We start from the raw sequence: 55,882 nt of genomic DNA, 5'->3' as shown, positions 1-55,882 counted from the left end.
AACCCCGGCATCGCTCCAGACTTGGCCGAAGACACCCTGACTCTGGTGCAGCACCCGAGCCCCGAGGCGCCCAACGATTACCAGTGGGCGCTGTTCAACGGTAGCCTGGGCGCGCAGGAATGGAGCGACTTCGCCCCGCTCAAGCGCGCGCGCGAATTGATCGAACTGCTCGCCTGGTGCCATCGCAATGGGGTGATCGACAGCAGCACACGCCTGTCGCTGCATCCGGGCAGCAGCGATCTCACCGATTTCGAACTGTCGAACCTGATCGGCAGCCTGCAGCAAAGCTTCCCCTTGCCACAACCCAGTGTCGAAGAAGCCGCCTTGCTGCGCGCCAGCGTCCCCAGCCAGGTGCTGTTACTGGTCAATGTCGGGGTCGACCCGCTCAAGCAGCACAGCCAGATGAACGTGCACATGACCACCGGACGCACCGATGCCTTAGGGTATTCCGGCGTACGTGAAAACCTGGTGCTGACCCTCGATCAGGTCGTGCTCAACAGCTGGAACGAACTGCAGGTCAGCCGTTATGACGGCCAGGACGCACTGCTCGATTGCCTGAGCGATCTGCTCAACAGCCTGCCGGTCGGTGGCCCGCAGCCCAAGGTGCAGGTGCGCTGCTTCTGCCGTAACCGGGCACAACCGATTGCCGAGCGCGTCGACGAGCTGCTGCGCGACCTGTTCACTACCTACGCCGAAGGGCGCCAGTCACGCTATCTGGTACAGGTGCGCCAGCATTACCACGTGCTGCAGCTGACACCTGGCCAGGTCAGCCACGCGGCGCTGGGTGACCTGCCGGCGCTGCTGGAGCACCTTGGCGCCGAGCAGGCGCTCTACAGCCCGCTGCATCTGGATCGTCACGCTCTCGATGGCGACGACCTGGCACTGATCCTGCCCATGGGCCGGCCGCAATGCATCCAGCTGTTCTACCGTCTGCACGAAGCCAGTGGCGAAGCGGAACTGACCCTGCTCGATGAACGCAATGCGCTCTGGCGCCGACGCCTGCCGTTTCGCGACGAACAGAGCCTGCTCACACCGATCCAGCGCTTCCTGCAGTCGTTGCTGTATCGGCGTAACGCCATGCTGCCGCTCGACGGCGCGGATAACGAGCCAGCACTGGAAATTCTCTACTACCAGTTGCTACCAGATGCACCACTGCGCGCCCAACGCCTCGAACGACGACTGGCGCCCGAGGCGCAGATCAGCCACCCGTTCTACGACGTGCAAGCCATCGTCGAGCCGGGCGACGGCCGTCAGCGCCACGTCACACTGTACTGTAACCACCGCGAATTCTCTGAATTGGAGTACGGCCGCGAACTGTATCGCGCCGTGGCTCAGCACATCCTCGCCCAGCGCGCCGGCGGTGAACGCTACCCCTGCTACATCACCGACCTCGACCTGTCCGCCGTGCTGGCCGGTCAACAGGCGCAGACCGCGCATTACCTGCGCTACAAAAGCGAGCTGGAAGATGCCTTGAACACGGCCTTGCAGCAGGTCTAGCGCGAATGACCGGTCTGGCAACCCAGCAATCGCCGATGAAGGGTTGCAGCCGCCCGACCAGCGAGCTGACCTAGCACTTCATCGGCGCATCCGGATTGTTCAACGCATAGAGGTAGCAGTCGCCCATGCTGTGGTTGGCGGCGACACCTCCGTAGCTGGCGGTGAAGGTCACCGGCAAGCCCAGGTGCTGATAGAACCAGCGATCACTGTCCGCCGGCGGCACCTCGGGCACCAGATCGCTGTCGTTGACCAACCGGTAAGTCGGCACGGCCAGCCCGTTGTAGTAACTGGCGAACGTCGGAGAAGCCAGACGCGGGCTGGCAAAGTTGTAATGTTGTAGCAGCAATGCAGGCCAGCGTTGCAGCATATCCGGCACCGCCAGTGTGCTCAGGGTGCTGCCCAGGCTATGACCACAGGCCCAGAGCCGCGCCTGCGGCTGCAAGCCGTCCAGTGCCAGCAGGGCCTGGTCACGCAACGAGGTGTAGAGTTTCAGAAAGCCGTCATGCACCAGGCCGGCCGCGCTCTGCCAGGGGTAGCCGCGCTGATCCAGATCGAGGTCATCGAGCCAGTCCTGCACCGACTCGGTGCCGCGAAAAACCAGGTAGCAATCGCCCTGCGGATCACGAGCGGCGAAACCGAAGGGCTCGGACTCATTGAACACATGCCACTCGCTGAGCACGCTCCAGATCGGCGCGGACAGCTGCCAGCCCTCCAACTCAGGCTGTTTCCACTGGAACTGTTCGGGCTTACGTGGGCGCTGCTGCGCCAGCCATTGCTCGTACTGGTCGTACGCGGCCATCAGCAGTTCGGCACAAAGCAAGGCGCGCGACAGCTGGTAAGACGGTGGGAAATACAGCGGCAGACTGGACATGGCGAGGCCTCCTTGCCATTGGCGGAAACCTCACTCTAGCCCAGCCTGGGAAAAGGCATCAGCGGTCGTATTCGCCCGCGGCTTCCGGCTGATACTCGACAGCCAGCAGGGTCAGCTTGAGCTGCTTGCCACCCGGCGCCGGCCAATCGATGTGCTGACCGACGGACAGGCCGAGCAATGCGCTGCCGACTGGCGCAAGGATGCTGACCTTGCCTTCACCACCCGCGTCCTGCGGGTAGACCAGGGTCAGGTGATAGTCCTTGCCGCTGCTCTCTTCACGGCAGTGCACGCGCGAATTCATGGTCACCACCCCTGCCGGCACCTCGTCGTGCCCCACCACGTCGGCACGATCCAGCTCGGCCTGCAGCGCCTCGGCGCCAGGGCCGAACTCGTCCAGGCTGTCGAGCAGGCGCTCCAGACGCTGCAGATCGAGGCGAGTAATGGTGATGGTAGGTGTGTTGTTCATGATGCCGGGCGGACTCCTTGCGTAAACCATAAAAAAGCAAAACCCCGCCCGAAGGCGGGGTTCAGCTGAATGTCACATCGACCCTAACACAGCCTGACAAATAAACAAGACTGCCTGGTCAGCGCCCCCGCTTGCGTTCGCGCAAACGTTGCTCGGCGGCCAGGCAGATCAAGCGGCGCCGCGCATTATCGGCCGCACCCCAGTCGAGGATCTCCTGCAAGGTGCGGCCGCAACCGAGGCATTGCTCATGCTCGTCGAGGCAGCATTGACGCCGACACGGCGATTCCAGCGGCTTGGGCGCGGGATCAGAGCTCATCGAACTCCAGCTCAGTGCCCGACTGCTCGAGGGTGATGCGCACCAGCATCTCGCCCAGCTGTTCGTCGCTGGTGTCGCAGATCCAGCGGCCATCGGCCTCGTCGTAGTCGAAATGGAAGCCACCGGAGCGTGCTGCCAGCCACAGCTGACGAATCGGCTCCTGGCGGCTGAAGATCAGCTGGCTGCCATTGTCGAAACGCACCGTCAGCACACCGGCGCTGTTTTCCAGATCGACGTCCAGACCGCTGTCGTCGAAGATGTCCTCCACCGCCTGCTGGGTGGCATCGACCAGGTCGTGGAAGCGGGCTTCGCTCAGGCTCATCGGGGGTATCCTCACTAGATGCAGCGACTGCAGAAAAATTAGGCGAAAACGCCCGACCAGGGTAGCCGGCCTAGGCGCAAAGGTGGCGACGGTACTCGCCCGGGCTCGTTCCCGTCCAGCGACGAAATGCGCGCGCCAGTGAGCCCGACTCGCTGAAACCGACCAGAAAGGCGATTTCAGCCAGCTCCAGCGCCGGGTCGCGCAGGTAATGCAACACCAGTTGCTGGCGCGTCTCGTCGACCAGTTGACTGAACGACAGCCCACCCTCACGCAAGCGCCGCTGCAAGGTCCTTGGGCTCAGCGCCAGCGCGGCAGCGATGGCCTCCAGGTCCGGCCCCTGCTCTGGTAACTGCCGCGCCAGCTCCAGCCGCGCGCGATCGAGCACGCTGTTGCCCTGGTTGAGTTCGGCTAGCAGGCGATCGGCATACGCATCGAGCATGCCTCGCACCTGCGCATCGGCCTGTCCGAGTGGCACCGCGAGCAGGCGTTTGGGAAAGATCAGGGCATTGTCGGGCTGATCGAACAGCACCGGGCAGCGAAAGATGCGTGCATGCTCGGAGGTGTCGGCCGGCGCCGGATGCTGGAAGCGCACCTCGGTCGGCGCGATGTCCAGGCCGCTGATCCAACGCCCGAAGCTGACCCAGCCGGCCAGGGTTTCCTCACTCAGTTGCCGCTGCTGCTGTGCCAGCAACGGCTGCCAGCTGTGGGCGACCAGTGCTTCGCTGTCAGGCCTGGCGGGCTCATCATCGAGCACGACCAGCCCCAGATTGCCGACCAGCGAGGCATAGCGTGCCTGGCGGTGCAGCGCATCGGCCAGGGTCGCGCAGCTCATGATCAGGTAACCGAGCACGCCGTAGTAACCCGGCCGCACCGACTCCCCCAGATGCAGCCCCAGGCACTGATCGCCGGTCAGGCGTACACCTTCGCCCAGCAGCGTCAGGTAGGCACTCGCCGCGATGCGCTGATCGCGCTGGTTCAGGGCTTCAGAGCTGAGCTGGGCATGGCCGAGCAACGCCTCGGGGGCGATCCCCTGGCGCTGCAGGTGTTCGATCAAGCCTTGCAGGTAGGCCACAGAGACCGAGCCGGCCAGAATCGCGGGATTGTCCATCGGGGCTCCTCGTTACTCGCCGCATGCTAACCCAAGCCAGCACGAATGCCTCCAGCGTGCGCACGCCAATCGAGCCAGCGCCCCGCCAGGCGGGCGCCTGGCGCATAGGCAAGGTGGCAGGGGGTCGGTATACTCCGGCGCAATTCACGCTTATTTTCAAGGACTGCCCCATGAAGCGACTGACCCTCGCGCTCCTCGCCGCCGTTTGCCTGCTGGCCGGCTGCGGTCAGAAAGGCCCGCTGTACCTGCCGGGCGACGACAACGCCGGCAACAGCCGAGACCGTTTCGAACTCTGACAGGAGCTGCACCATGGAAGCCTTCAACTACCGCGACGGTGAGCTGTTCGCGGAAGGCGTTGCCTTGTCCGCGCTGGCCCAGCGCTTCGGCACGCCTACCTACGTCTATTCGCGCGCCCACATCGAAGGGCAGTACCGCGCCTATGCCGATGCCCTGGCCGGCATGCCACACCTGGTCTGCTTCGCGGTCAAGGCCAACTCCAATATCGGCGTGCTGAATGTGCTGGCGCGCCTCGGCGCCGGCTTCGACATCGTCTCCAGCGGTGAACTGGAGCGCGTGCTGGCCGCCGGTGGCGAGCCGAGCCGTATCGTCTTCTCTGGCGTCGGCAAAAGCCGCGACGACATGCGCCGTGCGCTGGAAGTCGGCGTGCACTGCTTCAACGTCGAGTCCAGCGTCGAGCTGGAGCGTCTGCAGAAGGTCGCCGCCGAACTGGGCGTCAAGGCACCGGTCTCGCTGCGGGTCAACCCGGACGTGGACGCCGGCACCCACCCGTACATTTCCACCGGGCTCAAGGAAAACAAGTTCGGCATCGACATCGAGCAGGCTGAGGCGGTCTACGCCCGCGCCGCCGAGCTGCCGAACCTGGACGTGATCGGCGTCGATTGCCATATCGGCTCGCAGCTGACCACCCTCGAACCCTTCCTCGATGCGCTGGATCGCCTGCTGCTGCTGGTCGACAAGCTGGCCGCGCGCGGCATCACCATCAAGCACCTGGATCTCGGTGGCGGCCTCGGCGTGCAATACCGTGACGAGCAGCCGCCGCTGGCCGGTGACTACATCGCCGCCGTGCGCAAACGCCTGGCGGGCCGCGACCTGTCGCTGGTGTTCGAGCCGGGCCGCTTTATCGTCGCCAACGCTGGCGTGCTGCTGACTCAGGTGGAATACCTCAAGCACACCGAGCACAGGGATTTCGCGATCGTCGATGCGGCGATGAACGACCTGATCCGCCCCGCCCTGTATCAGGCCTGGATGGACGTGTCGCCGGTGCAGCCGCGTGACGGCGAAGCGCGCAGCTACGACCTGGTCGGACCGATCTGCGAAACCGGCGACTTCCTGGCCAAGGACCGTGAGTTGGTGCTGGCCGAAGGCGATCTGCTGGCCGTGCGCTCGGCCGGTGCCTACGGCTTCGTGATGAGCTCCAACTACAACACCCGCGGCCGCGCCGCCGAGGTGCTGGTAGACGGCGAGCAGGCTTATGAAGTGCGTCGTCGCGAGACCGTCCAAGAGCTCTATGCCGGCGAAAGCCTGCTGCCGGCCTGAGGGCGACGTCATGCTATTGCGCTTTACCAAGATGCACGGCCTGGGTAATGACTTCATGGTCCTCGACCTGATCAGTCAGCACGCCCACGTGCAGCCCAAGCATGCCAAGCAATGGGGCGACCGCCACGTCGGTGTCGGCTTCGACCAGTTGCTGATCGTCGAGCCGCCGAGCCACCCGGACGTCGACTTCCGTTACCGCATCTTCAACTCCGACGGTTCGGAAGTGGAGCAATGCGGCAACGGCGCGCGCTGCTTCGCCCGCTTCGTGCTGGACAAGCGCCTGACCACCAAGAAGGTCATTCGCGTCGAGACCAAGAGCGGCATCATCGAGCTGCGCGTGCAGAACGACGGCCAGGTCTGCGTCAACATGGGCGCGCCGCGGCTGCAGCCGGAACAGGTGCCGTTCCAGGCCGAACAGGCCGCGCTGACTTATCGCGTCGACGTCGCCGACCAAAGCGTCGAATTGGCCGCACTGTCGATGGGTAACCCGCATGCGGTCCTGCGCGTCGACAATGTCGACAGCGCCCCGGTGCACGAACTGGGGCCGAAGCTGGAACATCACCCGCGCTTCCCACAACGGGTCAACGTCGGCTTCCTCCAGGTCCTCGACCGCAAGCATGCGCGCCTGCGCGTGTGGGAACGTGGCGCGGGCGAAACCCAGGCCTGCGGCACCGGCGCCTGCGCCGCAGCCGTGGCAGCGATTCGTCAGGGCTGGATGGATTCGCCCGTGCAACTGGAACTGCCAGGCGGCAAACTGTCCATCGAATGGGCAGGCGAAGGTCAGCCGGTTATGATGACCGGGCCCGCTGCCCGCGTATACGAAGGACAGGTTCGCCTATGACCGACCAGCAGGATTCGCCCAAACCGCTCGATTCGGAAACGGTCGCCGCCTATCTGCGCCTGCACCCGGAGTTCTTCATCGACCATGAAGAACTGATCCCCGAACTGCGCATTCCGCACCAGCCCGGCAACGCCGTGTCGCTGGTCGAACGCCAGGTCAAGCTGCTGCGTGAGCGCAACATCGAGATGCGTCACCGCCTCGGCCAGTTGATGGACGTGGCGCGCGACAACGACCGTCTGTTCGACAAGACCCGCCGGCTGGTACTCGACCTGCTCGATGCCGGCAGCCTGGAAGAAGTGGTCGGCGTGGTCGAAGACAGCCTGCGCCACGAGTTTCAGGTGCCCTTCGTTGGCCTAATCCTGTTCAGCGACAACAAGCTGCCGGTCGGCCGCTCGGTGAGCTCGGCCGAAGCGCATCAACAGGTCGGTGGCCTGCTCAGCGGCGGCAAGACCATCTGTGGCGTGCTGCGCCCACATGAGCTGGAATTCCTCTTCGGCAAGGAAGACGCGCCGCAAGTCGGTTCCGCCGCCGTGGTCAGCCTCACCTATCAAGGCCTGCATGGCGTACTGGCCATCGGCAGCGCCGACCCGCAGCACTACAAGAGCTCGCTGGGCACGCTGTTCCTCGGCTACATCGCAGAAGTCCTGGCGCGCGTAGTGCCCAGCTTCGCTACGCCGCTACGTTCGGTACGCTAGGTCGTGTAGGGTGGATGACGCACAGCTCATCCACCATTGGCCCGTTCGGAAGCCAGCACGTGACACTTGAAGTTCATCTTGATGCCTACCTCGAACACCTGCGCCGCGAACGCCAGGTGTCGGTGCATACCCTCGACGGCTATCGGCGCGACCTCGGCAAGGTGCAAGCATTCTGCGAGGCCGAAGGCCTGAGCGACTGGGCCGCACTGGACACACGCAACCTGCGCCGTCTGGTCGCCCGCCTGCACCAGCAGGGCCTGTCCAGTCGCAGTCTGGCGCGCCTGCTCTCGGCCACCCGCGGCCTCTATCAATATCTGGTGCGTGAAGGCCTGTGCCACCACGATCCGGCCACCGGCCTGAGCCCGCCAAAACGCGAGCGTCGCCTGCCCCGTACCCTGGACGCCGACCGCAGCGCACAACTGCTCGACGGCGCGGTGGAGGACGACTTCATCGCCCGCCGCGATCAGGCCATGCTCGAACTGTTCTATTCCTCCGGGTTGCGCCTGTCGGAACTGGTTGGCCTGGATCTCGACGGCCTGGACCTGCCGGCGGGCCTGGTGCGTGTGCGCGGCAAGGGCAACAAGGTGCGCGAGCTTCCGGTCGGACGCATGGCGCGGCAGGCGCTGGAACAGTGGCTGGCGCTGCGCAAGCTGGCCAACCCCGGCGATGGTGCGGTATTCATCAGCCAGCAGGGCCGCCGCCTGGGGCCACGCGCAGTGCAACTGCGGGTACGCCAGGCCGGCGTTCGCGAGCTTGGCCAGCACCTGCATCCACACATGCTGCGCCACAGTTTCGCCAGCCATATGCTGGAGTCTTCGCAGGACCTGCGCGCAGTGCAGGAGCTGCTCGGTCATGCCGATATCGCCACCACGCAGATCTACACCCATCTGGATTTCCAGCACCTGGCCAATGTCTACGACCAAGCCCATCCACGCGCCAAGCGCAAAGGCGGTTCCGAATGAGCATTGAACTGATCACCTTCGACCTCGACGACACCCTGTGGGACGTCACCCCGGTGATGCAGGACGCCGAGGCTGCCCTGCGCAACTGGCTGGCCCTGCATGCACCACGCCTGGGCGCGGTACCGGTCGAGCATCTGTGGGCCGTGCGCAGCCGGCTGCTGGAAGCCGAGCCGATGCTCAAGCATCGCCTCAGCGAGCTGCGCCGGCGTATTCTGTTTCACGCTCTGGAAGACGCTGGTTATCCGCTTAGCGAGGCGCAGACGCTGGCCGAAGCGGGATTCCAGGTATTTCTCAGCTCCCGCCATCAGGTCGAACTGTTCACCGAGGTGCACCCAACGCTGGAAGCATTGGCCGAGCGCTTCATGCTTGGCGTAATCACCAACGGCAATGCCGACGTGCGTCGCCTGGGCCTGTCGGATTACTTCCAGTTCGCCTTGTGCGCAGAAGAACTGGGCATCGGCAAACCCGACCCGAAGCCCTTCCGTGAAGCACTCAGCCGCGCCGGTGGCGTGGCGGCCGAGCGCGCCGTGCACATCGGCGATCACCCCAGTGACGACATCGCCGGCGCCCAGGCGGCCGGGATGCGCGCGATCTGGTTCAACCCGCAGGGGCGAACCTGGGACGGTCAGACAACGCCGGACGCGCAGATCGCCAGCCTGGCCGAGTTGCCAGCGCTACTTTCCAGCTGGACGCGCTAAACCCCGTAAGGTGCGCTGCGCGCACCGCCTGATACACGACAAGATCGGTGCGCACGGCGCACCCTACGCGACACCGCGCCACTGAGGGAGCCATTCCTGACGTCGCGCAGCGACGGCCCGAAGGCTGGCAACCCGGGATGGCAGGCACAAAAAACCCGCCACATGGGCGGGTTCCTTGCAGCGAGCCGTCCTCAGATGGGGCGGCTGCCGTATTTGCTGTCGGGCTTCTTGGGTGGGTCGGCGACCACGTTGGGCTCTACCTCCTGCACCTTTCCGCCCTGGGAGAGAAACTCTTCCATGGCCTTGGCCAGAGCATCCCGCTCCTTCTGCTTGGCTTCGATGCTGGGCAACTCATCGACTTCAACAGCTTTGGCCTTGCTCTTCTTGCCGCTGGCTACGACTTCGCCGTTGCCTTCGTCGTCGCCGCTGTCGCCGTCATCGGCAGCAGCCAGGCCCTCACCATCGTCCTCTTCAGCCCCTTCCAGATCGTCTTGTTCCAGGTCTTCGTCGCTCATGTTCAACCTCATGACTTGCGAAAAGCAGGTTAGTTATAGCCCAGTCGCGCGATGTGTACCGCTCGACCGGAAAAAATTCAAATAGCCTCGCCATGCAAGGTAGCCACTACTCGTCGAACACCGCCATGATCACGATGCTCACCGAGGTAGATCCCCTGCCAGGTCCCAAGTGCCAGCCGTCCCTGCTGTATCGGCAGCTGTAGCTGAAAGCCCAGCAAACTGCCCTTGAAGTGCGCCGGTAAATCATCCGGCCCTTCGTCATCGTGTTCGTAGTCCGCCTCACCCTGCGGCACCAGACGATTGAAGAAGCGCTCGAAATCGCGGCGTACCGCGGGGTCGGCGTTCTCATTGACCGTCAGCGATGCAGAGGTGTGCTGCAACCACAGATGCAACAGACCGACACGCATCTGCGCCAGTTCCGGCAACGCTGCCAGCACTTCCTCTGTCACCAGATGAAAACCTCGCTCGCGCGGGTGCAGGCTGATGATGCGTTGCTGCCACATACAGCTCTCACTCTCGATGGCTTCAGCGCGCGCATTCTAGCGTGCTGCCAGAAAAAACAAAGGGCGCCAAAAGGCGCCCTTGTCATTACCACCGACGCTTACTTCTTGCCGGTGAACTCCGGGTAGGCTTCCATGCCGCATTCGGCGATGTCCACACCCTCGTATTCCTCTTCTTCGGTGACGCGCAGACCGATCACAGCCTTGATGATGCTCCAGACGATCAGGCTGGCAATGAATACCCAGGCGAAGATGCTGCCGATACCCAGCAGTTGCGCACCCAGCGAAGCATCGCTGTTGGTCAGGCAGACAGCCAGCAGACCCCAGATACCGACCACGCCGTGCACGGAAATGGCACCGACCGGATCGTCGATCTTCAGCTTGTCCAGAGCGAGGATGGCGAACACCACCAGCGCACCACCGACACCACCGATCAGAGTGGCTTGCAGGGCGCTCGGGGTCAGCGGCTCAGCGGTGATAGCCACCAGGCCAGCCAGGGCACCGTTCAGGGCCATGGTCAGGTCAGCCTTGCCGAACAGGATGCGAGCGACGATCAGAGCAACGATCAGGCCACCGGCTGCTGCCATGTTGGTGTTGACGAACACCTGGGCGACGGCATTGGCGTCTTCGATGGTGCTCATTTTCAGCTGCGAGCCGCCGTTGAAGCCGAACCAGCCCATCCACAGGATGAAGGTACCGAGAGTGGCCATCGGCAGGTTGGCACCCGGAATGGCATTGACTTGGCCATTGGCGCCGTACTTGCCTTTACGTGCACCCAGCAGCAGTACACCAGCCAGAGCAGCGGAGGCACCGGCCATGTGAACCACGCCCGAACCCGCGAAGTCGAGGAAGCCTGCTTCGTTGAGGAAGCCCGAGCCCCATTTCCAGAAACCCTGAACCGGGTAGATGAAGCCGGTCATGACCACGGCGAAAGCCAGGAAAGCCCACAGCTTCATGCGCTCGGCAACGGCACCGGAAACGATCGACATACAGGTTGCAGCGAACACCACCTGGAAGAAGAAGTCCGAACGAGCCGAGTAGTAAGGCGCGTCGTCGCCACCGGCAAGTACGGAGTCGACGCTGTTTTCGTCACCGATCAGGAAACCCAGGCTCGGGAGAATGCCGCCTTCCGGGCTGGAGTACATGATGTGGTAACCAATCACCAGGTACATGACGCTGGCAACAGCGTAGAGCGCCACGTTCTTGGTCAGGATCTCGGTGGTGTTCTTGGCACGCACCAGGCCGGATTCGAGCATGGCGAAGCCAGCTGCCATCCACATCACCAGGGCACCACAGATCAGAAAGTAGAAGGTATCGAAGCCGTACTGCAATGCAGTCAATGCTGTGTTATCCATTTTTCACCTCTTGCCGGCGCTTTTGTTGTGCGCTGTTCGGTTGAAACGTCCAGGTTGGCGCCGGACGCGTTCCGCATGCTTTACAGGTCGTTGCCACGCTCGTTCTGGATCACCGGAACCCCTGCGCCGTGAGGCGACCAGGTATTCCCATCACTAGGCCAAGCGCGAGACCTTAAGAGGATCTGGCACAGCAGAGCGGCAAAGGCATCGCCAGCTCCGGCTTTGGTCCTCGAAAACAGCGCATGGCCAGAATTCGAGGACAAAAGGGCTCCTAGCCCTGCGAAAGTTCGCAGAGTCATGGGTTTACTCCTGGGGCGTGGGGTTCGGAGGCTTTTTAGATCGCGTCGGTATCGGTTTCGCCGGTACGGATACGAATCGCTTGTTCCAGGTTGACTACGAAAATTTTGCCGTCTCCGATCTTGCCGGTGTTGGCAGCCTTGGTGATGGCCTCGATCACACGATCAAGTTGATCGTCAGCGATGGCCACGTCGATCTTCACCTTGGGCAAGAAGTCGACCACGTACTCGGCACCGCGATACAGCTCGGTATGGCCTTTCTGGCGGCCGAAGCCCTTGACCTCGGTGACAGTAATGCCCTGCACGCCGATCTCCGACAGCGACTCGCGCACGTCGTCCAGCTTGAACGGCTTGATGATGGCAGTGACTAGCTTCATGAAACTTTCTCCCGTGTAAGGTGGACTTGCCCCAGGAATTGCGAACCCGGCTCAAGTCTAAGCGCAGTGTCTGGCTTTTGTAATGCACCGACCGCTCCAGCCTGGCGTGGCCGATACCCACCAACCGCTCCCGACGAAACACTCCCCCGCTTCGCCTGCCGCACCGAAACTGCATCGGTGCATGCGTCGCAGGGGTCTAAGCAGAAAGCTTGCCAGCTCAGGCAAAAGCGCCATCTATCAGGCTCTTACGAGCTTCCAGGCGTGGTAATCGATCATTCATGCCGAACCAGTCGCACAACATTGGTGCATCGATACGTTCTGAAATGCTCAAAAACCGTGCAGCCACCACTCAGCCGCCCTGCCGGCAGCTGCGTGCTACACTGCCGGCCGTCTGTTTACGGAACCTGATCATGCTGCCGCCCAAAGCCTTGCTCGACACTCTCAGTAGCCATGCCTCGCGTTTGTTTAGCGGCGACAGCCCGCTGCCGCGCGCCGAGCTGGAGGCGCAGTTCAAGGCCCTGCTACAGAGCGGTTTCAGCAAGCTCGACCTGGTCAGCCGTGAAGAATTCGACAGCCAGATGGTGGTGCTGGCCCGCACTCGCGCCCGCCTCGAGGCACTGGAAGCCAAGGTTGCCGAACTGGAAGCCAAGCTCACCGGCGCAGACTAAGGTTATGGTGTAGGAGCGGCTTTGGCCGCGAACAGGCTTCGCGGCCAAAGCCGCTCCTACAGGCACTGCCCCACTGATCAAGGAGTGATCATGTCCCTGGCCATCGTCCACAGCCGCGCCCAGGTCGGCGTCGAAGCACCGGCGGTTACCGTCGAAGCGCACCTGGCCAACGGCCTACCTTCCCTGACGCTAGTCGGACTGCCGGAAACAGCAGTCAAGGAGAGCAAGGATCGCGTGCGCAGCGCCATCCTCAACGCCGCCTTCGAGTTTCCCAGCAAACGCATCACCTTGAATCTGGCGCCGGCCGATCTCCCCAAGGATGGTGGCCGCTTCGATCTTGCTATCGCCCTCGGCATTCTCGCTGCCAGTGGTCAGGTGCCCGCCCCCGCTCTGGAGGAATACGAATGCCTCGGCGAGCTGGCGCTATCGGGCGCCGTTCGCCCAGTGCAAGGCGTGCTGCCGGCAGCTCTGGCCGCGCGGGAAGCCGGACGCACCTTGTTGGTGCCCCTCGCCAACGCCGAGGAAGCCAGCCTGGCTTCGGGATTGAAGGTGATTGCCGTCGAGCACCTGCTGCAGATTGCCGCGCACCTCAACGGCAGTGCCCCTCTGCAACCTTACGCGGCCCAGGGCCTGCTCCGGCAGAGCCTGCCCTATCCGGATCTGGCCGAAGTACAGGGCCAACTGGCCGCCAAGCGTGCGTTGCTGGTGGCCGCAGCTGGCTCGCACAACCTGCTCATGTTGTAAACGAATACACCCACATGGGTCATCAGATTGTATCGGGGACCCGATCCGCCATACTCTCGACGCGCACAAGCCAGTAAAAACAGACATTTCGCAAGGACTGCAAAGCTATGAGCCCTAACGACCACATTAGCAAATTCCTAATGGAATATTGCTTTCTAAAGACAGCCCCACAATACGCGGTTCTACTTAAAGGATCGTGGGGATCGGGTAAAACTTGGTTTATCCAGAAAACAATAAAGCAAATTCGAGAACGCGACGGCAAAGAACTATATGTAAGTCTATACGGGGTTAATAGCTTTTCAGCAATCGAAGAAGAATTTTACCGACAACTGCATCCAATTTTATCCTCAAAAGGAATGGCACTAACTGGCAAAATTATCACTGGCCTCGCGAAAGCAACTTTGAAAATTGACTTCAATCAAGACGGCAAAGATGATGGTTCACTAAACGTATCAGTACCCGATATTAAAATTCCAGACTACCTGACCAACACAGCTGGCCTCGTATTGATATTTGACGATCTGGAACGATGCTCAATACCAATAAATGAAGTACTGGGATACATTAATCATTTCGTCGAGCACCAAGACTACAAGGTCATACTAGTTGCAAATGAAACAGAAATCCTCTTAGAAGTAGATGGTAACCACGCCCGCGCTTCGTCATACAAAAGAATTAAAGAAAAACTGATTGGAAAAAGCTTTGAAATACAATCCGACGTTGACAGCGCAATACTCGGATTCGTTAACGAAATTGGTGCAAAGGCACAACCGTACCTACACCTAGAAACAATCAAAGAAACTTATACACAGTCCACATACAACAACCTCAGACATCTGAGGCAAGCACTATGGGATTTTTCCCGACTCCATGAACATCTAACACATGAAGCAGCTAAGTCAACCCCTCTGGTCACGCACTTACTAAAGTTCTTCCTAGCATTATCTTGCGAAATTCGGCAGGGACTTATGTCAGCCAAAGACATCACTTCCTTTCGAGCAGATTATATTACTTATCTCGTAAGGCTAAAAGCAAACAACATCGAAGAACCATTAGTAGTAAAGCTAAAACAGAAATATCCAAACATGGACGTGAACACACTGTTGCTAGAGCCCAAAACATGGGAAGACATTCTAGACAATAGCGTCATTAACCCCACTGACATTGCAGAACAACTTAATAACAGCCATTACTTGATATCGAAGAACACACCTGACTGGGTAAAGTTATGGCACTACAACAATCTACAAGACCAAGAATTCGAGCAGCTTTTAGAGCGCGTAAGGATTGAAGTATCACGCAGGTCAATAAGAGACGCAGACACACTCAAACACATATATGGGATATTCTTTAATCTTTCGGAAAAATCGATAATCACTGACAACCCAGCGCAATTACTGGAAGACGCAAAAAAGTATATCGACGAACTGAAACTATCCAATCAAATCGATGCAAACGAACGCCATAACACCTACTCTACAAGCGAATCATCTAGAGGACTTGGATATCAGGGCCGAGAAACACCTGAGTTTAAGGAACTATCAAATTATATTATTGATCGTGCGTCAGAAGTCTACATTGAAAGCCTACCGAATCAAGCCAAAGAACTTTTGGAAATCCTTAAATCTGACCCAGCAGAATTTAGTAAAAAGCTGTTCCACTCAAATACAGGTGACAGCAGATATTTTGAAATCCCTATTTTGGAATATATTGATCCGACTGAATTCGTAACAACATTGACCTCGATTGATAGAAGCGGCTTGTATCCCGCATGCTACTTCCTTAAAGAACGATACAGCATTCCGCAGTTCAACAAATCGCTAGCTAGCGAACTGGGCTGGCTCAAAGAAGTTCGGACGAAGCTAGATGCATTGCGAACCCAGAATATCGGGAAGCTCTCTCACCACATATATGGCTGGGTGATAGAAAACCACATCAACAACGGCATTACCCAACTTGAGAATAGCTTAGACCCCAATCAGAGCGTCTGAAACCTGACAGATTTAGATTCTATAAAATCACATTATAATTTAACGGCAACAAACCAATAATTTCACATGATACGGGGGTGGGGGGGGGGGAAGGACTAATGGGTCCCATCCCTCACCTTTAGCCCCCCAGAGTGTCTGACACCCTCCGCCCTTATTGCATCAAACTAAATTCATTCGTTCTGTTTAGATTTGCCCCTTCCATCTGATATGGTTCCCACAGAGTTAACAAACAGCCCTTGTTTTCTCGGCAGTCAAAACATGCCAACCCTCAGACTTCATGCGGACCGCAGAGAATTTTGCGGATGTATATTAGTATTATCTAGTACGAACAATGCTTGACCGTAAGTTTGGACACCTGCATCAGTAATTGAAAGCAGAAGGACACAATTGGGCCCAAGAAAAATCAAAGCCAATCAAATCACATTAATGATCAAAAATTGAACAACAAAATAACCTATAGCACCACCTACAAAGGTGTGTTGATAAACACTAGCCATCGCTACAAACTCGGGGCCTACACCGCGATCCTTGAATCGATTCACAGTCAAATGCATGCACTTCTCAGCCACCATTCTAGGATTTCAGTATTGGTTTTCGTTCTTCACACGCCCCATGGCAATTTTTCAGACCCACAAAGATGGAACCTAGTTGTTAGTGATTTTTTTAAATCAGTAAAACAACAGCTTGGTCAGAAAGACTGGCTGTGTAACAAAGACGTAATCTACTGTTGGGCACATGAACAAGGAGAATTGGATAAAGATCACTATCACTGCTACATCGGATTTAAACAGCTTTACAGGCGCATAGGCGGCATTACAAGCGAAGGCTATACCGGACTATGGGTCATGCTTCAAACGTGCTGGAAAACGCATTCTGGGGGCTATCTGAGGCCAACAAATGCGCACACTGTAAACAGGAATAAACAAGGGGAATTCAACAAGGCATTTTGGCACATTAGTTATATGGCCAAAGTACGCGATAAGACTTTCGGTACAGGTGAAAGCTATAAGCGTTTTTCGCCATCCAGACTCAAACCAGCAAAAACCGCACCTAACTCATGCCTTGAATTTACCGTATCTGACGATGTAAACAAAAAGCCCCGTATTAACGGGGCTTTCCTCACTGCATCAATGGCACGCCATGCTTCTGATTCTCCAATGACACAGCTTTGATAATATCGAAACCATTCTGCTGCAATGTAATCGGGGTGATGTAACCTCCGCGCCCCCCAACCACCACCCTAGCAACCACATATTTTGAGGCGGGATTGGCATCAGCTCTCTTGACCATCGCCGTTCTTACCCCAATTAGGTACGCGCTGGACGTTGGCACAACCCAGCAAGTTCCGCTCTTCTTATATGGGTTGAAAAAATCTGCGAAGAACTTCGATACATCCTGATCTAAAGCCGGGCGCTGCTCAAACATTTGGAACCAGACATCAGCGTCCGAGCACATCAAAGTTTCCTCGGTGATATCAGCGGCTGGGCCAATATCAAGGTCACCGGTTTTGTTGAATATTTCGGCTTGAGCCTGAGCACCAAGGGTAAGGCCGAGATACACAGCAGCAAGTTTTATCTTGACCAAGGTTACGCCCCCTCTTGTGGACTATGAACCTTAGATTCCCCACCACGAAGACCCGATACGAACACAAACACGGCAAGCAGCAGAGTCCCGCCAGCAACATAGGATGCCACTTCAAGACCGCTTGACAGCATCCGTGGCAGACCGCCAAGGCTATGCTGATACACCCAACGCCCGGCAAGAAACGCCATTGGCATGCTAGATACAGCAAGGAATATCCCGGTAAGCATTATCTTCATACACGCTCCATGATGTGTGGTTCACACCGGAACTATACGAGAAATGCATAGTTTTATCGACATCACTAGGCACTAAGCGACCTTCATGGACGCCAAGACAGATGCAAGCATCTGATTTTACTTGGGGTTCCCATGACTCAATCAGCCGTTAAGGCGTTAGGCCGCAGGATCAAAGCGCTTCGGCAAGCACATGGGATCACTCAATCCCAGCTAGCCGAAGCCTGTGGGTACGATCCGATTACGGTTAGCCGGTTTGAAAGGGGTGAGTACGCACCTGGGATCGAAGCCTTAGAAGCTATTGGTGCAAGACTCGGCGTGTCGCTTGATGCGTTCTTCCAAGTCACGCCTGATGAGCCGAGTCCAGCAGAGCTGCGGCACCAGATTTGTGATGCCATCTACGACATCCAGAGCCCGAAGACTCTTGACGCAATATTGAAATCAGTTCGAAAGCTGACCGCAAAGTAATCAGCATCCTCACGGAAACAGCCACCTACCAAACCACCCCCCTCTTTCTAGGGCAGGGTTCAGAGACTCACGTCAAAAATCTCTGTAAAACCTTGTTTACCACCCTAAATGGAGTATTCTTAGTATATCTAGACCCTAACTGGAATAATAATGACCACATACATCTACTCGCGAGTCTCTTCGGACGACCAAAATGTCCAGCAACAGTCAGACTTCCTTGCGGCGAAACACTCTTACGACTTCATTGTTTCTGAAAAATTTACCGGTACGACTCTTGATAGGCCGCAGTTTGATCAGCTCATCAAACGCCTGAAAATTGGTGACACATTGATTGTTCGCGAGGTCAGCCGGTTGGGTAGGAATGCGGCTGAAGTCCTCACACTCTGCGAAGACCTAAAAGCACGCGGTGTTAAGCTAATTATCGACAATTTGAGCATGGACGTTACTAGCCCATCGGGACAACTAGTGCTGACCCTAATGGTTGGCGTCGCTCAGATGGAAAGGGAAAGCATGCTTGAACGACAGCGCATCGGAATCAATCGAGCAAAAGCGGAGGGCAAGTACCAGGGCAGGAAAGCCCTAGACCCTGCAATCATCGAGGCAGCAAAGCAGATGCTAAGTGCTGGTGCATCAAAAGCGGCAACAGCACGACACTTTAAGATTGGACAGTCTACATTGTACAGTTACCTAAAAGACGAAGGGCTCTAATGCCCTTCATTCTTAATCAGGGTCAAGCCCGACCGATTTAAGAAGCTTATTTTTCAATACTTCGGCACCCGGAGACCATTCAAGTGCTGGTATAGAATCTAATGCAACCGTAATTTCCCCCCGGCCATTACCTTCGGTTTCATCAATAAGCTCTTGTAGATGCCTTGCCATAGGCACAACCATACGAGCATTTGGCAAATCACCTTGATTGATAACGTTCACCATCATTTCTTTTGATAGCGGCGTAATTTTTGGTATCAGGTCTTCACCCAACCAAATTGCAAAATTTGCCTTTGGCTTCTTTGGGTCAGTGATTGCAACAAAGAAATATTCATGACCATTAAATCCTGCTCTGACTTGAACATCAAGATTTCGCAAATATAGATTAGCAGATGAACGCCCTTCATAAGTTTTCAAATCAAGCTTTTCGAAGAAATCAGCTTTATTAAAGATTGCAGTTGTTTCCATTTCAGCGTTTTCAATCTGAAGCTCACGCTCACACAACATCAGTTCTTCTTCTTTTGCAGACGCCGCCTTCGACAAAGCAATAGAAGGGGCCTCCATCAACATTTCCTCGAACTGAACAAGCCGTAGCCTAAGGCTATCAATCCTTCCTTTTAGCTCAGCTATTCTACTTCTGGACTCCTTCTCACTTTTTTGAACAAGTGACATGGAGTTAAACATCACCAAAACTTCCTTAAAAGCAATATCAGCAACATTCAGCCGAATTAGCTTTGCCGTGCACTTTCCTTTTGCCGCCGTATAGCAGCGCAAATACTTGAATCCTTTTGGCGGTTGCCCCTTGTTAACTAAATGCATGGGCGACCTACATTTCGAGCAAACCAGCAACTTAGACCACACATTGAAATCTTTCGACTGTTTCGTATCCTTACTAACATGCCGCTGAGTACGAACATAGCTTGCCGTATAAAATATCTCGGGGGTTATAACTGGTGGGTAGTAACCTTCAATCACAGAACCGTTTTCTCTGCGGCGCTTCTGCTCATAAACCATTGGCTGGTATTCACCCAACACTGACCTATTGCAAAGTATCTTGGCAATTGAACTCGCCCCCCACAAACCAGACTTGTTTCTTTTTATGCTTCCAAATACTGGAACATTATTTTTATTCAAGTGTTTTACAATTGCTATCTGCCCATAACCGGCAATTGTCATCGAGAATATTTGCCGTACAATTTCAGCCTTATCCTCGTTTACAATGTATTCCCCGCCCTTAAAGTCCAACCAATACGGGCAAACACTACCTAGAGGGGTAAGATGCTCTCTAGCATAATCTTGCTTTTTCCTCCAAGCTTTACTGACACGCTCGCCCTTCAACTTAGACTCATGATGCGCACGCGCCATATGCACAATAGACATGATCAGCTGTGGAACATCCGCACCTTTTGTATAGATGAAATTATCCGCCAATGTTACAACGTTAATTCCTTCATTCAGTAGATCGATAAACCTAGGCAAAGCAATCAACACATCTTCCCGGCTGAGTCGATCTAAAGACTCCACCAACAGATATGACCCACTTTCAATCTTCCCACTTTTAACATATTCATAAAAACGCCGAAGTTTTCCCTCGTCGTTAACATTCTTACCTGTATACGCACTTATCCCTGCATCGAAGAACTGATAATCCTTATCCTGCACTAGGTCTAAATCATGCTCTTCTGCATATTTTGCAGCTGCTTCTCTTTGCCTTCGCTGACTATCGCCGCGACTTTGCTCTGGGCTAGAGAATCTGATGTAGCTGTAAGCCTTGGGTTTCATGCGAATCACATAATCACAATCATTGGGTGTAATATAACATAAGCTGCTACTCAGTGGCCCTCCTGGCACCGGCAAGACACTGCTGGCCAGCCGCCTGCCCGGCCTGTTGCCGCCGCTGGAGGAAGGCGAGGCGCTGCAGGTCGCGGCAATCCACTCGGTGGCCAGCCACACGCCGCTGCAGCACTGGCCACAGAGGCCCTTTCGCACGCCGCACCATAGCGCCTCCGGGCCGGCACTGGTCGGAGGTGGAAGTCGCCCGCAACCTGGCGAAATCACCCTGGCGCACATGGGAATCTTGTTCCTCGATGAGCTGCCGGAGTTCGACAGGAAAGTGCTGGAGGTGCTGCGCGAGCCACTGGAAAGCGGCCATATCGTCATCGCCCGGGCACGCGACAAGGTGCGTTTTCCCGCACGCTTTCAGCTCGTCGCCGCCATGAACCCCTGTCCGTGCGGTTATCTCGGCGACCCGAGCAACCGCTGTCGCTGCACGCCGGAACAGATCCAGCGTTACCGCGCCAAGCTGTCTGGCCCGCTGCTCGATCGTATCGACCTGCACCTGACGGTCGCCCGCGAAACCACAGCCCTGAATGCGCCGCCGCAGGATGGCGAGAGCACTGCGCAAGCGGCAGCCAAAGTGGCGCGAGCACGTGAGCGGCAATTGCAGCGCCAGGGCGTGGCCAACGCCTTTCTCGACTTACCCGGCTTGCGCCAGCACTGTGCGCTGAGCGATGCAGATCGCCAGTGGCTGGAAAGTGCTTGCGAACGCCTGGGCCTGTCCCTGCGCGCCGCCCATCGCGTGCTCAAGGTGGCGCGCACCCTGGCCGACCTGGCTGACGAGCAACAGATCAGCCGCGCCCACCTAGCTGAAGCGTTGCAGTATCGCCCGGCAGCGGGATGACTCAACGGAAGCGCTCGACCTCCTGACGCAGCTGCGCGGCCAGGCGATCCAGCTCGCGCGCGGTATCGGCCAGGTTGGCCACCACTTCACGCTGCTCGCCGTTGGCCTGGGCAATGCTCTGCAGGTTGGAGCTGAGCACGGTCGCGGTGCTGCTCTGCTCGCTGGTGGCGGTGGTGATGGCGGCGAACTGCTCGCCGGCTGCCTCGCTCTGCTCGCTGATCTGCGCCAGCGCTGACGCCACCTTGGCGTTGCGCTCGAGGCCGTCCTGCATCAGTTGCCGGCCCTGCTCCATGGTGGCGATGGCGCTGCTGGTCTCGCTCTGGATGCTGCCAATCATGGTGGAAATCTCGTTGGTCGCCTCGCGGGTGCGTCCGGCCAGGTTGCGCACCTCGTCGGCGACCACGGCAAAACCACGCCCTTGCTCGCCGGCCCGCGCAGCTTCAATGGCGGCGTTGAGCGCCAGCAGGTTGGTCTGATCGGCAATTGCCGTGATCACGCTGACGATGCCACCGATTTCCTGGGAGCGCAGGCCAAGACCGTTGATGGCCGTGGAGGTCTGCTCCAGCGCCTCGGCGATCTGCACCAGCGCTTCGGAGGCCTGATCCATCGAGGTGCGACCGATGCGGGTCTGCTGGGCGTTGGCGCTGGCCAGACGCTCGGTACTGCGCATGTTGTCAGCGATGTTCTGCGAGGTGGCGCTGAACTCCTCCACCGCACCGGCCATGCTGCTGATCTCACCCGACTGCTGATCGATACCCTGGTAGGCATCACGCGACAGCGAGGACATCGCCTGCGAACGCGCGCTGACATCCTGAGCCGCGCCACGGATACCCGCCACCATGTTCGCCAGGGCCTCGCCCATGCGGTTGAAGCTGCGCGCCAGCTCACCGATTTCATCATCGCTGGACTGCGCCATGCGTGCACCGAGGTCACCGGCACCGAGCGCCTGCGCCTGCTGTACCAGATCGCCCAACGGCCGCAGCTTGCGCCGCAGCAGCCAGACCACGGCGATCACCGCCAGCAGCAGGGTCAGCGCGCTGCCGATGGCCAGTTGGGTGCCGACACGCCAGGTGACGGCCTGGATCTCTTCGCGCGGCATGCTCGCCAGTACCGTCCACGGCCCACCGGCAAAGGGCATGGCGACGCTGTAGAACTCGTCACGACTGTCACTCCAGAAGCCGCCCTTGCCGGGGTTGGCAATCAGCTCGGCGAGCGACTCGGGCAGGCTGCTCATGGCGGCGGCCCCGGCCGGTGCCACCAGCCATTTGCCCTGCTCGTCGAGCAGCGCCAGCGAACCGGTGCTGCCGATGCGGAAATCGCTGAGGTTGCGCATCTGCAGGTTCTGCGCGTCGGTGTAGTCGAAGCCGACGAACAACACCGCGATCACCCGCCCGCCGGTATCGCGCACCGGGGTGTACTGGGTCATGTAGAAACGGTCGAACAGCAGCGCGCGGCCGACGTAACCCTGGCCCGCCAGGAGTTTCTGATAGGCCGGATGCTGATGATCGAGCACCGTGCCCAGGGCACGGGTACCGTCCTGCTTGGTCAGCGAGGTGGTGATGCGCACGAACTCCTCGCCATCGCGCACGAACACCGTGGCGACGCCCGCGGTCATGCGGGTGAAGTCATCGACTTCGCTGAAATCGTTGTTGAGGCGGGTCGCGCCCAGATAGAGCGCCGGCGTCTGCAGGCTGCCAACGGCAACACGCTCGTCATTGCGCACCTGCAGGCCGCCACTGAAACGCTGCTCGAACAACCCAGCCAGACGCTGCGTGCTGTCGCGCAGGCTGCCGTGGAAGGTTTCCAGCTGATCGGCCAGCAGGCGCGCCTCACTGCCCAGATGCTCGGCACGGGTCACCAGGTTGGCACCGTTCAGCGAGCGCAGCGCGAACAGGGTACTGATGCTGATCAGCAGCACCAGCATCAGTGCCAGAGCAACAGCGAGTTGCAGAGCAATACGGGAACGAGGAGGGGTCATTCAGGCCTCTCAAGGCCTGACTTACATAGCGGCAGGCCGAACGGAACAGGAGAATTGACTGGTTCGAGTCATCATACGACCTCGAGCCAAGGCGCGGCAGGATACCTGAGCAGTATGGTTGGTCAATCGGCGTTCTGCCGAATGGCCATCATTTGCTATCAAAAACCTGTATCGGCAGCTATAGCACTCTCTCCACTGAGGGAAGCTGCATGGCCGCCACCTCCGCCAACAGGTAGTCGCGCAAGCGCTGCAAACGCGCCTGGGCCCGATGCCCACGCTGCCACACCAGATAATAGCCGTCACCACTGAAGACTGCCGTGGACCAGGGCAATCCGAGGCGCCCGGTGCTGACGTCCTCCGCGACCATCAACAGATCGCCGATCGATACGCCATAGCCTCGCGCCGCCGCGACGATACCCAGCTCCAGCATGTCGAACAGCTGGCCAGTCTTCAAAGGCACCTGTTCACTCAGGCCGGTGGCCTGCAGCCAGCGCCGCCAGTCACGGCGATCCGGCGTCGGGTGCAGTTGCTCCGCCGCCTGCAGTTGCGACAGCGACCAGGGGCCGGCATCGGCCGCCGCGCATACCGGGATCAGCCATTCCTCGAACAGCAGCGCGCTTTCCCAGTCATCCGGGAACTGGCCGTCGGAGAGCAGCACCGCGCAGTCGAAGGGTTCGTGGCGAAAGTCGACCTTGTCCACATCCATCCAGGCGCTGGTCAGTTGCACCTCGCTGTCCGGGTTGGCCAGACGAAAGTGCGACAGGCGCGCCAGCAGCCAGCGCATGGTCAGGGTAGACGGCGCCTTGAGGCGCAGCACCTCATCGTCCGCGCGCAACGTGGCGCTGGCGCGCTCCAGCGCATCGAAGCCGTCGCTCAGCCCCGGCAACAGGGCGCGCGCAGGATCGGTCAGTTGCAGGCTGCGCCCACGGCGCTCGAACAGACGGCAGGCGAAGTAGTCCTCCAGCGTACGAATGTGCCGGCTCACCGCACTCTGGGTGATGGCCAGCTCTTCGGCGGCACGGGTGAACGAGGCATGCCGGGCTGCGGCCTCGAAGGCGCGCAGCGCATAGAGCGGCGGCAGACGCCGCGTCACCGCATTGAACCATGAGTTTTGATCATGCCTAGCATGGCTTTTTTCCTTTTGTGGATATCCGGCTAAGACCAGAGAATATCCGTCATTGCTCATCCTCCGACAGTCTGGGGATGCTTATCCTGCCGAAGTTTTACTCATCATGAAGAATTCCCTTGGTCACGAGCTGGGTGCGCTGCTGCGCCTGGCCGGCCCGCTGATCTCCGCCCAACTAGCCCACGCGCTGATGATTTTCACCGACACGCTGATGATGGCCATGCTCGGCCCGCAGCAACTGGCCGGTGGCGCGCTGGGCGCCACCTGCTATTTCATCTTCTCGATCTTCTGCACCGGGGTGATCGCCGCGGTGGGCAGCCTGGTTGCCATTCGCCACGGCGCAGGCGACCCCAATGGCGTCACCCGCCTGCTACAGAGCGGCCTGTGGCTGGCCCTGCTGCTGGGCATCGTCAGTGCGCTGTGCCTCAATGGCCTGGGCCCGCTGTTGCCGCATCTGGGCCAGGACCCTGGCGCAGCCAACCAGGCCATGGCCTTCCTGCGCCCGCTGTCACTGGCCCTGCCCGGCTACCTGTGCTTCATGGCCCTGCGCGGCTTCACCAGCGCCATTGGCCACCCCGGCCCGGTCATGGCCATCAGCATCCTCGGCACCGTGGCCAACTTCGTCATCAACTACGCGCTGATCAAGGGCTGGTTCGGCCTGCCCAGCCTGGGCCTCAGCGGCATCGGCATGACCACCGCCGTGGTCAGCAGCGCCATGGCCCTGGCATTGGCGCTGTATATCCTGATCTCGCCGACCTACCAGCGCTATCAGCTACGGCGCGGCATGGGCCGCCCGCAGCGGGCAGAGATGCGCGCCCTGCTGCGCCTGGGCCTACCCATCGGCGGTACCTACGCCGCCGAGCAGGGGCTGTTCACCTTCGCCACGCTGTGCATGGGCGCGCTGGGTAGCGTGCAACTGGCGGCGCATCAGATCGCCATGCAGACGGTGGCACTGGCATTCATCGTGCCGCAGGGGTTGTCCTATGCCGTGACCTTCCGCGTCGGTCTGCACTACGGCGCCGACCGTCTGCACCTGTCACGCCTGGCCGGGCACCTGGGCATGGCGCTGGGCGCCGCGCTGATGCTGCTGTTCGCCCTGCTGTTCTGGCTGCTGCCGGAGTGGATCATCGGCCTGTTCCTCGACCGGCATGACCCGGCCTTCGCCGATATCGTCACCCTGGCGGTGAGCCTGTTGGCGATCGCTGCCTGGTTCGAGCTGTTCGACGGCCTGCAGAGCATCGCCATGGGTGCGATTCGCGGGCTCAACGATGGGCGGACCACCCTGGTGATCGGCCTGACCGGCTACTGGTGCGTCGGCGCCCCGCTGGCCTGGCTGTTCGCCTTCCCGCTGGGCTGGGGCGCGCACGGTGTGTGGTGGGGCTTGGCCGCTGGCCTGGCGGTCACGGCCACCGGCCTGGTGCTGGGCTTCCAGTGGAAGACGGCGCGCCTGCAGCGACCGAGTGCACTGGCGAGCGGGGCCTGCCTGCCGTAGCCCGAGTGCAACCCATATGGAATACGCGACACACTCCCCGGATTGCAGCCGGGCTACGAGCCGCCGCCGAACAGTGGCTGGCGCATGCCGAACACCAGAAAGCGCGCCAGTTCGGCCAGCGGTACCGCCTTGCTGATCAGGTAGCCCTGCACCTGATCACAACCGAACTGGCGCAGCATGTCGAGTTGCTCGATGTTCTCCACCCCTTCGGCCACCACCTCGAGGTTGAGGTTGTGCGCCAGATTGATCATCGCCCGCACCAGCTGGCGATTCTCGGCGCGCTCGCCCATGCCGCCGACGAAGCTTCTGTCGATCTTGAGCAGGGTGATCGGCAGGCTGTTGAGGTGGACGAACGAGGAAAAACCAGTGCCGAAGTCGTCCAGCGAGAAGCGCACGCCGAGTCGACCCAGTGCCAGCATGGTCTGCTGCACCTGATCGCTGCGGCGCATCACCGCGGTTTCGGTGAGTTCGAACTCCAGCCACTGTGCGTCCACCCCACGCTCTTCGATCAGACGGCTGAGGGTCGGCAGCAACTGGCTGTCCTGGAACTGACGAAACGACAGGTTGACCGCCATGTGCAGCGCCGGCAGACCGCGCCCACGCAGCCACTGCATATCGCGCAGGGCACGGGAGATGACCCAGTAGCCGAGCGGCACGATCAACCCGGTTTCTTCGGCCAGGGGGACGAATTCGTTGGGCGAGAGCAACCCGCGCTCGCTGTGTTGCCAACGCACCAGCGCTTCCAGGCCGACGATGCGCCCACTCTTCAAACACAGGCGCGGCTGGTAATGCAGCTCCAGTTCGTCACGCCGCAGTGCCCGACGCAGCTCGCCTTCCAGGTCGGTCTGGCTGCGTGCGCTGCGGTTGAGGCGCTCGTCGTAGACATGAAACACGCAGCCCTGCTGACGCTTGGCCTGCTGCATGGCGATGTGCGCGTGCCACAGCAACGGGTCGGCGCCCTCGCCCGCGCGGGCATGCGCCAGGCCCAGGCTGCAGCCGATCAGCAGGCTCTCGCCGTCCACCCAGTAGGGCTCACCCAATACCGCAGTAACGCGCTCGGCCAGACGCTCGACGCGCTGTGGGTCGCGGCGTACATCCAGCAGCAGGGCAAATTCGTCGCTGCCCAGGCGGGCGATCTGGTCGCAGGGCAGCAGCAGGCTCTTGAGCCGCGCCACCACCTGCAGGATCAGGCGATCCCCGGCCTGATAGCCCAGCGCATCGTTGGCGTGACGGAAGTTGTCGAGGTCCAGATGCCCCAGCACCAGGCCTCGACCGTTGCATTCACCCAGGCGGGCAGCGAGCAAGGTCTGGAAGCCCTGGCGGTTGGCGATGTGGGTCAGCGGGTCCTGTTCGGCCAGGCGTTGCAGGGTGTGGCGGAGGTTGCCCTGCTCGCGCGCATAGCGCAGGCAGCGGCGCAGCACATCGAGGTTGAGACTGCTGCGCACCAGCCAGTCGCTGACCCCGGTCGGTTCTTCGGCGGGCTCATCCTCAAGCAGCAGCACCATCGGTAACGGGCATTGATTGCTTTGCGGAAGTCGATCCGGCGTGGCCAGCAGTAGACCGCTGGCGTGGTCGTCGAACAGACTGCTGGCCGCTTCCCAGGACGGTGCGGTAATCAGCGGGGAGGGGCTCCCGAGGGCGCCCAACTGCTCGCGCAACAATTCGGCCCAGCCTGACGAATCAGCCAGCAGGACCAACCGCATGGGTTCGACGAGCGTGGACAAGCAACCCCCCAATGACCACAAGAATGATGGCGAATCGCGTCGCCTGAACGCGCCGTAATCGGCGTCTAATCAATCACATCCGGGTGAAAAATGATGCACATCCTGAGGTATAGCCGCTAAACCGGCAAGTGGTACCAGAGTACTGCATCGCTCCCCGGAACCTAGCGCGCCAACATCCAATTCCGTGCGCTAGGCCACAGTTCCGGACGGTCGCGGCAGAAGTCGTCAGGCCTGTTAAAATGCGCGGCCCTTTTTCTGCGAACGATCCCATGTCCCGACTGAACCCCCGGCAACAAGAGGCCGTGAACTACGTCGGCGGCCCACTTCTGGTGCTCGCCGGTGCAGGTTCCGGCAAGACCAGCGTGATCACCCGCAAGATTGCCCACCTGGTGCAGAACTGCGGCATCCGCGCCCAGCATATCGTCGCCATGACCTTCACCAACAAGGCCGCGCGCGAGATGAAGGAGCGCGTCGGCACCCTGCTCAAGGGCGCCGAAGCCCGCGGCCTGACGGTGTCGACCTTCCACAACCTGGGCATGAACATCATCCGCAAGGAATACGCGCGCCTGGGCTACAAGCCCGGCTTCTCGATCTTCGATGACGGCGACATCAAGGCGCTGCTCAGCGACATCATGCAGAAGGAGTATTCCGGCGATGACGGCGCCGATGAGGTGAAGAACCTCATCGACAGCTGGAAAAACGACCTGATCCTGCCCGACGAAGCCCTGGCCAATGCGCGCAACCCCAAGGAACAGACCGCCGCCATCGTCTACCTGCATTACCAGCGCACGCTCAAGGCGTACAACGCGGTGGACTTCAACGACCTGATCCTGCTGCCGGTCAAGCTGTTCCAGGAGCACGCCGACATCCTCGAGAAGTGGCAGAACCGCATCCGCTACCTGCTGGTCGATGAATACCAGGACACCAACGCCAGCCAGTACTTGCTGGTGAAGATGCTGGTGGGCATGCGCAACCAGTTCACCGTGGTCGGCGACGACGACCAGTCGATCTACGCCTGGCGCGGCGCACGCCCGGAAAACCTGATGCTGCTCAAAGAGGACTATCCGTCGCTGAAAGTGGTGATGCTGGAGCAGAACTACCGCTCCACCAGCCGCATTCTGAAATGCGCCAACATCCTGATCGCCAACAACCCCCACGTGTTCGAGAAGCAGTTGTGGAGCGAGATGGGCATGGGCGACGAGATCCGCGTGATCCGTACCCGCAATGAGGACGCCGAGTGCGAACGGGTGGCGCTGGAGATCCTCACCGAACACCTGCGTACCCAGCGCCCGTACAGCGAGTTCGCCATCCTCTATCGCGGCAACTACCAGGCCAAGCTGATGGAGCTGAAGCTGCAGCACCACCAGATTCCCTATCGCCTGTCCGGCGGCACCAGCTTCTTCGCCCGCCAGGAGGTGAAGGACCTGATGAGTTACTTCCGCTTGCTGGTCAACCCGGACGACGACAACGCCTTCCTGCGGGTGATCAACGTGCCACGCCGCGAGATCGGCTCGACCACCCTGGAAAAGCTCGGCAACTACGCCAACGAGCGCAAGATCAGCATGTACGCGGCAGCCGGCGAGATCGGCCTCGGCGAACACCTCGACGCACGCTTCACCGAGCGCCTGCAGCGTTTCACCAAGTGGATGGATCGCGTGCGCCAGGAATGCGCACAGAACGATCCCATCGCCGCCATTCGCAGCATGGTCATGGACATCGACTACGAGAACTGGCTACGCCAGAACGCCTCCAGCGACAAGGTGGCCGACGCCCGCATGGGCAACGTCTGGTTCCTCGTCGACGCACTGAAAAGCACGCTGGAGCGCGACGAAGACGGCGACATGACCATCGAGGACGCCATCGGCAAGCTGGTGCTGCGCGACATGCTCGAACGCCAGCAAGAAGAGGAAGACGGTGCCGAGGGCGTGCAGATGATGACCATGCACGCCTCCAAGGGCCTGGAGTTTCCCTCGGTGTATATCATCGGTTTCGAGGAGGAAATTCTCCCGCACCGCTCCAGCATCGAGGCCGACACCATCGAGGAGGAGCGTCGCCTGGCCTACGTCGGTATCACCCGCGCCAAACGCAATCTGGCGCTGACCTTCGCTGCCAAGCGCAAGCAGTACGGTGAAGTGATCGATTGCTCGCCGAGTCGCTTCCTCGATGAGCTACCGCCGGAAGACCTGGTATGGGAAGGGCTGGAAGAGGCGCCCGTGGAGGTCAAGGCAGCACGCGGCAACGACGCCCTGGCCAATATGCGGGCGATGCTCAAGCGCTGAGGCCAGCGGTACTGCTGTCTGGTGGGCTGAAGCCCACCCTACCGCGCAGAGATCGTGGCTGACTGGTGTATGGTCGGGTTGTTCAATCCGCTGAAGCCCACCACTTCAATGCCACTGGCACCCTCGTCATATTTGCCAGTCAGAAGAACACACCGTTCAGAAACAGGGGCTGAAACCATGCGCACATTCACGCTCGACCTCGATGCCCTCGTTCAGCTGATCAACGGCCGTGAACAGCAGGAAAACTGGCTGGACCTGGAAAGCGGCAGCGTCCTGACCCTGCCAGCGGAAGACCCGTACAGCGACGAGCGCCAGCAAGTGGAACTCGATCCGGATCGCTACACCCAGATTCCCAACCTCGACGTCATGCAGCGCGTGGCCATACGTGAGTCCTTCCTGTTCACCCTCGATGACCCACACGCCCACCCACTGCTCAGCGCGGCACTGACTGGGCGCAAGCCGCTGCGTGCGTTCGACTACGAGATCGAGGCCTTTGCGACGATCCGTGAACAGTGGCAGGCCTACGAGCTCAAGCAACTGCGCGAATACGCGCTCAACTGGCTCTACGAACTGGGTCTGGAGCCCGCCCCGGACAAGCTGCCGCTGGATACGCGCGGCATTCCCAAGGACATCCTGCGGCGGCTGAACAAACACGCCTGACAGCCGCGTCCCGACCAGCCGTAATACCTGTCCGCTCGGACAAGCCATTACGAACGTCGGCCAGCGTGCGTTTTCACTACACAAACCAAGGCTTTTTGGGCGAAAATCCGCAGCTTTTACGCTGAACCCAGAGGACCGACCGTGGAAGCGCTGAAACAGAAGATTCGCGAAGAAGGCATCGTGCTGTCGGAGCAAGTGCTCAAGGTCGACGCGTTCCTCAATCACCAGATCGATCCGGCGCTGATGCAGAAGATCGGCCATGAATTCGCCCAGCGTTTCGCCGGTCAGGGCATCACCAAAATCGTCACCATCGAGGCCTCGGGCATCGCCCCGGCGGTAATGGCCGGCCTGGAACTGGGCATCCCGGTGATCTTCGCGCGCAAGTTCCAGTCGCTGACGCTCAAGGACGACCTGCTGATCTCCAAGGTGTTCTCCTTCACCAAGCAGACCGAAAGCACCATCGCCATCTCCGCACGCCATCTGACTGCAGCCGACCGTGTGCTGGTCATCGATGACTTCCTCGCCAACGGCCATGCCGCCAAGGCGCTGATCGACCTGATCCAGCAGGCCGGCGCCGAGGTTGCCGGTATCGGCATCGTCATCGAGAAGTCCTTCCAGGACGGCCGCAACCTGCTGCAGAGCGAAGGCTACCGCGTCGAGTCGCTGGCCCGCGTCGCCGCGCTGGAAAACGGCCAGGTGCGCTTTCTCGATTAAACGCTGCGTACGGCCCCGCGCACCCTACGACGATGCGCTGGCCTGCAGGCCAGCCAGCAGCAGGCGCTGGTACAGGGCCTCACGCACACCGTCCGGTGCTTCCAGGCTCATGCGCCGCAGGTGCTCGGGGTAGGCCGCCGGCTCTGGCGCATCGAGCGTGGCCTTACCCAGCTCCAGCACCTCGGTCAGGCGCAGCTTGCTCTTGAGCCAGGTCAGCGCCCGCAGCAGATCCCGCTCCACCGCACTGAAGTCGCTGCCCAGCGGGTATTCGGCGAACAACGATGAATGCTCCGCGCACAGCGCTTGCAGGCGTTCGGGCAGGTTGTTGCCGAAGCGCTCGTCGAGCCGAAAATCCATCGGCAGCTTGCCAGCCTGCTGCGCCTGCTCGATCAGCTCGTTCTGGAAGCGTGAATCGCTGATCTTGAGCAGCGCCTCGATCACCTGGGCGTCGGTCTTGCCGCGCAGCTCGGCGATGCCGTACTCGGTGACCACGATGTCGCGCAGGTGTCGAGGGATGGTGGCGTGGCCATATTCCCAGACGATGTTCGAACTCACCTCACCGTCCGACTCGCGCCAGCTGCGTAGCAGCAGGATCGAGCGTGCGTCGTCCAGTGCATGGGCCTGAGCGACGAAGTTGTACTGCCCGCCAACGCCGCTGAGTACGCGGCCATCCTCGAGCTGATCGGCCACGCCTGCACCGAGCAGGGTCATGGTGAATACCGTGTTGATGAAGCGCGCATCGCGGCGCTGCAGGCGCTTGAGTTCCTCCTGGCGGTACAGCTCGTTGATGTAGCGAATGCCAGTCATGGCGAAGCGCTGCCGCTCGGCCTCGTCCAGCTCGCGCAGGCGCTGGTAGAAGCTTTCCGGGCCGAGGAAGAAGCCGCCATGCAGCACCACGCCGCCCTCAGCCTGCCCCAGATAATCATTCAGCCGTGCCTGCGTGCGTGGGTCGCTCAGGTCAGCCGTCACCCGGCCACCGTCGGGCAGGCACAACTCGCCCTGCTCCAGCCGCATTTCGCCGCATAGCAGGCCGCTGTCGCACAGCCAGGCCAGGTCGCTGGGCTGCAGCTCAGCCGCCAGGCCCGCATCCAGCAGAGCCTGCATGCTATGGGGCCGGCCCTGGTCATCCAGGGCTCCGCTGTCAGCCAGACGTTGCAGACGCAGATCGGCGTAGACCCGACGGCGCAGCAATCCGACCTCGGCCAGCGCCAGCAGGCCGTTGACGAACATTTCACTGCAGCCATACAGGCCTTGCTCCAGCGGCGCGAGGTCGCCACTGGCGGCAATCTCGCCTGCCCACGCCTCGGCGCCCAGCGCCTGCAACAACGTGCGGTAGCGGTCATTGTCGTCCTGCCTGGCCATCAGCGCCGACGCCAACGCATCGCCCATCGCGCCGATACCGATCTGCAGGGTGCCGCCGTCACGCACCAGGGTGCTGGCGAGCAGGCCGATGCAGTGATCCTGCTGGGTCACCGGCATGTTTGGCGTGGAGAACAGCGTCGTGCACTCGTCCTCGACGATATGAATATCGAAGGTATCGCGCGGAACATGGGCATCCCCGCTCATGTAGGGCAGGTCGCTGTGGATCTGGGCGACGCTGAGCACGGTCTCGCCAGCCTCACGGCGCTTGTCCAGCAGCGGCAGCAGGTCGAGCGTCACGTCGGGGTTGCAGCTCAAACTGAAGTGCTCGGGCTGCGCGGCGTCGGCAGCGACCAGTTGAGCGACCAGGTTCAGGCCCTTGGCGTTGAGGTCGCGGGCGACATGGCTGTAGTTGCTGCTGATGTAGTCCTGCTGCGCCGGCTCGCATTCGAGCAGGCTGCCCGGCTGGAAGAAGAACTGCTCGACGCGTACGTTCGCGGGTAGGCTGCCAGCGTGCAGATCGGCGAGGAAATCCAGCTCGGGATAATCGCCGTAGACCCGCTCGACAAAGGGCTCGAGAAAGCGTCGCTGCAGGTCCTGCGCGGCACGCGGGCGCGCCAGGCACAGTGCGGTGTAGATGGTCAGCTGCCGCTCGGGCATCTGCCGCACGCGGGCATAGAGCGCGTTGACCCAGCGATTGGGCTTGCCCAGGCCCAGTGGCAGACCCAGGTGAATCGGCCCGTCGATCTCGCTCAGTACGCGGTCGACAGCTTGTTCGAGGGTACAGGCGTGCGGCATCTGGCGCTCCTCGCGACATCCATGACGAATGCTGCTTGGACTGTATAGCCGCCAGCATGGTTGCATGCCCCCGCCATAAACAAAAAACCGCCCAGAGGGCGGTTTTTTCAGGGAAGAGGCGAGTCTTACAGACCGGACATCTTCTTGATCGCTTCGAGCAGTTCGTCGTCCGAGCAATCCGCGCAGGTGCCTTTCGGCGGCATGGCGTTGATACCGGAGATGGCCTTGGCCAGGATGCCATCAAGGCCGCCCTGGTGATCGGCGCGGTCTTTCCAGGCAGCGGTGTCACCGATTTTCGGTGCGCCCAGTACGCCAGCGCCATGGCAGGCGTTGCAGTGCTTGGCGATGATGTCGTCAGCGCTACGCGCACCACCACCGGCGGATGCAGCGACGGTTTCCACGCCCTTGCACTCTTCGCCCATGATGCACACGTCACCGACCGGCTTGAGGCGCTCGGCGATGGCGTCATCGGTCGTGGCCTGAGCAGTCACTGCCCACAGGGCCAATACGACAGCCGGAGCTGCCAGCATTTTCTTCATCAGATTCACGGTACACCCTCTTCGTGGCTAGTCACGCCCGCGGCCACGGTTTCGCGAGCGGGCGACAGTATAACGGCAAGCGGGCCTGGCCGAAACAACCCATATTGTCGCAGGGTTATTTGCGCCAACGATAACAGCGTAGCCCGCTCAGCTCTTCACGCCTTCCGTGAGCGCGTCGTTTCGCACCCGCACGTAGGTCCCGAAAACATGATCCCAGAGCGGAGAGGAAACGCCGAAATTCTTTTCCACACCGCGCTGATGGTGCAGATCATGGTTGCTCACCAAACCGGGCATGAGCCGGTAGAGAGGGTGTTGGGGGCGATGCATGACGTAATGCAGCGAGATGTAGGCCAGATAGCCGAGCATCACCCCCGCGATCAGGGAAGTCAGGTTCAGTACCTGGAACAGGACGAGCAGCACGATGAAGGTCGCCGTGGTCTTCCAGCTGGATATGCCGATCAGGGCCAGGACGTCGAGGTGATGCGTCCAATGCTCACGCCGGTACAGCGCGTGGAACAGAAAACGATGCATGGCATATTCGACGAAACTCCAGATCAGCACACCGGCCGCGACCTGCCAGAGCAACACCGGCCCCAACAGCAAAGCACCCACGAACAGCAGTGGGACGGTGAAGAAATCCAGGTAATAGGCGAACGACGACATCAACCACTTGTTGCTGGCTGCCATGCTGCAGGCTCCTTGCCATGCCGGACGAAACCGGGCTAATCCATTGAGAAAGCGCGCCAGTCTAGCGCCCTGACAGCAGGCTGACGCTCGACGAGTTGGCGAATCGGCGAACGCCCCCACCGCCAGGGAAGGGGCTTGCAGTGCTTAAAAGTTCGCCGGAGTGGTGGCGCTGATCAGGCGCGCCGGCACATCGAACGGGTTGCGGAAGCGGTGCGGCTTGCTGCTCTCGAAGTAGTAACTGTCGCCCGGCTCGAGGACGAACACCTCGTTGCCGACGGTCAGCTCCAACTTACCCTCGACCAGCATGCCGGCTTCCTCTCCTTCGTGGGCATACATCTCGTCACCCGTGTCGGTACCGGCCGGATAGGTCTCGTCGAGGAAGGAGATGGCGCGGCTCGGATGAGCCTTGCCGATCAGCTTCATGGTGATGGCGCCGCTGCAGATATCGGTCAGCTCGGAGGCCCGATAGACCACCTGAATCTGGTTCTCCTGCTCCATGTCGAGCGAGAAGAATTCCACCAGCGACATGGGAATGCCGCTGAGCACCTTTTTCAACGAGCTGATCGAGGGGCTCACGCTGTTCTTCTCGATCATGGAAATGGTGCTATTGGTGACGCCCGCCCGCTTGGCGAGTTCACGCTGGGATAGACCTTTGAGCTTACGAATCGATTGCAGTCGAACGCCGACGTCCAATGCTGGAATCCCCCTTGGGATATGAGACGGAAAAGTGTCCGTATCATGGCATAGCGTTCGGAATTTACAACACTTGCGTTCACCCTTCGCTTACACGGCGAGCCCCCTCTTTCGAAAAGCCGCGGATTAGACTGTGCGAGTCAGCAATAGGCGCGCCGTGGGATGCACAGCGCAAGCAACCATCCGAGCCGGGTTCAATTGCCGAGATAGTGCAGCGGCACCCGCCGCAGGTTGCAGAAGATCTGGTAGGGGATGCTGCCAGCAGCCGCGGCCACATCGCTGGCCAGCACCTGCTTGCCCCAGAGCTCAACGCGGCTGCCGAGACCGCTTTGCGGCAGATCGGTGAGGTCGACGGTAAGCATGTCCATCGACACGCGGCCGATCAGCCGGGTCAGTTGGCCGTCCACCATCACGGGCGTGCCGGTCGGCGCATGACGCGGATAGCCGTCGGCATAGCCCATGGCGACCACGCCGACGCGCGTCGGTCTTTCGGCCACGAAGCGCGCGCCATAACCCACCGGTTCACCGGCCGGCAGCTCACGCACGCTGATGACCTTCGATTCCAGGGTCATCACCGGGCGCAGAAGCGCGGCGTGCTCCTGAGCCTGCTCAAACGGCGTGGCGCCATAGAGCATGATGCCGGGGCGGACCCAGTCGCTGGGCACCTGTGGCCAGCCGAGCACGGCCGGCGAATTGCGCAGGCTGACCTCGGCGCTGAGACCTTCACGCGCCTGCAGGAACACCGCCAGTTGCTCGCTGGTGCGCTCGCACTCGGGCTCGTCGGCGCGGGCGAAGTGACTCATCAGCACGATCTTGCTGACCTTGCCGCTGGCCAGCAGACGCCGATAGGCGGCCTGGTAATCGGCCGGATGCAAACCAACGCGGTGCATGCCGCTGTCGAGCTTGAGCCAGACGGTCAGCGGCTTGCTCAGTTGCGCCTGCTCGATGGCCTCGATCTGCCACTGCGCATGCGCCACGCACCACAGGTCATGCTGGTCGATCAGCGTCAGCTCATCAGCCTCGAAGAAGCCTTCGAGCAGGAGGATCGGCGCGCGAACGCCCGCTTCGCGCAATACCAGCGCCTCTTCGATACAGGCCACGGCAAAGCCATCGGCCTCGCCTTCGAGTGCCTGCGCGCAACGCACCGCCCCATGCCCATAAGCATCGGCCTTGACCACGGCGAGGGCGCGAGCACCGCTCACTTCACGGGCCAGGCGGTAGTTGTGACGCAGCGCATCGAGGTCGATCAGGGCACGGGCAGGACGCATGGTTCGCTATTTCTCAATCGTTCATGTTTGGGTAGCCCGGATGTAATCCGGGGCCATGCCGGCAGAGGCTCCCGGTTTGCATCCGGGCTACATGCAGGTAGGTCGTCACTCAAAAAAAACCCGGCGGGGGAGCCGGGTGAAAAGCCAACACAAATAGAGGCTATGGCCACCTCAGACGGCAGCCACCACACACATTTCCACCAACACTTCGGGCTTGTACATCTTCGCCTCGACACAGGCACGGGCCGGCGCATGGCCGTCGGCAACCCAGGCGTCGTACTCGGCGTTGAGGCCGTCGTAGTCGGCCATGTCCTTGATGAAGATGGTCAGCGAGAGGATCTTGCTCTTGTCGCTGCCACCCTCGGCCAGCATCTTGTCGATGTTGGTCAGGGTCTGGCGGGTCTGCTCGCGGATGTCACCGTCGAAGTCATCGGCCAACTGGCCGGCGAGGTAGATCGTGCCGTTGTGGATCACCACTTCGCTGTAGCGTTTGGCCACATGCAGGCGCTGGATCGACATAGGGGTAAAGCTCCTTGAATTGCGAAAGCGCGAAGGCTATCAGGTGCGCAGCGGCTGCGGGGCGCTCTGGACTTCACGCGCCTTGCGCGAGTAACGCGAGATATCCAGGCCGTCGGCACTGATCTGCGGACGCTTGTTGGCCATCACGTCGGCAAGCAGACGACCGGAGCCACATGCCATGGTCCAGCCCAGGGTGCCGTGACCGGTGTTGAGGAACAGGTTGCGGAACGCGGTGCCGCCCACGATAGGTGTGCCATCGGGCGTGGCCGGCCGCAGGCCGGTCCAGAAGTCGGCGCGCTGCAGATCGCCGCCTTCCGGATAGAGGTCGGAGGTGATCATTTCCAGGGTTTCGCGACGACGCGGGTTGAGCGACAGGTCGAAACCGGCGATCTCAGCCATGCCACCGACGCGGATGCGGCCATCGAAACGGGTGATGGCGACCTTGTAAGTCTCGTCGAGAATGGTCGAGTTCGGCGCCATTTCCGGATTGGTGATCGGCACGGTCAGCGAGTAGCCCTTGAGCGGGTAAACCGGAGCACGAATGCCCAGCGGCTTGAGCAGTTGCGGACTGTAGCTGCCGAGGGCAAGTACGTAGCGGTCGGCGGTTTCCAGCTTGCCGTCGATCCACACGCCATTGATGTGATCACCGACGGCGTCCAGGCGTTGGATGTTCTGGCCGAAGCGGAACTCGACACCCAGCGCCTTGGCCATGTCCGCCAGCTTGGTGGTGAACATCTGGCAGTCGCCGGTCTGATCGTTGGGCAGGCGCAGGGCGCCGGCCAGCTTGTGCTTGACGCCAGCCAGGGCCGGCTCGACGCGGGCGATGCCATCGCGGTCGAGCAGCTCGAAGGGGACGCCGGACGCTTCCAGCACGGCGATGTCCTTGGCGGCAGCATCGACCTGGGCCTGGGTGCGGAACAGCTGGGTGGTGCCGAGTTGGCGGCCTTCATAGGCGATGCCGGTCTCGGCGCGCAGCTCGTCGAGGCAGTCGCGGCTGTACTCGGACAGGCGCACCATGCGCTCCTTGTTGATCGCATAGCGGCTGGCGGTGCAGTTGCGCAGCATCTGCGCCATCCACAGGTATTGGTCGACATCGCCAGTGGCCTTGATCGCCAGCGGGGCGTGCTTCTGCAACAGCCACTTGATGGCTTTCAGCGGTACGCCCGGCGCGGCCCAGGGCGACGCGTAGCCCGGGGAGACCTGGCCGGCGTTGGCAAAGCTGGTTTCCAGCGCCGGGCCGTTCTGACGGTCGACCACCACCACCTCGAAGCCCTGACGGGCAAGGTAGTAAGCACTGGCGGTACCAATCACACCGCTGCCGAGAACCAGAACACGCATGTTTTTCTCCCCGCCGCGCCCAAGGCGCGTGCGTTACAGACCATTGTTGTCGATGGGCGCAGTATAGGAAGAGCCGCGCAGTGCTTTTCACCATATACACGGCTATATTTGGCGAGAATTCTTGGCAAAAAGCCGTTTTACAGAGGCGGATTCCCCATGAGAACCCAGCATCAAAGCCGTCGTGAACTAGACAAGATCGACCGCAACATCCTCCGTATCCTGCAGGAGGACGGGCGCATCAGCTTCACCGAACTGGGCGAGCGCGTGGGGCTGTCGACCACACCGTGCACCGAACGCGTACGTCGCCTGGAGCGCGAAGGCATCGTCATGGGCTACCACGCCCGCCTCAACCCACAGCACCTCAAGGCCAGCCTGCTGGTGTTCGTCGAGATCAGCCTGGACTACAAGTCCGGCGACACCTTCGAAGAATTTCGCCGTGCCGTGCTCAAGCTGCCGCATGTGCTCGAATGCCACCTGGTATCCGGTGACTTCGACTACCTGGTGAAAGCACGCATTAACGAGATGGCCAGCTACCGCAAGCTGCTCGGCGACATCCTGCTCAAGCTGCCGCACGTGCGTGAGTCGAAGAGCTATATCGTCATGGAAGAGGTGAAGGAGAGCCTGGCGCTGCCGGTGCCGGAGTGAACCTTGGACGCTCCCACGCTCCGCGTGGGAATGCAGCCCGGACGCTCTGCGTCCGCCTGCGGCAAGTCGTGGCGCGGAGCGCCACTGCAGGGGCTCCCACGCAAAGTGTGGGAGCCACAAGCCTAAACGAGTCGCTGGCGAGTAGTGGCGATCAGCCGGTGCACCTGACGCTCCACTGCCGGCTCGATCGGCTGCTCCGGCCCACGACCATGCGGGCAAGGCAGGCGCGGCGTGGTGCCGAACAGACGGCAAATCAACGGGCGCTGGTCATATACCTCGCAGCCGTTTGGCCCCAGGTGCACGCAGTTATATTCGGCCAGCGCCGCGTCATGTTCGGCATCGCTCTTAACCGGCAGGCGCGCCAGCTCCTCGGATGAAGCGGTGACCGGCCCGCAGCAGTCATGGCAGCCAGGCACGCAGTCGAAGCGCGGAATCTGGCGACGCAGATGATCGATCTTGCGGTCGGTGCAGCTCATGCTCGGGCATCCTGGAGTGATCGCAACAGTGTACCTGCTCGACTCGGCGCGCACGGCTCACTCTAGGAGAGAGCCGCGCTTTTTTCCGCTGCCCTCTTGGCGTCGGACGGATCCCGCGCTTATGCTGCGTTGAATTTTCCACACAACAAAATCAGGATTTCGCACATGAACGCCCGCGTTCACCAGCCCGTCCACAGCCCGCAGCATGCCGCTTCCTATTACGCCGCCAGCGTCAATCGCCAGCAGGCTTACCCGCCCCTGGGTGGTGAGCTGCAGGTGGACGTGTGCATCGTCGGTGGCGGGTTCAGCGGTCTGAATACCGCCATCGAGCTGGCGCAGAAAGGCCTGTCGGTGGCGCTGCTGGAAGCACGCAAGATCGGCTGGGGCGCCAGTGGCCGCAACGGCGGGCAACTGATTCGCGGTGTCGGCCATGATGTCGAACAGTTCGAGTCGGTGGTCGGTAAAGACGGCGTGCGTCAGTTCAAGCTGATGGGGCTGGAGGCGGTAGAGATCGTGCGCAGCCGCGTCGAGCAGTTCCAGATCGACTGCGACCTGACCTGGGGCTACTGCGACCTGGCCAACAAGCCCGCTCACTATGAAGGCTTCGCCGAAGACAAGGCCGAACTGCAGAGCCTCGGCTATCGCCACGAGATGCGCCTGGTGCCGCCGGAGCGCATCAATGAAGTGGTCGGCTCGGACAATTACTGCGGCGCGATGATCGACATGGGCTCGGGGCATCTGCATCCACTCAACCTGGTCCTCGGTGAAGCCGCCGCCGCCCAGTCGCTGGGCGTGCAGCTGTTCGAAGAGTCGCCGGTGACACGCATCGACTACGGCAACGAGGTGCGCGTGCACACCGCCAACGGCCAGGTCCGCGCCAAGTACCTGGTGCTGGCCTGCAATGCCTATATCAACGGCCTCAACCCGAGCCTGAGCGGCAAGGTGCTACCGGCCGGCAGTTACATCATCGCCACCGAGCAACTCTCCGAAGAACAAGCGCGGCAACTGATCCCGCAGAACATGGCGCTGTGCGACCAGCGCGTGACGGTGGACTACTACCGCCTCTCCGCCGACCGCCGCCTGCTGTTCGGCGGCGCCTGCCACTATTCAGGGCGTGATCCGGCCGATATCGCCGGTTACATGAAACCGAAGATGCTCAAGGTGTTCCCACAACTGGCCGACGTGCGCATCGACTACCAGTGGGGCGGCATGATCGGCATCGGCGCCAACCGCCTGCCACAGATCGGCCGACTCAAGAATCAGCCCAACGTCTTCCATGCCCAGGCTTATGCCGGCCACGGCGTCAACGCCACGCATCTGGCCGGCAAGCTGCTCGCCGAGGCCATCGCTGGCCAGGAAAGCCGCGGTTTCGATCTGTTCGCCCAGGTGCCGCACATGACCTTCCCCGGCGGCAAGCACCTGCGCTCCCCCCTGCTGGCGCTGGGCATGGCCTGGCATCGGTTGAAGGAAGTGCTCTAGCGTTACGCCACGGTTCATTGTCGGCTGGACGGCGTCTCGTAGGGTGCGCCGTGCGCACCCTACCGCGGAGCACCAACCTGTATGCGTGTCGGGCGCTAGGAGGTGACCTTGCGCTGCTCGGATACCAGGCGCAGCGCCAATCCGGCCAGCACGCCGCCCATCACATAACGTTGCGCGGCCAGCCAGCGTGGCCGGCTCACCAACCATGCCGACAGACTGCCGGCGAACAGGGCGATAGCCAGGTTGACCGTGAAACTGACACTGATCTGAGTCAGCCCGAGCAGGATGCTCTGCTGGAATACCGAACCATGCTCGGGCGATACGAACTGCGGGAAGATCGACAGGTAGAACACGGCAATCTTCGGGTTCAGCACATTGGTCAGAAATCCCATCAGCAGCAGCCGCGAGGGTGGATCTGCAGCCAGTTGCCGGGCTTCGAAAGGTGATCGTGCACTGGGCCGGACGGCCTGCCAGGCGAGATAAAGCAGGTAGGCCGCCCCCGCCCATTTGAGCAGGTCATAGGCGACGGGAACCGCCAGAAACAGTGCCGTGATACCCAGCGCCGCGGCCAACATGTGCACGAGAAAACCCAGGATGACGCCCAATAACGAGATCACGCCGGCCTTGCGTCCCTGACAAATGGAGCGCGAGATCAGGTAGATCATGTTGGGCCCCGGCGTCAGCACCATCAGCAACGCCGCCCCAGCGAAGAGCAGCAAGTCGTTCAGCGGAACCATCAGGGTCTCCAAATCTCAATCGCTGCCCATCGACGCTCGGCGCTCATTCATAGCTTCCAGAACGGCAGGCCCGCCTCACGCTCGGCCTGAACGCGGCTGAGGCCAATGTCGCGCAGTTGCTGGTCATTGAGCTTGAGCAACACGCGACGGGTGTTCAGGCGCCGCCAGAAGGCCGGCCAGTCGCGGCCGAAGTAGCGAACCTCGTCCTTGCCGGTGGTAATCCGCACGGCATCGCCCAGTGCGGCAAAATCTGTCTTGCTGAACCCGGTCATGATTGCTCTCCCGTCGGTATCTGTCATGGGAGATCAGGATGCCGACAATAGAAAAGCCATGACAGATTCAAAAAACTCTTATTAACTCCATACAGATTTCGTAGATTTTTCCCTGAATGGGAATTTTCGCACTGATCTGTACTGGTATCAGTCAATACACCCTGCACCAACCGGATGACTGTCATGACGCTCTATCTGAACCTGGCCGAGCTGCTCGGCACCCGTATCGAGCAAGGGCTGTACCGCCCCGGCGACCGCCTGCCTTCGGTACGTAGTCTGAGCCAGGAGCATGGCGTCAGCCTCAGCACGGTGCAGCAGGCCTACCGCCACCTGGAGGATATGGGCCTGGCCTCGCCACGGCCGAAGTCCGGCTACTTCGTCCCACTGGGGCGGCAGATGCCCGCGCTGCCGCAGATCAGCCGCGCCGCGCAGCGACCGGTGGAGGTTTCGCAGTGGGATCACGTGCTGGAACTGATCAGCAGTTCACCGCAGCACGACATGCTGCAGCTCGGTCGTGGTCGCCCGGATATCAGCGGCCCGACCCTCAAGCCGCTGTTGCGCAACCTGTCGCGCCAGGCGCGTCGGCAGGACCCGGACGTGCTGACCTACGGTGGCATTCGCGGTGACATTCGCCTGCGCGAACAGATCGCCCGGCTGATGCTCGACTCCGGCTGCCAGTTGGAGGCCGAAGATCTGGTGGTCACCACCGGTTGCCACGAGGCACTGTCGGCAGCGGTGCGTGCCATCTGCCAGCCCGGCGACATTGTCGCGGTCGACTCACCAAGTTTTCACGGCGTGATGCAGGCACTCAAGGGCTTCGGCATGAAGGCGCTGGAGCTGCCCACCGACCCGCTCACCGGAATCAACCTCGACGCCCTGGAAATGGCCCTGGAGCAATGGCCGATCAAGGCCATCCAGCTCACGCCGAACTGCAACAATCCGCTCGGCTACATCATGCCCGATGTTAACAAGCGCGCCCTGGTAGCTCTGGCGCAGCGCTTCGACGTGGCCATCATCGAGGACGACGTCTACGCCGACCTCGCCTACAGCTACCCACGCCCGCGCAGCATCAAGTCCTTCGACGAGGATGGTCGCGTGCTGTTCTGCAGCTCCTTCTCCAAGACTCTGGCACCGGGCCTGCGCGTCGGCTGGATCGCTCCCGGGCGCTATTTGGAGCAGGTGGTGCACATGAAGTATCTGGGCACCGGCAGCACCGCGCAGCTGCCGCAGCTGGCCATCGCCGAGTACCTCAAGGACGGGCACTACGAACCGCACCTACGGCGGATGCGCGCGCAATACCTGCGTAGCCGTGACCTGATGGTGGATTGGGTCAGCCGTTATTTCCCGGCCGGCACGCGAGTCAGCCGCCCGCAGGGTAGCTTCATGCTCTGGGTGGAGATGCCGCAGGGTTTCGATAGCCTGAAGCTCAATCGCGCCCTGCTGCCGCACAAGATTCAGATCGCGCCGGGCAGCATCTTCTCGGCAGCCGGCAAGTACCGCAACTGCATCCGCCTCAACTACGCCGAACCACCGAGCGAGGTGATCGAGTCGGCGGTGAGGCAGATTGGTGCAACCATTGCCGAGCTGATCGAAGAGGCCGACCTGCAGCACACGCAGGACCTCGGGCAGTGGCGCTGAGGCGGATCAGGAACGCGCCGTTTCCATCTCGCTGAAAGCACCCTGCCGGCTGGCGAGGATGATGAACACGAAGGCACCGGTGGCCATCAGCAGCGGCAGCGCATGGCCGCTCAGCCACTGGCTCACAGCGCCGGTGGTCAGCGGCCCAATCAGACAGCCCAAGCCCCACAGCTGGGCGACATGGGCATTGGCGCGCACCAGCTCGTCGTCGCGGTAACGCTCGCCGATCATGATCAACGACAGGGTGAACAGGCCACCGGCGCTGGCACCGAACGACACCAGCACCGGCCACATCATCGGCGTATGCAGCAGCGGTGGGATCGCCAGACTGGACAGCAGCAGCACGATGCCGCAGCCACGGAACAACAACTGCCGTGACATGCGATCGGCCAGCCAGCCGATGGGCAGTTGCAGCACCGCATCACCGACCACCACCACACTGACCATGAACAGCGCCACCTCTTGCGTGAAGCCCTGACGCAGGCTGTAGATCGGCAGCAGGGTCAGCATCATCGCCTCGAAGGCCGCGAACAGCATCACTGCCCAGGCAATCGCCGGCAGCTTGCGACAGAACACCAGCAGCCCGCGTCCCGAAGCGCTGTGCGCATCCACCCTGGGCGCGCCGGTGCGCCCGAGCAGAATCAGCGAACCACCGATCAGCAGGCATACGCCGGTCCAGAACCCCGCATCGGTGGCCGTACCAAGCGCCGTCAGCAACAATGGTCCGCTGAGTTGGCTGAGGGCATAACCAGTGCCGTACAAGGCCACCAGACGACCGCGCCACTTCTCCACAGCGAGCTGATTGATCCAGCTTTCGCCGAGGATGAACACCACCGTCAGCGCCACGCCGATGAACAGGCGCAGGCCGACCCACACCGCGTAGTTCTGCACCAGCGCCAGCCCTGCCACCGACAACGCGCCCAGCAGCAGACACAATTGCATCAGCCTGGTGGTGCCGAAGCGCGCCGCCAGACGCCCGGCCAGCAAAGCACCGAGCAGCACGCCGACGGCCGGAGTCGCCGCCATCACGCCGATGGCGAAGGAATCGTAGCCCCAGCTTTCCAGGCGCAACGAAACCAGCGGCATGGTCACGCCCAGCGCCAGACCGATGCTGATGACCGCCGAACAGACGGCGAAATAGGTGCCCCAACGCATTGCCGAGTTCCTTCGTTAACGTGTGGCTGCAAAGACAACGGCCGGGTTCCTCGGGAACCCGGCCGCAAGTGGAGTGTTTTAAAACAGATCTTCGCCCGGAACTAACTTCGATAAAGATCTCCTGGGCTAAGGCCAGACAAGGCGCCCCGGAGCTTTCAAGCGCAGCGTACTGCAGTACGTGAGCATTAAAAGCGAGGACGCAACGCCGTATGGCCGACGATCAGGAGATCGCCCCGCTACCCTTACAGTTTGATCCAGGTGGACTTCAGCTCGGTGTACTTGTCGAACGCGTGCAGCGACTTGTCGCGACCGTTACCGGACTGCTTGAAGCCACCGAACGGCGCAGTCATGTCGCCGCCGTCGTACTGGTTGATCCACACGCTGCCGGCGCGCAGCGCCTTGCCCACCAGGTGGGCGCGCGACAGGTTGCTGGTCCATACCGCGGCGGCCAGGCCATAGACGGTGTCGTTGGCGATGGCGATGGCTTCGTCCTGATCGTCGAAACCGATCACCGACAGCACCGGACCGAAGATCTCTTCCTTGGCGATGCGCATGGCGTTGTTCACACCGTCGAAGATGGTCGGTTCGACGTAGGTACCGCCGGTCTCTTCCATCACCCGCTTGCCGCCGGCCACCAGCTTGGCGCCGTCGTCATGACCGGCCTGGATGTAGCCCAGCACGTTGTTCATCTGCGTGGTGTCGACCAACGCGCCGACATTGGTCGCCGGGTCCAGCGGGTTGCCCGGTTTCCAGGCCTTGATCGCCTCAACCACCATGGGTACGAACTTGTCCTTGATCGAGTTTTCCACCAGCAGGCGCGAGCCGGCGGTACAGACTTCGCCCTGGTTGAAGGCGATGGCACTGGCGGCAGACTCGGCAGCAGCCTGCAGGTCCGGCGCGTCGGCGAAGACGATGTTCGGGCTCTTGCCACCGGCCTCCAGCCAGACGCGCTTCATGTTCGACTCGCCGGCGTAGATCATCAGTTGCTTGGCGATCTTGGTCGAACCGGTGAACACCAGAGTGTCGACATCCATGTGCAGGGCCAGGGCCTTGCCGACGGTGTGGCCGAAGCCCGGCAGCACGTTGAACACACCGGCCGGAATACCGGCCTCGATGGCCAGCTGGGCGATGCGGATGCCGGTCAGCGGCGACTTCTCGGATGGCTTGAGGATGACCGAGTTACCGGTGGACAGCGCCGGGCCGAGCTTCCAGCAGGTCATCAGCAGCGGGAAGTTCCACGGCACGATGGCAGCGACCACGCCGACCGGCTCGCGGGTGACCAGGCCCAGCTCATCGTGGGCAGTGGCGGCGACTTCGTCGTAGATCTTGTCGATGGCCTCGCCGCTCCAGCGGATGGCATTGGCGGCGCTGCTCACGTCGATGCTCAGCGAGTCGCTGATCGGTTTGCCCATGTCGAGGGTTTCCAGCAGGGCCAGCTCCTCGCCATGCTCTTCAATCAGTTCAGCGAAACGGATCATCACCTTCTTGCGCTTGGCCGGCGCCAGGCGCGACCAGACGCCGGAGTCGAACGTGGCGCGGGCATCCTTGACCGCCACGTCGGCGTCGGCTTGATCACAACTGGCGACCAGGCCGAGCAAGCGGCCGTCGACCGGGCTGATGCATTCGAAGGTGGCACCGGACTCGGCAGCACGGTACTCACCATGCACGAACGCACGAGTTTCGATGGTCAGGGTCTTGGCACGCTGTTCCCAGTCGGCACGAGTCAGGCTAGTCATTCCGGCATCCTCTCAATAGGTGGAAGCGGCGCCCACGAGGGCACGCACTGTCAATAATTCTGCAAGGCCAGATCGCTGGCCAAATTCTGTTCGCCACACTAAACCAGTGGGCTGTAGCTTTTCAATATTTTTGACACCGGCTGGCAAAAGCCCTTGTCATGTTCGTTTTTTTAAACATAGACTGCTGCCACGACTTTCCCGTGGCGGCCCTGCTGGTCACGCGGTTGCCGCCACCGAAACCACGGAACAGCCAGATGAACATCGAGCAGATCGTCGACTTCGCCCAGGCCGGCACGGCCGCCGAGCACTATCGCCCAGCACCGGAAAAAGTGCTCAAGGGCGACCCCGAGCAAAGCGTGCGCAATCACTACAGCAGCCTGTGCGGCCAGTTCAGCACCGGCATCTGGGAAGGTGCCGTCGGTCAGTGGACCGTGAGCTACACCGAGCATGAATACTGCGAGATTCTTCAGGGCGTGTCGGTGCTGCGCGACGCCGACGGCAATGCCAAGACCGTACGCGCGGGCGACCGCTTCGTGATTCCTGCCGGTTTTTCCGGCACCTGGGAAGTGCTCGAAGCCTGCCGCAAGGTCTACGTGATCTTCGAACCCAAGTAAGTACTGGACTAGGAAGCGCCAGGCAGGTTCCCGCTACACCGAATCCTGTTGTTGCTTGTCACCCTTTGGCCCGCCTATCGCGGGCTTTTTTCTGCGCGGCTGACAGGGTTTGGGCGCGCAGCTTCAGCGACGCTCGAACGCATCGTTCCCGCAGCCAGCGCCAGCAACGCGAATAGGCACAGGGCGTGATCCATACTCAGCTGGCTCATCAGCAAGCCGAAGATAGGCGCCCCCAGCGTCTGACCGATGGCGATGCTGAGAAAGGCGATAGTGAGGCCGGTGGCGGGACGTTCGGGAAATGCCGCCACGCCCCAGACCAGATAGATACCACTCAGGCTGATGTAGGCCGCTCCGAACAGCGCGCCGCCCAGCAGTGTCCATGCAGGCGTGCTGCCCATGCCGACCAGCACGATAGCTGCTGCCAATGCGCCAAGACACAGGCGATTAGCCCAATCCACACCCAACCTGGCGATCAAGCTGCCAGCACCCGCGCCGACGATACCCGTAGCGCCAATCACCACCCAGAGCAAACCTGCCCCGGCGCTCTCCCAACCAAGGCGCTGCGCGACGATCTGGCTACCAAACGACCACAGTGCCGTGCTTGCCGCCCCCATCAGCAGTGAAGCCACGACAAGCCGCTTCAGCGTAACGCTGAACAGCGGCCCGACCTTGGCGACCGGCGCCCGCGAGCTCGCAGTATCGGGTACGCAGAAGCACGCAAACAGTGCCAAGGCGAGTGCCGAGCAGGCGAATACGGCATAGGCCAGGCGCCACTCAGCGCCGAGCAACAGCGCGACAGGACCGCAGAGGATGACCCCGGCACTGGTACCGGCATTGATCAAGGTATTGGTGGCGTCCCGTCGGCACGGCTCTATCACTGCAGCCACTGCGGCGGCCATGGGCGGGGACGCCAAGCCGGTACTCATCCCCGCTACCAGCACTGCGCCGGCCAGCCATACCGCTGACGGCGCCAGGGCGATACCCAGCATTCCCAATGCGGCAACCAGCGCAGCGCACACCGCAACAGCACGGGCGCCGACGCGCTCGGTCAATTGCGCGGCGAGGACAATGGCCAGGCAATAGCCAAGAAAGGAGCCACCGGCGATCAGACCGCCAACGGCATCCGGCAATGCCAGGTCAGCCTCGATCTGCGGCAAGAACAGGCCGAACGCGAAGCGCGCGAAACCGTAGCAGATGGCGATCAGCCCGAAGCCCGTGGCGCCGAGAGAGAAGCCACGGTTCATTGCCGCGCTCGCCCGACCAGCAGGCTCGCGGCCTTGCGGGCGCTTGCGACGGCTTCCATGCCACGGTAGCTGGCTGCAGCCGTAGCCCCCTCAATGAGGATGACAATCTGCTCGACCAGCTCAGCATCGGCGTTCGTCCCGAGCTGACGCGTAAGAATCTGCGCAACCGTCTCAGCGAATCGAGCCTTGTAGGCGAGCACCGCCTCGGTGACCTCCGGCACTGCACTGCAGAGCTCGCCCTGGGCACGTAGAAACAGGCAACCGCGCGCGCCCTCTTCGCACATCCAACCGGCCAGCGCGTCGAACAACGCCTCGACACTGTCGACCTCAAGGCGCTGCAGGAAACGCTGCCCACGGGTCATCAGCACGGCGGCGATCAATTCATTCTTGCTGCCGGCATGCTTGTACAGCGTGCGACTGGAGATCCCGGCAGCCTGCGCCAGGCGATCCATTCCTGTTGAGTTGAAGCCGTGGTTGTCGAACAAACCCTCAGCTACGGAGATGAGTTTTGTATCTATATTCATTGCCGAAAGGTAAAACGATCACTTTACCTAGTCAACTGCCCTGATGGTTCAGGGCAAAAAAAGACCCGCACCAGGGCGGGTCTTTTCATGAGCGCGTAGAAACGCGCTCAGGTTCCAGCTCAGGCCAGCTCGTCGAAGCACTCGGCGACGATGGCGATGCCTTTTTCCAGTTGCGCGTCAGGGATGGTGACGGGCATCAGGAAGCGGATGACGTTGTAGTAGGTACCGCACGACAGCAGGATCAGGCCCTTGTCGCGAGCGCGGGCAACGATCTTGCCGACCAGCTCGGCGGCCGGCTTGCTGTGGTCACCGCCTTCGAACAGCTCGATGGCGACCATCGAACCCAGACCGCGCACGTCACCGATCACCTTGTGCTTCTCGGCGATGGTCTTCAGGCCCGCCTTGAGCTTCTCGCCCACGGCGTTGGAACGCTCCAGCAGCTTCTCTTCGTCGAACACCTTGAGCACGGCAAGGGCCGCGGCGCAGGCGATTGGGCTGCCAGCGTAGGTACCGCCCAGGCCACCGGGGGCGATGGTGTCCATGATCTCGGCCTTGCCGCATACGCCGGAGATCGGGAAGCCGCCGCCAACGGACTTGGCGAAGGTGGTCAGATCCGGCACCACGCCCAGTTGCTCGGTGGCGAAGAAGGTACCGGTACGGCCAGCTCCGGTCTGCACTTCGTCAGCGATCAGGAGGATGCCGTGCTGGTCGCACAGGGCACGCAGGCGCTGCATGAAGGCTGGCGAGTTGACGTAGAAACCGCCTTCGCCCTGTACCGGCTCGATGATGATCGCGGCGATGTCCTGCGGCTGCGCGTCGTTCTTGAAGATGCGCTCGATGCTGGCGATGGACTCATCCTCGCTCACACCATGCAGCGGGCACGGCGCCTGAGCCCGGTACACGCCAGCCGGCATCAGGCCCATACCGGCGGAGTACGGTACGACCTTGCCGGTCAGCGACAGAGTCATCATGGTGCGGCCGTGGTAGGCACCGGTGAAGGCGATCACGCCGGCACGGCCGGTAGCGGCGCGGGCGATCTTCACGGCGTTCTCGACAGCTTCGGAGCCGGAAGTCACCAGCAGGGTCTTCTTGGCGAAGTCGCCCGGCACGCGCTTGGCGATTTCTTCGCACAGCTCGATGTAGGGCTCGTAGGCCAGCACCTGGAAGCAGGTGTGGGTCAGCTTGGTCAGCTGCTCCTGAACGGCAGCGATCACCTTCGGATGCAGGTGACCGGTGTTGAGTACGGCGATACCACCGGCGAAGTCGATGTACTCGCGGCCTTCGACGTCCCACACGGTGGCGTTCTCGGCGCGCTCGGCGACAATCGGGTGGATCTGGCCGACACCGCGCGGTACGGCGGCCTGGCGGCGTTGCAGCAGGGATTCGTTGGTCTTGCTCATGGTGTCCTCATGGTCGCCCCCGGCGGGTGGTCGGCTCAGCATGCGATGATCGACTGAACCGAGCCCGCGAGGGACTCAATAGGGTTACGACTTACAACCGGGGCGCCGCACGCTCTTTCGCACCTTGCCCCGTCTTGGAAATCAGCGGATTTCCGAATCAGATTCCACCGAGGCACATGTACTTGATCTCAAGATAGTCCTCGATCCCGTACTTGGAGCCTTCGCGGCCCAGGCCGGAAGCTTTCACGCCGCCGAACGGCGCAACTTCATTGGAGATCAGGCCGGTGTTGATACCCACCATGCCGTACTCCAGCGCCTCGGCCACGCGGAACACGCGGCCCAGGTCACGGGCATAGAAGTAGGAGGCCAGGCCGAACTCGGTGTCGTTGGCCATGGCGATCACTTCAGCCTCGTCCTTGAAGCGGAACAGCGGCGCCAACGGGCCGAAGGTCTCTTCCTTGGCCACGGCGGCGGTTTTCGGTACGTCGAGCAGAATGGTCGGCTCGAAGAAGGTGCCACCGAGTGCGTGCGGCTTGCCGCCCAGGGCAAGCTTGGCGCCTTTGCCTACGGCGTCTTCGATATGCTCCTGGACCTTGGCCACGGCTTTGCTGTCGATCAGCGGGCCGGTGGTGGTGCCGTCTTCCAGACCGTTACCGATCTTCAGCTTGCCCACGGCAGCAATCAGTTTCTCGGCGAAGGCGTCGTAGACAGCGTCCTGCACATAGATGCGGTTGGCGCACACGCAGGTCTGGCCATTGTTGCGATACTTGGAGATCAGCGCGCCTTCAACGGCAGCATCCAGGTCGGCGTCATCGAAGACAATGAACGGCGCGTTGCCGCCCAGCTCCAGCGACACCTTCTTGATGTCCTGGGCGCATTCGGCCATCAACTGACGACCGATCTCGGTCGAGCCGGTGAAGGACAGCTTGCGCACGATCGGGTTGCTGGTCAGCTCGCCCCCCACTTCACCAGCGCTACCGGTAACCACGCTGAGCACACCTTTCGGGATGCCGGCACGTTCGGCCAGTTCGACCAGCGCCAAGGCGGAGAACGGCGTCTGCGAAGCCGGCTTGATGACCATGGTGCAACCGGCGGCCAGCGCGGGGCCAGCCTTGCGGGTGATCATCGCGGCAGGGAAGTTCCACGGCGTGATGGCCGCGGTAACGCCAATCGGCTGCTTGATCACGATCAGGCGCTTGTCCGGCTGGTGACCGGGGATCACGTCGCCGTAGACGCGCTTGGCTTCTTCGGCGAACCACTCGATGAAGGAGGCCGCGTAGGCGATCTCGCCTTTGGCTTCAGCAAGCGGCTTGCCCTGCTCCAGGGTCATCAGACGGCCCAGGTCATCCTGGTTTTCCATCAGCAGCTCGAACCAGCGACGCAGCTTGTTCGCACGCTCCTTGGCGGTCAGCGCACGCCAGGCCGGCAGCGCCTTCTCGGCGGCTTCGATGGCACGGCGGGTTTCAGCACGGCCCATCTTCGGGACATGGCCGATGATCTCGCCAGTGGCCGGGTTGTTCACGGCAATGGTCTGACCGCTGTCGGCGTCCAACCACTGGCCATCGATATAAGCCTGTTGGCGCAGCAGCTGGGGGTCTTTCAGTTGCATGGCAGTCTCCTTCAGTTCCGGCGCCCGGGCGTCGGCGTAAGTCGTTGGAGTCACGGACAGAACCCGCAGGCTGAACATGAGCCGTGCGGGGCCTGGTAATGGATTCAGAGCCGTTGAACGTGCGAGGGTTCAGAATGACTGAACACGCCGTTTGAAATCTCAAACGAATCCTAGGATCGGCAGGGGTAAAGGGCAATAGGCGGCGGGGGAAAATCCATAAAATAATGGTAAAAACTTCTCCCAGAGCCCTTCTGGCAGCTCGAAAGTGTAAAGTCCGTTCTGAATAATGCACACTCTTGCAGAATAGACGCTAACCGCCGAGATGCGTATGATTGCGCCCCGCAACGCACTCGTAGCTCAGCTGGATAGAGTACTGCCCTCCGAAGGCAGGGGTCGTGGGTTCGAATCCCGCCGAGTGCGCCACTTAAAGAAGCCCGCCAACGTGCGGGCTTCTGCGTTTTTGCCATTCCCTCAACGCTTACTTCGAGCCTCATTACCCCATAGGATGAGCGCCAGGCTACTGGAGGGAATATATGGACATTCTGCTGCTGATCACCGTCGCCTTCGTGGTGCTTTTCATCTATTCCTGGCAACGCTCGCGTCCCAGGCCTCTACCGCGCAAGAGAAAGCACAGCGGCCTGAGCGGGCAGGACTCCAGCCCAGGTTTCGGTGACGGGGGCTTCGACTCAGGCGGCGGGGGCGATGGGGGCGGCGGCGATTGATCCACCTCGCCTCAGATCACTCCCAACGTCAGCGCCTTCAGGGTCGCCGCCGCGCGCGTCGAACAGTGCAGCTTGCGGAACACGCTTTCGACGTGGGTGCGCACTGTGCTCGGGCTGATGCCCAGATCGCGCGCCACTTCCTTGTTGCTCGCCCCGCTGCTGATGCGCTGCAGGATCTGCGTCTCGCGCTCGCTGAGCAGGCCATTGCCAGGCTTGCTGGTGAGCGGCACCTGTTCGCCATGAGCGGCGCTGATCACCGCCTGGCAAGCGCGTGGGTCGAGACGGCCCTGCTCGGCTTCATCGAGCAATACGCGGACCGCCTGCTCGTCATTAAAGGCGGCGCGCCAGGGGCGTTCGCCACGCAGTGCCAGCCAGGCCAGGGCCGCGCTCAGCAGGCGCTGTTCAGCGTTCAGAGAGTCGCCGCTTAACGCGCGGAAATAACCGCTGCCATCCAGCCGCTCGTAGGCGTGCGCGGCCAATTGCCCGGCTTCGCTCAGGCCGCAGATCTGGCCGCAGGCGCGGTGCGTCCAGTACGGTACCAGGCGTACGGATTCGAGATCGCCTTCGAGCAGCGGGCCAGGGGTGCTCCAGATTCGATTGGGTACCGCTGCGCGGCCCATGCCGTGCACCAGCGCGGCCTTGGCCAGCAACTCGATGCGGACGTCGGCAAGCCCCAGGAGCCGACCGGCGTCGCGCACCAGGTTCGACGCCTGCCGCGAATAGCCGGCCAGCCAGGGTAGCTTGAGGTCGATCACGTCGCCCACCAGGGTCAGCGAAACCTGTGGTCCAACGCCAGACAACATGCTCTCAGGCGTACGCAGTGCCTCCAGCCAATCTGCGGCATGGCGGACAAGCAGCTCGGCAAGGCCCGCAGGATAGCGGCGATCGCCCTGCGCACCGATCCACTCCAGCGCCGCCTCCAGCCCGTGCACGCGCGAGAGGATTTCCAGGTCGCCGGCCAGCACCACGTGATAGACCACCTGCGGAATGTCGGGATGGCGCAGGCCCTGCGGCCGGCCGCTGCCGTCGAAGCATTCGAAGATATGCCGCAGCCCCCTCTCGACCTCGGCCTTCAGAGCGAGCGTACGGGCCACCTCACCGGCCACTTCGCAGTGCACCACAGCCAAGGGTGTGGTGCGCAGCATGGCTCGCTGGCCGGCGGCATCAAGGGTGTGCGCAAGCATGTCGCGGCGACCGCCCACATCGTCGCCGAACAGGCGCATGAAACCGTCGGCGTTGGCGGTACAGCCGGACCAACGCAACAGCGCTACCTGCCGAGCGGCGTCTTGCTGCGCCTGATCACCGCCACCGGCCTGCACCATCCACTGTGCTAGGCGCGCAGTACGGCGCGATTGGTCGATGGGTTGGCCCATGCTCAGGTCACCCACCATGGCCAGGGCCAGCATGGCGTCTTCAAGCGCGACGGCGTCATTCACCTGCATGGGCAGCTCTCCAGTATTTTGCCGGCCTCGGATAAACGACCGATACCGGAACACCGGCGCATTATCGACACTGAACTCCCCCAAGCACAGGAGATTCCATCATGTTCAATACCAAGCCGCTGATCCTGGCACTCGCCATTGCCAGCCCCTTCTTCGCCACCAGCAGCCAGGCTGCCGAGGCCAAGCCGTCGGTGGTGATCGTCCACGGCGCCTTCGCCGATGGTTCAGACTGGGCCAAGGTCGTACCGCTGCTGCAGGAAAAAGGCATCAAGGTCACCGTCGTGCAGAACCCGCTGACTTCGTTGGCTGACGACGTGGCCGCCACCCAGCGCGTGCTGAACAATCAGGAAGGAGACGTGGTACTGGTCGGCCACTCCTGGGGCGGTACGGTGATCAGCCAGGCCGGTGCCGACGAGAAAGTGCGCAGCCTGGTCTACGTCGCGGCTTTCGCCCCGAACGCCGGCCAGTCCAGTGGAGAGCTGTATAGCGGCTATCGCACCGCGCCAGGCTCGAGCCAGATCGCAGCCGACAAGAACGGTTTCCTCTACCTGACCCCACAAGGCATGGCCACCGACTTCGCTCAGGACCTGCCAGCCGCGCAGACGGCCGTGATGACCGCCACGCAGGGTCCGATCCGCGCGGCGGCGTTCGATGAGCGTACCAGTGTCGCGGCCTGGAAACAGAAGCCGTCCTGGTACCTCGTCGCCAGCGATGACCGCATGATCGTGCCGGAGATGCAGCGTGACTTCGCCAAGAAGATCGGCGCGCAGACCACTGAGGTCGCTGCCAGCCACGTGCCGCAGCAGTCGCGACCGGGCGATGTGGCCAAGGTGATCATCCAGGCGGTGGAGAAGACGCAGGTAGCGCGTTGAGCGAGGGAATGAGCGCAGGGCGAGCAGCTGCTCGCCCTGCTGCTCGTCTTACAGAATCGACAGCGGATAGTTGATGATCAGACGGTTCTCGTGCAGATCGGCACCCACATCACGACGCAGGTTGGAGTTACGCCAGCGCACGTTGAGGTTCTTCAGCGTGCCTTCCTGGATGGTGTAGGCCAGCTCGGATTCACGGCTCCACTCTTCGGCATCGGTACGGCCGCCAGTGTGGATGTTGGAGCCGCTGACGTAACGGTTCATCAGGGTCAGGCCCGGAATGCCGAGGCCGGCGAAGTTGTAATCATGACGCACCTGCCAGGAGCGCTCTTCCGGAGCGTCGAAGGCATTGGTGAAACCATCGTTGACCAGGGTGCCGCCACTGGCGCCGTCGATACGCATGAACTTGGTATCGCCGCTGAGTTTCTGGTAGGTGACGGTGAAGGTGTTGTTGCCGCGCTTGGCGGACAACGCGCCCTGATACACCTTGTTGTCCAGATCACCGGCCTTGGCCGCGCCTTCTTCCTTGCCGTTGACGTAGCCGAGGTTGGCGCCCAGCACCCAGTCGCCAACCGGTTGGCTGTGGGTCAGTTGCACGTAGCTCTGCTTGTAGACGTCTTCCAGACGCGCGTGCCAGACGCCGACCATGGTGTTGTTGCCGTTGAAGCGGTATTCACCACCGCCGAAGTTGAAG

Annotated in this window: 55 protein-coding genes, 1 tRNA gene and 2 pseudogenes (1 of these 58 cut by a window edge); 25 read left to right on the top strand and 33 right to left on the bottom strand. The window is 61.3% G+C overall.

Annotated elements, in window-relative coordinates; all coding sequences use genetic code 11:
* On the top strand, window positions 1–1,497 hold the 3' portion of the coding sequence (locus tag BM059_RS22360; protein WP_074941402.1) for a class I adenylate cyclase. Its footprint begins 1,362 nt before the window's first position; 1,497 of the gene's 2,859 nt are visible here — the last part of the coding sequence; its start codon lies beyond the left edge, outside the window; it ends in the stop codon at window positions 1,495–1,497.
* Window positions 1,498–1,567: 70 nt separating this feature from the next.
* Here BM059_RS22360 and BM059_RS22355 read toward each other — a convergent pair whose 3' ends face one another.
* From BM059_RS22355 to BM059_RS22335, 5 genes are all read right to left on the bottom strand, one after another.
* On the bottom strand, window positions 1,568–2,368 hold the full coding sequence (locus BM059_RS22355; RefSeq protein WP_074941401.1) for a lipase family protein: 801 nt from the start codon (window positions 2,366–2,368) through the stop codon (window positions 1,568–1,570).
* A 58-nt stretch (window positions 2,369–2,426) separates the two neighbouring features.
* Window positions 2,427–2,834 (bottom strand): nucleoside diphosphate kinase regulator, encoded by a 408-nt coding sequence (gene rnk / locus BM059_RS22350; RefSeq protein ID WP_036999823.1) that lies wholly within the window; start codon window positions 2,832–2,834, stop codon window positions 2,427–2,429.
* Between the two features lie 118 nt (window positions 2,835–2,952).
* Window positions 2,953–3,150, bottom strand: coding sequence for a DUF1289 domain-containing protein (locus BM059_RS22345; protein ID WP_036999824.1), 198 nt, complete (start codon window positions 3,148–3,150; stop codon window positions 2,953–2,955).
* The gene (gene cyaY / locus BM059_RS22340; protein WP_036999825.1) at window positions 3,140–3,472 is read right to left on the bottom strand and encodes an iron donor protein CyaY; all 333 of its coding nucleotides are present in this window, start codon (window positions 3,470–3,472) and stop codon (window positions 3,140–3,142) included. The genes BM059_RS22345 and cyaY overlap by 11 nt, the downstream gene beginning before the upstream one ends.
* Before the next feature lie 70 nt (window positions 3,473–3,542).
* Complete coding sequence (locus BM059_RS22335) at window positions 3,543–4,580, bottom strand: AraC family transcriptional regulator (protein WP_074941400.1); 1,038 nt, start codon at window positions 4,578–4,580, stop codon at window positions 3,543–3,545.
* Window positions 4,581–4,750: 170 nt separating this feature from the next.
* On the opposite strand from BM059_RS22335, the gene lptM reads away from it, so the two are divergent.
* Genes lptM through BM059_RS22305 form a run of 6 tightly spaced genes read left to right on the top strand, consistent with a single transcriptional unit; the run spans window position 4,751 to window position 9,333 of the window.
* Complete coding sequence (lptM, locus tag BM059_RS22330; RefSeq protein WP_017361215.1) at window positions 4,751–4,876, top strand: LPS translocon maturation chaperone LptM; 126 nt, start codon at window positions 4,751–4,753, stop codon at window positions 4,874–4,876.
* A gap of 13 nt (window positions 4,877–4,889) precedes the next feature.
* Window positions 4,890–6,137 carry a diaminopimelate decarboxylase gene (lysA, locus tag BM059_RS22325; protein ID WP_074941399.1) on the top strand — a complete coding sequence of 416 codons (1,248 nt, stop codon included), beginning with the start codon at window positions 4,890–4,892 and terminating at the stop codon, window positions 6,135–6,137.
* Between the two features lie 10 nt (window positions 6,138–6,147).
* On the top strand, window positions 6,148–6,978 hold the full coding sequence (dapF, locus tag BM059_RS22320; RefSeq protein WP_074941452.1) for a diaminopimelate epimerase: 831 nt from the start codon (window positions 6,148–6,150) through the stop codon (window positions 6,976–6,978).
* The gene (locus BM059_RS22315) at window positions 6,975–7,673 is read left to right on the top strand and encodes a DUF484 family protein (RefSeq protein WP_074941398.1); all 699 of its coding nucleotides are present in this window, start codon (window positions 6,975–6,977) and stop codon (window positions 7,671–7,673) included. Before dapF ends, BM059_RS22315 begins: the two co-directional genes overlap by 4 nt.
* A gap of 14 nt (window positions 7,674–7,687) precedes the next feature.
* Window positions 7,688–8,635 (top strand): tyrosine recombinase XerC, encoded by a 948-nt coding sequence (gene xerC / locus BM059_RS22310; protein ID WP_051563894.1) that lies wholly within the window; start codon window positions 7,688–7,690, stop codon window positions 8,633–8,635.
* Complete coding sequence (locus BM059_RS22305; protein ID WP_074941397.1) at window positions 8,632–9,333, top strand: HAD family hydrolase; 702 nt, start codon at window positions 8,632–8,634, stop codon at window positions 9,331–9,333. The genes xerC and BM059_RS22305 overlap by 4 nt, the downstream gene beginning before the upstream one ends.
* Window positions 9,334–9,524: 191 nt before the next feature.
* On the opposite strand, the gene sutA is transcribed toward BM059_RS22305, so the two are convergent.
* The 4 genes from sutA to glnK all read right to left on the bottom strand — a co-directional run bounded on the left by sutA (window position 9,525) and on the right by glnK (window position 12,376).
* Window positions 9,525–9,848: a transcriptional regulator SutA gene (gene sutA, locus BM059_RS22300; RefSeq protein ID WP_036999838.1), complete on the bottom strand. Its 324-nt coding sequence runs from the start codon at window positions 9,846–9,848 to the stop codon at window positions 9,525–9,527.
* A gap of 77 nt (window positions 9,849–9,925) precedes the next feature.
* Window positions 9,926–10,351, bottom strand: a complete 426-nt coding sequence (locus BM059_RS22295; RefSeq protein WP_074941396.1) for a secondary thiamine-phosphate synthase enzyme YjbQ — start codon at window positions 10,349–10,351, stop codon at window positions 9,926–9,928.
* A 98-nt stretch (window positions 10,352–10,449) separates the two neighbouring features.
* Window positions 10,450–11,703, bottom strand: a complete 1,254-nt coding sequence (locus BM059_RS22290; protein ID WP_036999840.1) for an ammonium transporter — start codon at window positions 11,701–11,703, stop codon at window positions 10,450–10,452.
* Between the two features lie 334 nt (window positions 11,704–12,037).
* Window positions 12,038–12,376, bottom strand: coding sequence for a P-II family nitrogen regulator (glnK, locus tag BM059_RS22280; RefSeq protein WP_003096476.1), 339 nt, complete (start codon window positions 12,374–12,376; stop codon window positions 12,038–12,040).
* Between the two features lie 410 nt (window positions 12,377–12,786).
* Between glnK and BM059_RS22275 the strand changes: the two genes are divergently transcribed.
* From BM059_RS22275 to BM059_RS22260, 4 genes and pseudogenes are all read left to right on the top strand, one after another.
* Entirely contained in the window at window positions 12,787–13,044 is a 258-nt protein-coding gene (locus tag BM059_RS22275; protein WP_074941451.1) for an accessory factor UbiK family protein, read from the top strand.
* Between the two features lie 90 nt (window positions 13,045–13,134).
* Window positions 13,135–13,782 (top strand): annotated as a pseudogene (locus BM059_RS22270) (magnesium chelatase domain-containing protein); the annotation flags it as partial.
* A 113-nt stretch (window positions 13,783–13,895) separates the two neighbouring features.
* Window positions 13,896–15,779, top strand: coding sequence for a P-loop NTPase fold protein (locus BM059_RS22265; protein ID WP_074941394.1), 1,884 nt, complete (start codon window positions 13,896–13,898; stop codon window positions 15,777–15,779).
* A gap of 437 nt (window positions 15,780–16,216) precedes the next feature.
* Entirely contained in the window at window positions 16,217–16,951 is a 735-nt protein-coding gene (locus BM059_RS22260; protein ID WP_074941393.1) for a YagK/YfjJ domain-containing protein, read from the top strand.
* Here the strand turns inward: BM059_RS22260 and BM059_RS22255 are convergent.
* Window positions 16,899–17,363, bottom strand: coding sequence for a hypothetical protein (locus BM059_RS22255; RefSeq protein ID WP_074941392.1), 465 nt, complete (start codon window positions 17,361–17,363; stop codon window positions 16,899–16,901). The genes BM059_RS22260 and BM059_RS22255 overlap by 53 nt on opposite strands.
* Before the next feature lie 368 nt (window positions 17,364–17,731).
* Between BM059_RS22255 and BM059_RS22245 the strand changes: the two genes are divergently transcribed.
* Window positions 17,732–18,064, top strand: coding sequence for a helix-turn-helix domain-containing protein (locus tag BM059_RS22245; RefSeq protein WP_074941390.1), 333 nt, complete (start codon window positions 17,732–17,734; stop codon window positions 18,062–18,064).
* A gap of 150 nt (window positions 18,065–18,214) precedes the next feature.
* On the top strand, window positions 18,215–18,772 hold the full coding sequence (locus BM059_RS22240; protein ID WP_074941389.1) for a recombinase family protein: 558 nt from the start codon (window positions 18,215–18,217) through the stop codon (window positions 18,770–18,772).
* A gap of 12 nt (window positions 18,773–18,784) precedes the next feature.
* Here the strand turns inward: BM059_RS22240 and BM059_RS22235 are convergent, their stop codons facing one another.
* Complete coding sequence (locus BM059_RS22235; RefSeq protein WP_074941388.1) at window positions 18,785–20,554, bottom strand: recombinase family protein; 1,770 nt, start codon at window positions 20,552–20,554, stop codon at window positions 18,785–18,787.
* Between the two features lie 37 nt (window positions 20,555–20,591).
* Here BM059_RS22235 and BM059_RS22230 point away from each other — a divergent pair.
* A pseudogene (locus BM059_RS22230) lies at window positions 20,592–21,452 on the top strand (YifB family Mg chelatase-like AAA ATPase); the annotation flags it as partial.
* Between the two features lies 1 nt (window position 21,453).
* On the opposite strand, the gene BM059_RS22225 reads toward BM059_RS22230, so the two are convergent.
* Entirely contained in the window at window positions 21,454–23,430 is a 1,977-nt protein-coding gene (locus BM059_RS22225; protein WP_074941387.1) for a methyl-accepting chemotaxis protein, read from the bottom strand.
* 178 nt (window positions 23,431–23,608) lie between these two features.
* Window positions 23,609–24,523: a LysR substrate-binding domain-containing protein gene (locus tag BM059_RS22220; RefSeq protein ID WP_074941386.1), complete on the bottom strand. Its 915-nt coding sequence runs from the start codon at window positions 24,521–24,523 to the stop codon at window positions 23,609–23,611.
* Between the two features lie 139 nt (window positions 24,524–24,662).
* Here BM059_RS22220 and BM059_RS22215 point away from each other — a divergent pair, with 139 nt between their 5' ends.
* Entirely contained in the window at window positions 24,663–26,048 is a 1,386-nt protein-coding gene (locus BM059_RS22215) for a NorM family multidrug efflux MATE transporter (RefSeq protein ID WP_074941385.1), read from the top strand.
* A gap of 53 nt (window positions 26,049–26,101) precedes the next feature.
* Here BM059_RS22215 and BM059_RS22210 read toward each other — a convergent pair whose 3' ends face one another.
* A complete protein-coding gene (locus tag BM059_RS22210) occupies window positions 26,102–27,772 on the bottom strand; it encodes a putative bifunctional diguanylate cyclase/phosphodiesterase (RefSeq protein WP_167364598.1) in 1,671 nt (556 codons plus the stop codon).
* Window positions 27,773–28,041: 269 nt separating this feature from the next.
* Between BM059_RS22210 and rep the strand changes: the two genes are divergently transcribed.
* The 3 genes from rep to BM059_RS22195 all read left to right on the top strand — a co-directional run bounded on the left by rep (window position 28,042) and on the right by BM059_RS22195 (window position 31,425).
* Window positions 28,042–30,051: a DNA helicase Rep gene (gene rep / locus BM059_RS22205; RefSeq protein ID WP_036999852.1), complete on the top strand. Its 2,010-nt coding sequence runs from the start codon at window positions 28,042–28,044 to the stop codon at window positions 30,049–30,051.
* Window positions 30,052–30,228: 177 nt separating this feature from the next.
* Complete coding sequence (locus BM059_RS22200) at window positions 30,229–30,711, top strand: UPF0158 family protein (protein WP_074941383.1); 483 nt, start codon at window positions 30,229–30,231, stop codon at window positions 30,709–30,711.
* Window positions 30,712–30,852: 141 nt separating this feature from the next.
* Window positions 30,853–31,425, top strand: coding sequence for a xanthine phosphoribosyltransferase (locus tag BM059_RS22195; protein ID WP_036999859.1), 573 nt, complete (start codon window positions 30,853–30,855; stop codon window positions 31,423–31,425).
* A gap of 24 nt (window positions 31,426–31,449) precedes the next feature.
* Here BM059_RS22195 and BM059_RS22190 read toward each other — a convergent pair whose 3' ends face one another.
* The 7 genes from BM059_RS22190 to dadA form a co-directional block, all read right to left on the bottom strand.
* Window positions 31,450–33,582, bottom strand: coding sequence for an acetyl-CoA hydrolase/transferase C-terminal domain-containing protein (locus BM059_RS22190; RefSeq protein WP_074941382.1), 2,133 nt, complete (start codon window positions 33,580–33,582; stop codon window positions 31,450–31,452).
* A gap of 125 nt (window positions 33,583–33,707) precedes the next feature.
* The gene (locus tag BM059_RS22185; protein ID WP_074941381.1) at window positions 33,708–34,130 is read right to left on the bottom strand and encodes a c-type cytochrome; all 423 of its coding nucleotides are present in this window, start codon (window positions 34,128–34,130) and stop codon (window positions 33,708–33,710) included.
* Window positions 34,131–34,268: 138 nt separating this feature from the next.
* Complete coding sequence (locus BM059_RS22180) at window positions 34,269–34,808, bottom strand: sterol desaturase family protein (protein ID WP_074941380.1); 540 nt, start codon at window positions 34,806–34,808, stop codon at window positions 34,269–34,271.
* A 144-nt stretch (window positions 34,809–34,952) separates the two neighbouring features.
* Entirely contained in the window at window positions 34,953–35,501 is a 549-nt protein-coding gene (locus tag BM059_RS22175; protein WP_036999865.1) for a cupin domain-containing protein, read from the bottom strand.
* 194 nt (window positions 35,502–35,695) lie between these two features.
* Window positions 35,696–36,769 (bottom strand): alanine racemase, encoded by a 1,074-nt coding sequence (gene alr / locus BM059_RS22170; protein ID WP_074941379.1) that lies wholly within the window; start codon window positions 36,767–36,769, stop codon window positions 35,696–35,698.
* 171 nt (window positions 36,770–36,940) lie between these two features.
* The gene (locus BM059_RS22165; protein WP_036999868.1) at window positions 36,941–37,288 is read right to left on the bottom strand and encodes a RidA family protein; all 348 of its coding nucleotides are present in this window, start codon (window positions 37,286–37,288) and stop codon (window positions 36,941–36,943) included.
* Between the two features lie 39 nt (window positions 37,289–37,327).
* Complete coding sequence (gene dadA, locus BM059_RS22160; RefSeq protein ID WP_074941378.1) at window positions 37,328–38,626, bottom strand: D-amino acid dehydrogenase; 1,299 nt, start codon at window positions 38,624–38,626, stop codon at window positions 37,328–37,330.
* A 156-nt stretch (window positions 38,627–38,782) separates the two neighbouring features.
* On the opposite strand from dadA, the gene dadR reads away from it, so the two are divergent.
* Window positions 38,783–39,271 carry a transcriptional regulator DadR gene (gene dadR / locus BM059_RS22155; protein ID WP_036999871.1) on the top strand — a complete coding sequence of 163 codons (489 nt, stop codon included), beginning with the start codon at window positions 38,783–38,785 and terminating at the stop codon, window positions 39,269–39,271.
* A gap of 122 nt (window positions 39,272–39,393) precedes the next feature.
* On the opposite strand, the gene BM059_RS22150 is transcribed toward dadR, so the two are convergent.
* Complete coding sequence (locus BM059_RS22150) at window positions 39,394–39,747, bottom strand: YkgJ family cysteine cluster protein (RefSeq protein ID WP_013713450.1); 354 nt, start codon at window positions 39,745–39,747, stop codon at window positions 39,394–39,396.
* Between the two features lie 165 nt (window positions 39,748–39,912).
* On the opposite strand from BM059_RS22150, the gene BM059_RS22145 reads away from it, so the two are divergent.
* Entirely contained in the window at window positions 39,913–41,226 is a 1,314-nt protein-coding gene (locus BM059_RS22145) for an NAD(P)/FAD-dependent oxidoreductase (RefSeq protein WP_074941377.1), read from the top strand.
* Between the two features lie 95 nt (window positions 41,227–41,321).
* Here BM059_RS22145 and BM059_RS22140 read toward each other — a convergent pair whose 3' ends face one another.
* Together BM059_RS22140 and BM059_RS22135 are read right to left on the bottom strand one after the other, a co-directional pair.
* Window positions 41,322–41,963: a LysE family translocator gene (locus tag BM059_RS22140; RefSeq protein WP_074941376.1), complete on the bottom strand. Its 642-nt coding sequence runs from the start codon at window positions 41,961–41,963 to the stop codon at window positions 41,322–41,324.
* A gap of 47 nt (window positions 41,964–42,010) precedes the next feature.
* A complete protein-coding gene (locus BM059_RS22135) occupies window positions 42,011–42,235 on the bottom strand; it encodes a DUF1127 domain-containing protein (RefSeq protein WP_074941375.1) in 225 nt (74 codons plus the stop codon).
* Window positions 42,236–42,418: 183 nt separating this feature from the next.
* Between BM059_RS22135 and BM059_RS22130 the strand changes: the two genes are divergently transcribed.
* Window positions 42,419–43,873 (top strand): aminotransferase-like domain-containing protein, encoded by a 1,455-nt coding sequence (locus tag BM059_RS22130; protein WP_074941374.1) that lies wholly within the window; start codon window positions 42,419–42,421, stop codon window positions 43,871–43,873.
* A 6-nt stretch (window positions 43,874–43,879) separates the two neighbouring features.
* On the opposite strand, the gene BM059_RS22125 is transcribed toward BM059_RS22130, so the two are convergent.
* The 3 genes from BM059_RS22125 to BM059_RS25445 form a co-directional block, all read right to left on the bottom strand.
* Window positions 43,880–45,028, bottom strand: coding sequence for an MFS transporter (locus BM059_RS22125; RefSeq protein ID WP_036999877.1), 1,149 nt, complete (start codon window positions 45,026–45,028; stop codon window positions 43,880–43,882).
* Window positions 45,029–45,270: 242 nt separating this feature from the next.
* Window positions 45,271–46,764, bottom strand: coding sequence for an aldehyde dehydrogenase (locus BM059_RS22120; RefSeq protein ID WP_074941373.1), 1,494 nt, complete (start codon window positions 46,762–46,764; stop codon window positions 45,271–45,273).
* Between the two features lie 121 nt (window positions 46,765–46,885).
* The gene (locus BM059_RS25445; RefSeq protein WP_167364597.1) at window positions 46,886–47,026 is read right to left on the bottom strand and encodes a hypothetical protein; all 141 of its coding nucleotides are present in this window, start codon (window positions 47,024–47,026) and stop codon (window positions 46,886–46,888) included.
* Here BM059_RS25445 and BM059_RS22115 point away from each other — a divergent pair.
* Window positions 47,019–47,378, top strand: coding sequence for a cupin domain-containing protein (locus tag BM059_RS22115; RefSeq protein ID WP_074941372.1), 360 nt, complete (start codon window positions 47,019–47,021; stop codon window positions 47,376–47,378). The two genes, BM059_RS25445 and BM059_RS22115, sit on opposite strands and share 8 nt — an antisense overlap.
* Before the next feature lie 74 nt (window positions 47,379–47,452).
* On the opposite strand, the gene BM059_RS22110 is transcribed toward BM059_RS22115, so the two are convergent.
* The 4 genes from BM059_RS22110 to gabD all read right to left on the bottom strand — a co-directional run bounded on the left by BM059_RS22110 (window position 47,453) and on the right by gabD (window position 52,155).
* The gene (locus BM059_RS22110; RefSeq protein ID WP_074941371.1) at window positions 47,453–48,622 is read right to left on the bottom strand and encodes an MFS transporter; all 1,170 of its coding nucleotides are present in this window, start codon (window positions 48,620–48,622) and stop codon (window positions 47,453–47,455) included.
* Complete coding sequence (locus tag BM059_RS22105; RefSeq protein ID WP_074941370.1) at window positions 48,619–49,146, bottom strand: TetR/AcrR family transcriptional regulator; 528 nt, start codon at window positions 49,144–49,146, stop codon at window positions 48,619–48,621. Before BM059_RS22105 ends, BM059_RS22110 begins: the two co-directional genes overlap by 4 nt.
* Before the next feature lie 119 nt (window positions 49,147–49,265).
* Window positions 49,266–50,546: a 4-aminobutyrate--2-oxoglutarate transaminase gene (gene gabT / locus BM059_RS22100; RefSeq protein ID WP_074941369.1), complete on the bottom strand. Its 1,281-nt coding sequence runs from the start codon at window positions 50,544–50,546 to the stop codon at window positions 49,266–49,268.
* Window positions 50,547–50,703: 157 nt separating this feature from the next.
* Complete coding sequence (gene gabD / locus BM059_RS22095) at window positions 50,704–52,155, bottom strand: NADP-dependent succinate-semialdehyde dehydrogenase (protein WP_036999883.1); 1,452 nt, start codon at window positions 52,153–52,155, stop codon at window positions 50,704–50,706.
* A 346-nt stretch (window positions 52,156–52,501) separates the two neighbouring features.
* Between gabD and BM059_RS22090 the strand changes: the two genes are divergently transcribed.
* Both BM059_RS22090 and BM059_RS22085 read left to right on the top strand, forming a co-directional pair.
* A tRNA-Arg gene (locus BM059_RS22090) sits at window positions 52,502–52,578 on the top strand.
* Between the two features lie 110 nt (window positions 52,579–52,688).
* A complete protein-coding gene (locus tag BM059_RS22085) occupies window positions 52,689–52,877 on the top strand; it encodes a hypothetical protein (RefSeq protein WP_074941368.1) in 189 nt (62 codons plus the stop codon).
* Window positions 52,878–52,888: 11 nt separating this feature from the next.
* Here the strand turns inward: BM059_RS22085 and BM059_RS22080 are convergent, their stop codons facing one another.
* Complete coding sequence (locus tag BM059_RS22080) at window positions 52,889–54,319, bottom strand: HD domain-containing phosphohydrolase (RefSeq protein ID WP_208606122.1); 1,431 nt, start codon at window positions 54,317–54,319, stop codon at window positions 52,889–52,891.
* A gap of 101 nt (window positions 54,320–54,420) precedes the next feature.
* On the opposite strand from BM059_RS22080, the gene BM059_RS22075 reads away from it, so the two are divergent.
* A complete protein-coding gene (locus BM059_RS22075; RefSeq protein ID WP_074941367.1) occupies window positions 54,421–55,191 on the top strand; it encodes an alpha/beta fold hydrolase in 771 nt (256 codons plus the stop codon).
* 48 nt (window positions 55,192–55,239) lie between these two features.
* Here the strand turns inward: BM059_RS22075 and BM059_RS22070 are convergent.
* Window positions 55,240–55,882: OprD family outer membrane porin (locus tag BM059_RS22070; protein ID WP_139220781.1), on the bottom strand; the 643-nt coding region annotated here is incomplete at its 5' end.

The sequence above is a fragment of the Ectopseudomonas composti genome (assembly GCF_900115475.1).
In the GTDB taxonomy this organism is placed as follows: Bacteria; Pseudomonadota; Gammaproteobacteria; order Pseudomonadales; family Pseudomonadaceae; genus Aquipseudomonas; species Aquipseudomonas composti.
The sequence above is the reverse complement of the archived record's forward strand: the minus strand, read 5'-3'. Positions and strand labels throughout refer to the sequence as shown.

What these genes read in the sequence shown, in the direction of transcription:
- BM059_RS22355 (WP_074941401.1), bottom strand. Translation starts at nt 2,368, where the DNA reads ATGTCCAGTCTGCCGCTGTATTTCCCACCGTCTTACCAGCTGTCGCGC.
- rnk (WP_036999823.1), bottom strand. Translation starts at nt 2,834, where the DNA reads ATGAACAACACACCTACCATCACCATTACTCGCCTCGATCTGCAGCGT.
- BM059_RS22345 (WP_036999824.1), bottom strand. Translation starts at nt 3,150, where the DNA reads ATGAGCTCTGATCCCGCGCCCAAGCCGCTGGAATCGCCGTGTCGGCGT.
- cyaY (WP_036999825.1), bottom strand. Translation starts at nt 3,472, where the DNA reads ATGAGCCTGAGCGAAGCCCGCTTCCACGACCTGGTCGATGCCACCCAG.
- BM059_RS22335 (WP_074941400.1), bottom strand. Translation starts at nt 4,580, where the DNA reads ATGGACAATCCCGCGATTCTGGCCGGCTCGGTCTCTGTGGCCTACCTG.
- lptM (WP_017361215.1), top strand. Translation starts at nt 4,751, where the DNA reads ATGAAGCGACTGACCCTCGCGCTCCTCGCCGCCGTTTGCCTGCTGGCC.
- lysA (WP_074941399.1), top strand. Translation starts at nt 4,890, where the DNA reads ATGGAAGCCTTCAACTACCGCGACGGTGAGCTGTTCGCGGAAGGCGTT.
- dapF (WP_074941452.1), top strand. Translation starts at nt 6,148, where the DNA reads ATGCTATTGCGCTTTACCAAGATGCACGGCCTGGGTAATGACTTCATG.
- BM059_RS22315 (WP_074941398.1), top strand. Translation starts at nt 6,975, where the DNA reads ATGACCGACCAGCAGGATTCGCCCAAACCGCTCGATTCGGAAACGGTC.
- xerC (WP_051563894.1), top strand. Translation starts at nt 7,688, where the DNA reads ATGACGCACAGCTCATCCACCATTGGCCCGTTCGGAAGCCAGCACGTG.
- BM059_RS22305 (WP_074941397.1), top strand. Translation starts at nt 8,632, where the DNA reads ATGAGCATTGAACTGATCACCTTCGACCTCGACGACACCCTGTGGGAC.
- sutA (WP_036999838.1), bottom strand. Translation starts at nt 9,848, where the DNA reads ATGAGCGACGAAGACCTGGAACAAGACGATCTGGAAGGGGCTGAAGAG.
- BM059_RS22295 (WP_074941396.1), bottom strand. Translation starts at nt 10,351, where the DNA reads ATGTGGCAGCAACGCATCATCAGCCTGCACCCGCGCGAGCGAGGTTTT.
- BM059_RS22290 (WP_036999840.1), bottom strand. Translation starts at nt 11,703, where the DNA reads ATGGATAACACAGCATTGACTGCATTGCAGTACGGCTTCGATACCTTC.
- glnK (WP_003096476.1), bottom strand. Translation starts at nt 12,376, where the DNA reads ATGAAGCTAGTCACTGCCATCATCAAGCCGTTCAAGCTGGACGACGTG.
- BM059_RS22275 (WP_074941451.1), top strand. Translation starts at nt 12,787, where the DNA reads ATGCTGCCGCCCAAAGCCTTGCTCGACACTCTCAGTAGCCATGCCTCG.
- BM059_RS22265 (WP_074941394.1), top strand. Translation starts at nt 13,896, where the DNA reads ATGAGCCCTAACGACCACATTAGCAAATTCCTAATGGAATATTGCTTT.
- BM059_RS22245 (WP_074941390.1), top strand. Translation starts at nt 17,732, where the DNA reads ATGACTCAATCAGCCGTTAAGGCGTTAGGCCGCAGGATCAAAGCGCTT.
- BM059_RS22240 (WP_074941389.1), top strand. Translation starts at nt 18,215, where the DNA reads ATGACCACATACATCTACTCGCGAGTCTCTTCGGACGACCAAAATGTC.
- BM059_RS22235 (WP_074941388.1), bottom strand. Translation starts at nt 20,554, where the DNA reads ATGAAACCCAAGGCTTACAGCTACATCAGATTCTCTAGCCCAGAGCAA.
- BM059_RS22225 (WP_074941387.1), bottom strand. Translation starts at nt 23,430, where the DNA reads ATGACCCCTCCTCGTTCCCGTATTGCTCTGCAACTCGCTGTTGCTCTG.
- BM059_RS22215 (WP_074941385.1), top strand. Translation starts at nt 24,663, where the DNA reads ATGAAGAATTCCCTTGGTCACGAGCTGGGTGCGCTGCTGCGCCTGGCC.
- rep (WP_036999852.1), top strand. Translation starts at nt 28,042, where the DNA reads ATGTCCCGACTGAACCCCCGGCAACAAGAGGCCGTGAACTACGTCGGC.
- BM059_RS22200 (WP_074941383.1), top strand. Translation starts at nt 30,229, where the DNA reads ATGCGCACATTCACGCTCGACCTCGATGCCCTCGTTCAGCTGATCAAC.
- BM059_RS22190 (WP_074941382.1), bottom strand. Translation starts at nt 33,582, where the DNA reads ATGCCGCACGCCTGTACCCTCGAACAAGCTGTCGACCGCGTACTGAGC.
- BM059_RS22180 (WP_074941380.1), bottom strand. Translation starts at nt 34,808, where the DNA reads ATGGCAGCCAGCAACAAGTGGTTGATGTCGTCGTTCGCCTATTACCTG.
- alr (WP_074941379.1), bottom strand. Translation starts at nt 36,769, where the DNA reads ATGCGTCCTGCCCGTGCCCTGATCGACCTCGATGCGCTGCGTCACAAC.
- BM059_RS22165 (WP_036999868.1), bottom strand. Translation starts at nt 37,288, where the DNA reads ATGTCGATCCAGCGCCTGCATGTGGCCAAACGCTACAGCGAAGTGGTG.
- dadA (WP_074941378.1), bottom strand. Translation starts at nt 38,626, where the DNA reads ATGCGTGTTCTGGTTCTCGGCAGCGGTGTGATTGGTACCGCCAGTGCT.
- dadR (WP_036999871.1), top strand. Translation starts at nt 38,783, where the DNA reads ATGAGAACCCAGCATCAAAGCCGTCGTGAACTAGACAAGATCGACCGC.
- BM059_RS22150 (WP_013713450.1), bottom strand. Translation starts at nt 39,747, where the DNA reads ATGAGCTGCACCGACCGCAAGATCGATCATCTGCGTCGCCAGATTCCG.
- BM059_RS22145 (WP_074941377.1), top strand. Translation starts at nt 39,913, where the DNA reads ATGAACGCCCGCGTTCACCAGCCCGTCCACAGCCCGCAGCATGCCGCT.
- BM059_RS22140 (WP_074941376.1), bottom strand. Translation starts at nt 41,963, where the DNA reads ATGGTTCCGCTGAACGACTTGCTGCTCTTCGCTGGGGCGGCGTTGCTG.
- BM059_RS22135 (WP_074941375.1), bottom strand. Translation starts at nt 42,235, where the DNA reads ATGACCGGGTTCAGCAAGACAGATTTTGCCGCACTGGGCGATGCCGTG.
- BM059_RS22130 (WP_074941374.1), top strand. Translation starts at nt 42,419, where the DNA reads ATGACGCTCTATCTGAACCTGGCCGAGCTGCTCGGCACCCGTATCGAG.
- BM059_RS22125 (WP_036999877.1), bottom strand. Translation starts at nt 45,028, where the DNA reads ATGCGTTGGGGCACCTATTTCGCCGTCTGTTCGGCGGTCATCAGCATC.
- BM059_RS22120 (WP_074941373.1), bottom strand. Translation starts at nt 46,764, where the DNA reads ATGACTAGCCTGACTCGTGCCGACTGGGAACAGCGTGCCAAGACCCTG.
- BM059_RS22115 (WP_074941372.1), top strand. Translation starts at nt 47,019, where the DNA reads ATGAACATCGAGCAGATCGTCGACTTCGCCCAGGCCGGCACGGCCGCC.
- BM059_RS25445 (WP_167364597.1), bottom strand. Translation starts at nt 47,026, where the DNA reads ATGTTCATCTGGCTGTTCCGTGGTTTCGGTGGCGGCAACCGCGTGACC.
- BM059_RS22110 (WP_074941371.1), bottom strand. Translation starts at nt 48,622, where the DNA reads ATGAACCGTGGCTTCTCTCTCGGCGCCACGGGCTTCGGGCTGATCGCC.
- BM059_RS22105 (WP_074941370.1), bottom strand. Translation starts at nt 49,146, where the DNA reads ATGAATATAGATACAAAACTCATCTCCGTAGCTGAGGGTTTGTTCGAC.
- gabT (WP_074941369.1), bottom strand. Translation starts at nt 50,546, where the DNA reads ATGAGCAAGACCAACGAATCCCTGCTGCAACGCCGCCAGGCCGCCGTA.
- gabD (WP_036999883.1), bottom strand. Translation starts at nt 52,155, where the DNA reads ATGCAACTGAAAGACCCCCAGCTGCTGCGCCAACAGGCTTATATCGAT.
- BM059_RS22085 (WP_074941368.1), top strand. Translation starts at nt 52,689, where the DNA reads ATGGACATTCTGCTGCTGATCACCGTCGCCTTCGTGGTGCTTTTCATC.
- BM059_RS22080 (WP_208606122.1), bottom strand. Translation starts at nt 54,319, where the DNA reads ATGCAGGTGAATGACGCCGTCGCGCTTGAAGACGCCATGCTGGCCCTG.
- BM059_RS22075 (WP_074941367.1), top strand. Translation starts at nt 54,421, where the DNA reads ATGTTCAATACCAAGCCGCTGATCCTGGCACTCGCCATTGCCAGCCCC.